This window comes from Gemella haemolysans, from assembly GCF_901873445.1.
Lineage (GTDB): Bacteria > Bacillota > Bacilli > Staphylococcales > Gemellaceae > Gemella > Gemella haemolysans_C.
The window spans coordinates 1-52142 of the sequence record NZ_CABFLN010000007.1 but is presented as its reverse complement, the minus strand read 5'-3'; the positions used below and the strand labels follow the sequence as shown (position 1 = coordinate 52142).

The window sequence follows — 52142 nt, the reverse complement described above, 5'->3', positions numbered from 1 at the left end:
TTAAGAGATTTGCTATAATTACACATATGAATGTAAATTTCCTTTCTTGATTTTTTGCTCATACTTAAATTATAAAGAAATTTTACATTCTTTTCCATTTTTTTATAAATTTAAATACGGCTGATATTTATTATCAACCGTATTTATTATAGACTCATACAAAAAAAGAAACTGACTTTTACGTCAATTTCTTTTTTCTGTCATAATAGGCTTATTTGTGTAATTCTTTTTCGAAAGCTTCTCTAACTTGTCCTACAGAGAATCCGATGATTACTTGAATAGCTTTACCATTACGAGCAACTCCAAGAGCTCCAGAACGTTTTAAGAATTCATCATCTTTAACTAGGCTTTCGTCTTTAACATTAACACGTAGTCTTGTTACACAGTTAGTAACGTCTACGATGTTGTCTTTACCACCTAAACCTTCAAGAATGATAAGAGCTTGGTCATCATGAGTAGCTGCATCATCTTTAACTTCTGGTTTAGCTGCTTCTTTACCTTTTTCACGGTACTCTTGTTTAGAGTAAAGTTTAGTTTCAGCATCTTCAGCTTCACGTCCAGGTGTACTTAATTGGAATTTAAGGATTAAGAATCTAAATACGAAGAAGTAGATTACAGAGAATACTAATCCAATTCCGATTTGAACGAACATTTGTGAAGAGTGGTGTTTGAACATTGGTAACCAGTTAAGAGCTAAGAAGTCAATTAATCCACTTCCGAAGTTACCTACAACTCCAAATTGGTACATAGTTGCTGACATTAATGCACCTAATACTGCGTGAGTAGCGAATAACATTGGTGCTGCGAATAAGAATGTGAACTCGATTGGTTCAGTGATTCCTGTTAAGAAACCAGTAAGTGCTGCTGGGATTAATAACCCTGCTACAACTTTTTTCTTGCTGTCTTTAGCTGTTACATACATAGCTAAAGCTGCTGCTGGTAATCCAAATACTTTTGAGTTACCGTGTAATGAGAATCCACCTTGAGGGAATAACTCTTTTAATGGAGTTGAGCTTTGAGAGAACTCTTGAATGTGTTGTACCCAGTAAGCTGTGATTCCATTTTCTACTACTGCTGGTCCAAACATGAATGGTCCATAGATGAAGTGGTGTAATCCTGTTGGGATTAAAATTCTTTCTAGGAATGTGTAAGTGAATACTCCCGCAACTCCTGATACTTTTAAGAATCCTTGTAAAGCAGCAATTCCTAATTGAACTTTTGGCCATAATAGAGCTGTTAAGAAAGCAGCTGGAATCATGATAAGGAATCCTACTAAGATTACGAATGTTGATCCTTGGAAAATTCCTAATAATTCAGGAAGTTTTTTGTCGAAGTATTTGTTGTGAATCCATACTGAGATAGATGCAATAACGATAGAACCAATGATTGAAGTATCTAAAGTAATTGCTCCAGCGATTCTTGTAATACCTGTAGGTAATTTAAGAGCAGGCGTTACATCTACACCAAAGAATTTGAATTGAGTTAAGAATCCGTTGATGAAGTAGTTATAAACCATGTAGATTAAGAACGCTTCTAATGCTGCACGACCATTTGCTTTTTTAGCAAGACCGATTGGAATACCAAGTGCGAATACTACTGGCATTTGATTAAAGATAGTCCATCCTCCTTGCTCTACTACGAACCAGAAGTTATACCAAAGAGTACCCTCTGTCGCGATGCTCCCTACTAAGTTAGGGTTTTTTAAAATTGAAGTTAATCCAACTACTAATCCGAAGAATGCGAATAAAATAGATGGCATTAACATCGCGCCTCCAAAGCGCTGAATTTTTTGTAACATAACATTTTTCCTCCTTTTTTTATTTTTCTGCTAATGTTACTTCTAAGCCATTATGATCAGAAATAATTGGATAATTTTCATCATTAAATATAACAAAACTTTCTTTTACATCTAATTTTCTATTAATAAATACATAATCCAATTTTTTCTGACACATAGAATCTTCCCAACCACTTATATTTTTATATACGGTAACTCCCCCGTCTTTTTTCTCGGCTAATTCATAAGTATCATATAACCCTTTATCAAGTATTCTTTTATAATCGTCTACTTGATGGAAATAATCTGTATTGAAATCTCCCATGAAAACTTTAAGATTTTTGTTATCTGTATAATTAATTAGGTTGCTAAGATTTTGATCTATGTCTTCCCCTTTACAAGTTGGCAAATTCATATGACAACTGTAAAATTCTACGATCTCATCATTTATTTTAAGATCGACTTTTAAAATTTTTCTTGATTCGATAGAAGTTACGGTTTGTTGTGCCGTACAGTAAAAATCCTCTACGGCAACAACTTCACCTTTAGCAAGTATTGCTAAACCTTCTTCGAATTTATCAAATCCTATGTGAGAATAAGTCCAATAATAACTGTATCCTTCTTCTCCATATTCATTAATTTTATCTAACAATAATTTCCCAAAATTATCTTCTTTTATACCATCATGAACATCTGCACTATTAATCAACTGATTTACTTCTTGCATCGCTACTACATCGTATTTTTTTTCTACGATGGTTTTCGCTAAAATATTCAGTTTTTCAAGTTGGTTTTCTTCTAACCAACTGTGAACATTAATTGTTAATAGTTTCATGCTATGTTCTCCACTTCTTTATTTATTATTTTTTGTTCCAAATATCTTCATTGTATTGAGCAATTGTACGGTCTGATGAGAAGAATCCTGCTTTCGCGATGTTCGCAATAACTTTCTTCATCCATAATTCACGGTTTTCGTAGTCTGCTAACATTTCTTCTTTCTTAGCATAATATTCCTCAAAGTCAATAAGTGTCATAAACCAGTCTTTGTTAAGTAGTTCGTTGTATAGTCTTTCTAATCTTTCTTTATTTCCTAGTTTAACTAAGTCTTTAGAAACGATGAAGTCAACAACTTCTTTAACACCGTCTTTTTCATAGTATTCTTTAGAAACATATCCAGCAGTTTCATAAAGTTTAATGATTTCATCACTTTCTTTACCGAAGATGTAGATATTTTCACGTCCAACTAGTTCATCAATTTCCACGTTAGCTCCATCTAGAGTTCCTAGAGTTAAAGCTCCGTTTAACATGAATTTCATGTTACCTGTTCCACTTGCTTCTTTAGAAGCTAATGAAATTTGTTCAGAAATATCAGTTGCTGGAATTAGTTTTTCTGCAACACTTACATTATAGTTTTCAACTAGGAATACATTTAAGTATTTGTTTACTTCTGGATCATTATTAATTAATTCTGATAAACATAGAATTAAGTGAATAATATCTTGAGCTATAATATAAGCTGGTGCAGCTTTACCACCGAAGAATACTGTGATTTTTCTTTCTGGTAATTTTCCATTTTTAATGTCTAAGTATTTTTTGATTACATATAAAGCGTTCATTTGTTGACGTTTATATTCGTGGAATCTCTTGATTTGAGTATCGATAATACTATTTTCATCAAGTTCAATTCCTTGAGTTTCTTTTAGGTACTCTTTAAGAACAACTTTGTTCTCGTGTTTGATTTCTTCTAATTTAGCAGCTACTTCTTTGCTATCAACAAATGCTAGTAATTTTTCTAATTTAGTTGCATCAGTTAAGTACTCATCACCAATTAGTTCTTTTAAGTAAGCTGCTAATGGTCTGTTAGAAAATTCTAACCAACGTCTGAATGTAATACCATTTGTTTTGTTATTAAATTTCTCTGGGTATAATTCATAGAAGTGTTTTAACTCAGAGTTTTTAAGGATTTCTGTGTGTAAATAAGCAACCCCGTTTACACTGTTAGAGAAGTGAATATCCATGTTTGCCATGTGTACTCTGTCATCTTTATCGATGATTTGAATATCTTCACCTTCATATTTTTCTCTAATAACAGCATCTAGTTTTTTAATGATTTTCACTAAGTGCGGTACTACTTCTTCTAAATATGCTAATGGCCATTTTTCTAGTGCTTCAGCTAAGATAGTGTGGTTTGTGTAACCAGTCATTTTTTGAACGATTGTGTATGCTTCTTCAAATTTAATTCCATGTTTTTCAGTTAACAAACGTACTAATTCAGGAATTACCATACTTGGGTGAGTATCATTAATTTGAACATATGCATATTCGTATAAATCGTGAACATTACTTCCTTTAGCGATAGCTTCATCTAAGATTAATTGAGCTGCGTTTGATACCATGAAGTATTGTTGATAAATACGTAATAATTCACCATTTTTATCACTATCATCTGGATATAAGAATAATGTTAAGTTTTTCTTAATTTCAGTTTTATCGAAAGAAATTCCTTTTTCAATAATGCTACTGTCAATTGAATCAATATCAAATAGATTTAGATAGTTTTTAGTATCTTTCTTATATCCTAATACGTCAATTCTTTTTAGTGTTGATGTTAAGCTAAAGTTTTTAAAAGGCACTGTATATTTAACATCAGTATCTCTTAACCATGAAGAATCTTCAATCCAGAAGTTTGGCTCTGCATGTTGTTCATTTTTAACAAATACTTGTCTGAATAAACCACAGTGGTAGTTTAATCCAACTCCATCACCATTGATTCCTAATGATGAAATTGAGTCAATAAAGCATGATGCTAAACGTCCAAGACCACCGTTACCTAATGAAGGTTCTAATTCAGCTTCCTCTACATCACTAAGACGTTTGTTAGCTGCTTTTAATTCTTTTTCGATTTCTTCATAAATACCTAAGTTGATTAAGTTGTTTGATAATAGTTTACCGATTAAAAATTCTGCTGAAATGTAGTAAACTTTTTTCTTATCATCATTTTGAGCTTTTTTATCAGCTTCTTCTTTAACATAGTTTAATAGTTGTTTATAAATTTCTTTGTTATCTAAATTTCTTAGTTCTTGATTAGTATTATCTAATACATATTTACTAAATGACATTTTATACCCTCTCTCTTGAATATCTTACTGTAATTTTTTCTAAAAATTCTTTTCTTTCTTCTGTTAGATCTTCTGCAAGCATTCTCCATTCCCAGTTTCCTCCAACTGTTGATGGAACGTTCATTCTGCTCGTTGCATCTTTATCTAATAAGTCTTGCATTGTTACGATTGCATAATCACTTACTGAAGAGTAGATACCTCTAATCATTGCTTCAGTAATTGTTTCTTCATTACGACGATTTAAGTATTCTGAAACTAGTTCTTTTTCTGATTCACTTAGTTTTTCATACCATCCATTAACTACATCATTATCGTGTGTTCCAGTGTATGCTACACTATTTTGTGTGTAATGATGTGGACGATCTAAATTATCTTCTCCTGGGAAAGCAAATTGAAGAATCTTCATACCTGGATACCCAGAATCATCTAATAATTTTTCTGCTTTTTCATCAATAAATCCAAGATTTTCTGCGATAATTGGTAAATCACCTAATTGTTCTTTAATTTTTTGGAACAATTCAATTCCAGGACCAGCTTCCCAAGTACCGTTAACCGCATTTTCAGCATCTCTATCGATTTGCCAGAAATCAGAGAAACCTTTGAAATGGTCTATACGAAGTACATCATAGATTTTAAAACTTTCTTGTACACGATAAATCCACCATGAGAATCCTTGTTCTTTGTGTTTTGCCCAATCGTAGATTGGATTACCCCAAAGTTGTCCAGTAGGACTGAAGTCATCTGCAGGACACCCAGCTACATAAAGTGGTTCATTATTTTCATCAACTTTAAATAATTCTGGCATAGTCCACATTTCAACACTATCAGCACTTACATAAATTGGCATATCTCCAATGATTTTAATTCCCTTTTCATTAGCATATTCTTTTAATGCTAACCATTGTTTAAAGAAGAAATATTGTGTTACTGTATAGTATCTAATACTATCTTGAAGTTCTGTACGATATTTTTGACGCGCAGCTTCTTCACCATTTTTAATATCTTCATCCCAATGAATGAAACTTTGATATCCGAAGCTTTCTTTGATAGCCATATATTCAGCATAATCAGCTAACCAGCTAGAGTTCTCAGCTTCAAATTTTTCAATTTTTGCTAATACTTCACTATTTTTTGTTGTGTTAGCAACAGCCTTTTCTAAAATTGCTCTTCTTGCCTCAAATAATAATGCATAATCAACTTTTTCAGGATTGTCACCGAAGTTAACATTTGAATAATCACTTTCTTCAAGTAATCCTTCTTCTTTTAATAAAGAAAAATCGATTAGGTTTAAATTCCCTGCTACAGCTGAGAAACTTTGATAAGGTGAATCTCCATAACTTGTAGTTGTTAATGGTAAAATTTGCCAATATGTTTGCTTTGTTTCTTCTAAAAAATCAACGAAATCATATGCGCTTTTGCCAAAAGTCCCAATACCAAATTCTCCTGGTAATGATGTAATATGCATCAAAACACCACTTGAACGTTTTGTCATTCTTTTTTCCTCCGTTATATTTATAACTTGTATTTACAAAATAAGTTTTTATAACTTAACAATTATTATTATAATAAAACACTTTCATTTTGTCAATAACATTTATGTAATTCTTTTATTTTTTTTCGTCAACATATACGTAAATGTTGCACGAATGATGTAACATGTCCTTAACTCTTGCTTTTTTAGGTGACTCCATTTATAATTAAGTAGATAAATTTTGCGAGGAAAACAATATATGAGTAAATATAAACAAGTCTATAATGACTTAAAAGAAAAAATAGATACTCGTTTTTATAAGCGTAATACCGAATTACCAAGTGAAAATGAGCTAGCAAAAGAGTACGGATACTCTAAGGATACAATCAGAAAAGCACTGTCTTTATTAGAAATTAATGGCTATATTCAAAAAATAAAAGGAAAAAACTCTTTAATTCTAGGGCACGGTAGAATAAAAAATAACTACTTAGGAAATATTAAAACATCTTCTGAGTTAAATATCGATGGAAAATACGAAATAAAAACTACACTTGAATCTTTATATATTATTCAAGGCGACAAGAAAATAATGAATATTTTTGGAGCTGATGAAAATAATGATTTTTATAGAGTTAGTCGTAGCAGAATGATAAATGGTGAGCGACTTGAATACGAGGTATCATATTTTGATCGTAACCTTGTTCCTTTTATTAATAAAGAAATTGCAGAGTCTTCTATTTATAAGTATTTAGAAAAAGAATTAGGGCTAAAGATTACACACTCTCGCCGTCAAATATCATTTAGATATGCTACGGAGGAAGAAAAACAACATATGGATTTAGGTGAATATAGTATGGTCGCGGTTGTTGAAAGTATTACATATTTATCGAACGGAAACATTCTTCAATACGGAATACTTACTTACAGACCTGATAAATTCACATTTGTGACAATGGCAAAAAGATAAACATGACTCATAAATTACGATTTTATAATAATCGAATTTATAGAGTCGTTTTCTTTTTATCTTTCAATTTATAAATTTTCTATTCAAATATTTTACGTATGGTGGCGGACGATTTCATCTAACTTTAATTGTCATTTAGACAATTAAAGTGGATATTACACCTTGAAATTAGGCCTGTAGTCCTAATTTCACCGATGGAACTTTACTAAGTTCCATTTTCACCATTACAAAATATTTGAGTAAAATAAATAATAATTAAAAATTAGACATTATATTTATTAATAACATTTTATATTTTTCTTACTGTTTTGTAGTAGCTAAAGTAAAACACAATAGTGTTTTACAGCGAGAAAATAAGACTACAGGCTTATTTTCTAACCGGAATATCCTTTTGAGAAAACAAAAGATATGGAGGTGTCGCAAGCTACACTTAAAACAGGAAAAAGAAAAATATAACAATTTATAAATATAGATTATTTATACACATACTAAAAAAACTGATAAAGGAAAATTATTCCTCTATCAGTTTTTAATTTATTCAAGATTATTTTAATCTTTCTTCTAATTCTGCTTTTAAGTCTTCGAATCCAGGTTTTCCAAGAAGTGCGAACATGTTTTTCTTATACGCTTCTACTCCTGGTTGGTCAAATGGATTTAATCCTTGCATGTATCCAGAAATACCTACAGCTTTTTCAAAGAAGTATACTAAGTATCCGAATGTGAACTCACTCATATCAGGAAGTTCTACTACAAAGTTAGGTACTCCACCATCTGTGTGTGCAAGAAGAGTTCCTTCAAATGCTTTAGTATTTACAAAATCCATAGTTTTTCCAGCTAAGTAGTTTAATCCATCAAGATTGTTATCAGCTTCTTTAAGCTCGATATCTTTGTTTGGTGATTTAACTTTTAAAATAGTTTCTAATAGAACACGACGTCCTTCTTGAACATATTGCCCCATAGAGTGTAAATCAGTTGAGAAACAAACACTTGATGGGTATAGAGCTTTTCCATCTTTACCTTCAGACTCACCGTAAAGTTGTTTCCACCATTCATTGAAGTAAACCATTGATGGTTCATAAGAAACAAGAATTTCAATTAATTTACCTTTTTGTTGTAAGATGTTACGCATTACAGCATATTGGTAAGCAATATTTTTGCTTAAATCTGGTGTTGAAAGTTCATCTTGAGCTAATTTAGCTCCAGCCATCATTTTATCAATATCTACTCCACTTACAGCAATTGGAAGTAATCCTACTGCAGTTAGAACTGTGAAACGTCCACCTACATCATCAGGTACTACAAATGTTTCATATCCTTCATCATCAGCTAATGATTTTAATGCTCCACGAGCTCTGTCAGTTGTAGCGAAGATTCTTTCTTTAGCTCCTTCTTTTCCATATTTTTCTTCAAGTAATTCTTTGAAAATACGGAATGCAATAGCAGGCTCTGTAGTTGTTCCTGATTTAGAGATTACATTTACAGAGAAATCTTTTCCTGTAGTTTTTAAGTAATTAACTAATTCTTGAGTATAAGTTGATGAAATTGTGTGACCTACGAAGAAGATTTTTGGAGTTTTTCTTCCTTCTTCATAGAAGTTATAGAAACTATCATTTAGCATTTCAATCGCCGCACGAGCTCCAAGGTATGAACCTCCAATACCGATAACAACTAGTACATCTGAATTACTTTGAATTTTTTTACTAGCTTCTTTAATTCTAGCAAACTCTTCTTTATCGTAGTTAGTTGGTAATTCTAACCATCCTAGGAAATCATTTCCTATTCCAGTTTTATTGTGTAATTGATCATGTGCAACTTTCACATAACCTTCCATATTTTTCACTTCTTGTTCGTTAAAGAAGTTTAGTGCTTTCGAATAATCAAAATTTAAGTGCATTTTTGTTCTCCTTTTTTTATTTTCATCTTTTATTATAAATCATTGTTGGCTTGTCGTCTATAATATAATCGTAAATTAATTCAGAAACTTTTTCTGCATTATGCCTAATCGTATTATTATCAACGATTCCGACATCATTATTTTTTATCAATTTTATTCCAAGTTTTTCTATTTTGTCTTGATCGATTTTGACCGGTTCTTGTTTTTCTTTGTGATATTTCGATAAAATACTATCATCAAATTCACGAGAATTTGCAATTACTAAATCAAAAATGTTTTCTTCAACATGTTTATTTATCGCAATAATATGATCAGATACAGTATAATTATCAGTTTCACCATGTTGGGTCATAACATTACATACATATATTTTTTTAGCTTTACTTTCTCTAATTTTCTCTGAAACTTGAGAAATCACTAAATTTGGAATAATTGAAGTATATAAACTACCTGGTCCCATTATTATATAATCTGCCTGTTCAATCGCTCTTAACACATCTTCATTAGGTTTTACCCTAGAAGGTGTAATATAAACATGATCTATTTCTCCTCCAGCATCTGTTATCGAAGATTCTCCTCTTATTATTTCACCTGTAGAAAGAACAGCATTTAACGTTGCTATATCATTAGTTGTAGGTAATACTGTTCCACGTACATTTAGGATTCTACTCATAACCTTAACCGCAGTAGAAAAATCACCATGAATATCTGTCATAGCAGCTATCATTAAATTACCTACTGGGTGACCTTTTATTTCTCCACTATCGAAACGATACTGAAACATCTTTTCTAAGTATGGTTCTACATCCGACAAGGCTGCAATAACATTTCTAATATCCCCTGGTGAAGGAATATTCATATCACTACGTATTTTCCCAGAACTTCCACCATCATCTGCTACTGTTACTACGGCAGTTATGTCAAGTGGATATTTTTTTAAACCTCTTAAAAGAACAGATAAACCTGTTCCTCCACCAATAGTAACTACTTTTACTTTAGTTCTCATTTTACTACCTACCCTTATTAATATCGCGATGTTCTAAATGTACTCTGTAACCTAACTTTGATATATCCTCACGTAACCTTCTTGCTACACTAACAGATCTATGTTTTCCTCCAGTACATCCTACAGCTATTGCGACTTTATCTCTTCCTTCATATTGATACTTATCAATCATATAAGTCATTAATTCTAGATATCTATCATAAAATTCTTTAGTCACTTCATCTTCAAAAACATATTCATAGACTTCTTTATCTTGACCCGTTTTTTCTCGTAGTTCATTTATATAAAATGGATTTCGTAAAAAACGAACATCTACTATGTTATCAGCATCGATTGGTACACCATATTTATATCCAAAACTAGAAATAGTAATATGATAACTATCTTTCTTTTCTATTCCAAAATCCTCTAATATTTTTTTCTTAAGATCTTTAACTGTTGTATTGGTTGTGTCATAAATATAATTCGCTATACCTTTAATAGCATCCATATCTTTTCTTTCTTGAGCAATCCCCTCAAGTAAACTGAATTCGCTTGATAATGGATGATTTTTTCTAGTCTCTTTATATCTATTTACCAATACTTGGTCTTCACTATCTAAAAATATTATACGAACATCAAAATATTCATTTTGTTGTATTTTTTTTAATACCTCTTTTAAATCAACAAATAAGACTTTACTTCTTATATCAATACTTATAGCTGTCTTATCGATATCTTTTTCTTCAATTATTCTCAAGAAATCCTCTACAACCAATCCAGGTAAATTATCTGTACAAAAATACCCTTGATTTTCAAAGACTTCTAATGCTGTATTTTTCCCTGCTCCACTTATTCCTGTTATAATAACTAATTTTTTCTTCATAGCTTCACATCCATCTTTATAATATTATATAAGTTTTATCGAATGATAAATTCAGTTTAACAAAGAAATAAACTGCTCCATTCCTATATTGTACACCATTTCTATTTATTTGTGTAGTATTTTAAAATTATAAAAAAATAAACCTACTGTTCAGATTTCTCTTACAGTAGGTTTATCACTAATTATCCATTTCCTCTAGTAGTATTATTATTTCCAGTATTTCTTCCACTAGGTTGAGCTACATTAGAATTCCCACCTCGTGATTGGGTATTATTGTTATTACCGTTCTGTTGGCCATTTTGATTTGATGTATTACCATTATTATCTTCAGAATTATTTCCGCTACGGTTATTATTGTCATTACTGTTATTATCGTTATTATTGTTATTTCTATCTTTCTCTTTTTCTTGATTACGTCTATTTTGTTCTTCAATTTCTCGACGTTCACTATCAGAAATAACTTTAACTCCACCGTTTATAGACCCAACGTTCTCTGGGACTTTAAATCCTTTAGGTGGATGGATACGTACTATATTTTGCATATTAATTCTATACAATGCTTGTGTTTTTTGTGTATCTTCTTGAGTCATATACTTCGTTGGACCATCTATTGCATCAAATCCCTGCCATACAGCCATCGTATAATTACTAGTATATCCAATTGTCCAAGAATCTTTAGAATAATTATCTATATCAAAATTATACTTTTGAGCTTCTCCTTCACCGAATGTAGTTGTTCCTGTCTTAACAGCCATATCAGCTCCACTGATACGAGCAAACGAAGCCGTACCGTTTACTACATTTCTTAACATTGATGTCATAATATATGCTGTAGATTCTTTAATAACACGTTTTCTATCATCTTTGCTAAAGCTCTTCACTTCAGAACCTTCACTATCGTAGACCTTTTTAATAGCTTTCGGCGTTGCATAATATCCTCCATTACTAAATGGAACATATGCTCCTGCCATTTGTAATGGCGAAAATCCATCTCCACTTCCTCCTATTGGAGTAGTAATAGAATCATCTGTGATTTCCATACCTACATTAGCTGCATATTGTTTTACTCTATTAAACCCAACCTCTTGGTATGTTTTAATCGCTGGAATATTGGATGACCATACTAATGCATTATTTATAGTAATATTACCACGAAATCTTCTATCCCAGTTTTGAATTTGTGAACCTTGAAGTTTAGAGTCATTAACTATATGATCAGAACCCCAATTTAAATACTCAATCGCTGGTCCGTAAGCTAGTATTGGTTTAATCGATGAACCAGGTTGTAATTTAGCTTGTGTTGCAATATTAAACCCATGGAATGTTTGTTTTTTACCTCCATAAAGAGCGGCTATACCACTATTTTCGTTATTCAGTACAACCATAGCCACATTACTTGCTTGTTTTATTCCTGCATAGTTAGCATTTACACTTTCTGTTAAAGTATCTTGAATTTTTGAATCAAAGTTAGTATAAATTTTAAGACCTAAGTTTAATACGTCACCTTCATAATCTTTAAATTCTTTACTATTTTTTAATTCATTTACAATTTGATTCATATATGAAGTATATTTTGAATCAAATTCACTTGATAATAATACACGTTCACTTTCGTCACGTTCTATTAATCCATCTAATACATTAGTTTTTTGAGCTGCTGTTGATTCTGCTTCTGAGATTTTCCCATGGTACTGCATTAAATACAATACAGTGTCACGACGAGCTTTAGCCGCTTCAGGATTATCATATGGATTATATGTATTAGGATGTTGAGGTAACCCTGCTAAAAGCGCCATCTGCGGAAGTGTTAATTGATTTAACTCTTTTCCAAAATAGTACTTAGACGCTGTTTTTAATCCATATACTCCATCTGAATAATAGATTCTATTCACATACATAGTAAATATAGATTCTTTATCGTAGTTTTGTTCAAGTTTATATGCAAGATATGCTTCTTGAACTTTACGCTTCATACTCTTATTATCGTCTAAGAATGTTCTCTTAATTAACTGTTGAGAAATTGTTGACGCACCTTGAGATCCAAACCCACTTGTAAGGTTTGAAAATACCGCTCCTACTAAACGTCTAAAATCGACTGCTCCATGTTCGAAGAATCTATTATCCTCTGTCGCTAAGATTGCATCTTGCATTTTTGTCGGGATGTCTGATGTATTTAAATTTTCACCAATTTGGTTCCCTAATTTTGCCACCTCATTATTATTAACATCATAAACGACTGTTCTTGAGTTATTATCTAGTATCTTAGAGTCAAATGCAGGTGCTTGATAAATCCAGAATACACATAATAAGAATAGTGATATAATAGCAACACTTGCTGCATATAACCCATACCTCAATATTTTCATCCATAAAGTTTTATTAGATTTTTTAGAATTTGGATTACTAATTCTATTTGGACCTAATGGACGTCTAGGCCCTCCTGGTCTACCAGTTCTTGCTGATTGTTGAGCATTTCTCGGTCTAACAGGTGGTACTCCTTGTCCTTGATTAGCATTACCTGCTCTTTGTTGTTGATTGGAAGATCCTGCGTTCTGTGCATTTCTTCTCATTATTTCTTCATTTGTTAATGGTCTTCTTTGTTGCCCATTATTTGTTGGATTATTATTTCCTCTAGATATATATCCACCTGGCATAACACTCTTTCTTTCCTGAGAGTGTCTATCTCTTCTCGATAGCCGACTATTATTATTTTCTGCCATAGTATATCCTCTCTTTTTCAATATTTAAACTTTCATTTAACTTTCATTTTGATTTGAACCCTTTTTTCGATATAAAATGGTACAATATACTACATTAATTTTAATGTATAATGAAAAAAAAATCAATTTACTTTGTATAATATTAACTATTATTTAATAATTTTGTAATATTTACAAAGATTTTATAATTATAGTTCAGTTAATTAATACTTAATTTAAATTTTTTACCCACATATTTTCTTATACTAAAAAATAAAGGGTAATTCATTACGAATCACCCTTATATTCTGCTAGTATAATCATTAATTATTATAGCAAAGTCTTAGTAGATAAATTACTAAAAACCTCTATTTCTTTTTTAACATTTTACTTAGTTAACGCTACTTCTATATTACTAATAGCTGCTTTAGCTGCTGCAATTCTCGCGATAATAACACGATATGGTGAGCAAGAAACATAACCTAAACCAATATTCGAACAAAGTAGAATTGATTTTTCATCTCCCCCATGTTCACCACAAATTCCTAGTTTAATATTAGGTTTTACAGCTTTTGCTTTATTAACAGCAATCTTCATTAACTCTAGTACTCCACTCTCATCTAAATGAACAAATGGATCTGACTCTAAGATATTTTTTTTCTTATAGATATCGATAAATTTCTCAGCATCATCTCTTGAATAACCAAATGTTAATTGTGTTAAGTCATTTGTTCCGAAACTGAAGAAATCTGCATGTTCAGCAATCTTATCAGCTACTACACAAGCTCGTGGTATTTCAATCATAGTTCCTACTTTATAATTAAAGTCCGCATTGTATAACTGTATTTCTTTTTCAACTAATTCAACTATTTGCTCACGTAGAACTGCAAGTTCTTTTTCTAAACCTACTAACGGAATCATAATTTCTACATTAACTTCAATTCCTTCTTTACGTGCTCGAATCGCTGCTGAACTGATCGCTTTTGCTTGCATTAAATAAATTTCTGGATAAGTTATTCCTAGACGGCAACCACGGTGTCCCATCATAGGGTTGAACTCGGCAATACTAGCAATTTTAGCTTCTAATTGACTAACACTTACACCTATTTCCTCGGCAATAACTTTTACAGTTTTTTCATCTTTCGGTAAGAATTCGTGAAGTGGTGGATCTAATAATCTTATGTTAACAGATTTACCTTTCGCTTCTTTAAAAATTTTATAGAAATCATCACTTTGAATTGGTTGTAATCTATCTAAGAATCTAATTCTTTCATTTGTATCTGAAGCTAGTATCATTTTTCTAACTAAGCTAATTCTATCTTCTTCAAAGAACATATGTTCTGTTCTACATAATCCAATTCCTTCAGCTCCAAACTCGAAAGCAACTTTTGCATCGACTTCATTATCAGCATTTGCTAATACTTTTAGACTTCTAATTTCATCTGCCCATCCTAAAAGTTTATTGAATCTATCGCTGAATCTAGCATCTATTTTATCAACTTCTCCTAGATAAACCTTACCACTACTTCCATCAACAGAGATTACATCTCCTTCTTTTAGTGTAATACCAGCAATTTTTAATGTTTTTTCATCATAATTAATAATCATGTTTTGGCAACCACACACACAGCATTTACCCATTCCACGTGCAACTACCGCAGCATGTGATGTCATTCCTCCGCGTAGAGTTACAATGGCTTCTGAACTAACCATACCTTCAATATCTTCAGGTGATGTTTCTTCTCTTACTAATACAACAGGTTTTGTTTTCGCCGCTTCAACCGCTTCATGAGCAGTAAAATAAATTGCTCCCACTGCCGCTCCTGGTGAAGCCGCTAATCCTTGAGTTAATTGTTGCGCTTGTTTCAATGATTTATCTTCAAATGTAGAGTGAAGAAGTTTGTTAATTTCTTCTGTACCTACTCTTAAAATAGCTTCTTCCTTGCTGATAACACCTTCTTCTACTAACGAAACTGCAACTTCAACAACAGCATTTGGTGTTCTCTTAGCATTTCTTGTTTGAAGAATATATAGTTTACCATCTTCAATAGTAAACTCAATATCTTGCATATCTTTGTAGTGTCCTTCTAATTTTTTAGAAAGCTCCACAAATTCTTTATATAAATGTGGCATATCTTCAGCAAGCACACTAATGTTTTTCGGTGTTCTAATTCCTGCAACTACATCTTCTCCTTGTGCATTAATTAGATACTCACCGAATAATTCATCTTCACCAGTTACAGGATTTCTACTGAACGATACTCCAGTACCGCAATTATCTCCCATATTCCCAAAGACCATGGCTTGGATATTTACAGCAGTCCCTAGTTTATCACTAATATTATGAAGCCTTCTATATACTTTAGCTCGATTATTATTCCAAGATTTAAATACCGCTTCAATAGCTAGCATAAGTTGTTCCTTCACACTCATCGGGAATTCACGACCTACTTCTTTTTTGTAGATCTCTTTGAACTCCTCAACAACTTTAAATAAATCTTTTTCATTCATATCGCTATCTTGTTCATAGCCATTTTCATTTTTCACTCGTGTTAAAACTTCTTCAAATTTATATTTCTCTACATCCATTACTACATCAGAGAACATTTGAATAAATCTTCTATAACTATCATAAGCAAAACGATAATTATTATTTTTCTTAGCTAAGGCAATAGTTGTTTCATCATTCAATCCTAGATTTAAAATTGTATCCATCATACCAGGCATTGAAAATACAGCACCACTTCGTACAGATACTAATAACGGATTTTCTATACTTCCTAACTCTTTACCAATAGTCTTTTCTAATGTTTCTAATTGTTCATTAATTTGTTTTAAAATCTCAGGTTTAATTCGTTCCCCATTTTCATAATAACTATTACAGCTTTCTGTAGTAATAGTAAAACCAGGTGGTACATTAATCCCTAATCCCTTCATTTCTGCAAGATTCGCACCTTTACCCCCAAGTAAAGATCGCATATCTTTATTCCCTTCACTGAAATTATAAACATATTTTTTTGTCATTTTAAAATTCCCCCATCACATTTTTGTTACAGTATATAATTATTTTTTAAATGTTAAACTTCTAAGCCGCGTTCTCTCATTATCCCAATTATTAATTCTGCGGTTTCTTCAATAGCTTTATTTTGAACATCTATTATCGGACAACCAATTTTCCCCATAATTTCTAACGCGTACTCTAATTCTTCAAATATTTGGATTTCATCTGTATAATCAGTATTTCCATCCACTCCTAAAGTTTTTAGTCTTTCTTCCCTCAACTTATTAAGTTGTTCTACTGAATTTGTTAAACCAATAATTTTTCTTTTTACTTCATATAGTTGCTCTGGTAGTATTAAATCTTGAACAATAGGAACATTCATAACTTTAATATTTCTATTTGCCAGATATAAGCTTAACGGTGTTTTAGACGTTCTTGATACCCCCAAAATAACAATATCTGCCTCTTTAAGACCATTAATATCCTTTCCATCATCATACTTCACAGCAAATTCCAATGCATCAACCCTTTTGAAGTACTCAGTTCCCATTTTTCTGTTTAAACCTGGATTCCCTTCAGATTTTATTCCAAGTTTATCTTCAAAAGTGTTTAGCATTTCACTTAGCAAATCTATAACTTTTATATTTTTTTCTAACCCTTTTTTCTTTACGTATTCGGCTAAGGTACTATCTACCAATGTTTGGACTATTACATCCCCATCATTCACATTCGATATAATACAATCTATTTTTTCTATCGTACAAACATTGGAATTCTTCAATACCTTATAATCAGCTTTTCCATAAGAAAACTGCACTAACGCTGCATCTACAACATCTTTTGCAGTATTCCCTATCGAATCTGAAATTATATGTACAGTTAACATATTATCCCTCCAGTATTTCCAATAATAATTTAATTAATGTAGTTTTTGAAATTTTTCCGACGATCACCTTGCCGCCATCCTCATCTCTTACAACAGGTAAGCAGTCAATTTCATGTAAAATTAACTTCCTTAAGGCATCACTAACTAATTCATCTTCATATATGTATATTACATTCGGTACACGTGTCATCGCTAGTACAATTGGAAGATTTTGACCGTCAGCATTTCTTGATAATTTCAACATATCTTTTCTAGATGTTACACCTGCGAGGTGATTATTCTCATCAACAATAAAGATTGTTCCTACATCATATATAAATAATTTAGATAATACATCTGAGAAATTCGCTGTACTTTTAGCCGTTATTGCTATCCCCATAACATCTTTAACTAATTTATTTTTTATTTCTTCACGTTGTTCTCCTGGTGAAAAGTTATAATTGTAATAGTAACCTACATTAGGTTTCGCTTCTAAAATTTCTAACATTCCTAACACTGCCAAATCGTTTCTTAAAGTAGATTTCCCCAAAGATAACTTCTCAGCTATCTCATCACTTGTAATCGGCTCATAATTTTTTACTATCTCAATTATAGCTTTATGTCTCTCAGTAAGTTTCATTGTTCCTCCTTCTTGTATTATATTTTTAATTATACAATATATTACACACTAATTCAATAGTTATTACAAATTAATGTGTAATAATAATTTCGTAGTATATGATTATTTCGTTTTAAATGATGTTTATTCTACATTTTTATCCTACTTTATTACTAATATATTAAAATAAAGTTTCTCAATATCTATTTTATTTAAATTTAAATCTTTATATGTTATAATTAATCTAATAATATATCGAGGTGAAAATTGTATGTCAAAATTATCAAAATTATTTGCAATCGGTACAGGTATAGCCGTTGCTAACTATTACTCAAAAAATCCAAACAAAGTTGAAGAACACACTGAATACGTTAAGAAAAAATCTAAAGACTACTACGGTTACACACGTTGTATGATTCGCTACACTAAGAAAAATGGTGTTGAAGAAGCGGCAATCTACCTATACAACGACCTAGTAAAAAATCTTAAAAAAGCTAAAAATGCTTTAGAGAATAAATACAACGATGCTGTTGATTACGGAAAGGAATTATCTAGTAATATAACAGACATTAAAGAACACGTATCTAGCGTAAAAGAATACACTTCAGAAGTTAAAGAAAACTTAGGAGATGCAAAAAAAATCGTTGAAGAATTCAAACCTTCAGTAGAAGCTTACAAAGAAAAAGCACTTTCTTCTTTTGAAAAAATCAAAGATCAAGTTTCTAATATTAAAAAAGACGTAAATGAAGCAAATGTTCAAGAAAAAGTTGAAGATTTCACTAACAAATCAACTGAAACACTAGATTCAGTTAAAGAACGCGTTGAAACTGAAGTTCTAAAAAATACTCCTGAACAAAAAGAAGAAAAATAATAACGAGGATTTAAAATGAATCTACTATCACTAAATACTCTTCCTAATACAGGGGAAGCAGTTAAAAATTATGGTGCATACATTGGTATAATCATAATAATCGCGATAATTTTCTTTCTAATTTGGAGAAAAAAGAATAATAAAGATGATTAATAAACTCTAAGCTAGGTAAAACTAGCTAGAGTTTTTTTATTATAATTAATCTACATCTATTTACTACATAATGAATAAGAGAGTGACTCGATAAAATCTATACGATTTTCGAATCACTCTCTATTTTATGCTATTTTAAATTATCTAATGCAGCTATTCTTTCTTTGACACTATCATATTGTTCTTGATATGTTGCTTGTTTTTCCTTTTCTTTAACTACAACCGCTTCTGGAGCAGAACCAACAAATTTTTCATTAGAAAGTTTTTTGTTTACTCGATCTAATTCTTGTTGTAATTTTTCTAATTCTTTTCCTAGACGTTCTTTTTCTTTGTCTACATCGATTAAATCACTTAATGAAACATAGATTTCAGCACCTGGTAAGATACGACTGATGTCAGTTTCGCTTGCTTCTACTTCGCGTTCGATAATAAGTTCGCTAGGACGAGCAAATTTTTCTAAGTACGCACTACCGCTTAATAGTACTTCTTTTACACTATCTTGTGAGTATTTAATTTTAATAGGAATCTCACGAGACATTGGCGCATTCACTTCACTACGGATATTACGAACTGCAGTAATTACATCTTGGATGAATTGCATATCTTCAGTTTCTTTTTCGAATACTAGACTTGCATCAACTTTAGCAAATTCACTAGTTACAATACTATCTCCTGTGTGAGGAATGTGTTGCCAAATTTCTTCAGTTACGAACGGCATAAATGGATGTAACATTTTTAGAGAAGCATCAAGTACATATACTAAAATAGATTTAGTTGTTTTCTTCGCAGCTTCATCTTCACCATTTAATGAAATTTTAGCAATTTCAATATACCATGAACAGAATTCTTCCCATACAAAGTTGTATAAAATACGGCTTGCTTCACCAAACTCATATTTTTCGAATAATCTTTCGAAATCTTCAATAGTTTTAGCAAGTTTTGTTAAGATATATTTATCAGCTAATGTTTTTTCTCCAGTTAAATCAATATCACTGTATTCGAAACCTTCAAGGTTCATAATTACGAAACGAGAAGCGTTCCAAATTTTATTGATATAGTTCCAACTTGCTTCGATTTTCTCAGTTGAATAACGTAAGTCTTGTCCTGGTGTTGAGTTAGTAGCTAAGAAGTAACGTAAGCTATCAGCTCCGTATTGTTCGATTACTTCCATTGGATCTACACCATTACCAAGTGATTTACTCATCTTGCGACCTTGTTCATCACGTACTAAACCGTGGATTAAACAATCTTCAAATGGACGAGTACCTGTAAATTCTAATCCTTGGAATACCATACGAGCAACCCAGAAGAAGATGATGTCATATCCAGTTACTAGACAGCTATTTGGATAGTAACGTTTGAAATCTTCACTTTCTAAGTCTGGCCATCCTAATGTTGAGAATGGGAATAGTGCTGAAGAGTACCAAGTATCAAGAACGTCTTCATCTTGAACATAGTTTTCAATATCTTTTGGTGGGTTTACATCAACATAAACTTCACCTGTTTCTTTGTGATACCATGCAGGAATACGGTGTCCCCACCATAATTGACGAGAAATACACCAGTCTTGGATATTTTCCATCCAAGTATTTAACGTATTTTCAAAACGAGGTGGATAGAAGTTAACTTTTCTATCTTCATCTTTTTGATTTTCTAAAACTTTATCAGCAAGAGGTTTCATATCAACGAACCATTGTTTAGAAAGGTATGGTTCAACAACAGCACCACTACGCTCAGAGTGCCCTACTGAGTGAAGGTGTTTTTCAATCTTGAAGCATACTCCACTTTCTTGTAAATCAGCGATAAGAGCTTTACGACATTCGAAACGATCCATACCGTTATACTTATCAGCGTGTTCATTCATAACAGCACCTTCATCCATAACGATGATGCGTTCTAAGTTATGACGTTCACCTACTTCAAAGTCATTTGGATCGTGTGCAGGAGTTATTTTAACTACTCCACTTCCGAAATCTTTTTCTACATATTCATCTGCAATAACAGGAATTTCTTTGTTTGTTACTGGTAAAAGAACTGTTTTACCAATATATTTTTGATATCTTTCATCTTCAGGGTGAACAGCAACCGCAGTATCACCGAATAAAGTTTCAGGACGAGTAGTTGCTACTTCTAGATAATCCCCACTTCCATCAGCTAAGAAATATTTAAGGTGATAGAATGCACCTTCTACGTCTTTGTGAATTACTTCGATGTTAGATAATGCAGTTCTTTGAACTGGGTCCCAGTTAATAATTTTCTCACCACGGTAAATTGTACCATTGTTGTAGTGATCTACGAAAATTTTTGTAACTGCTTTATTTAATCCTTCATCTAATGTAAATCTTTCTCTTGAATAATCTAAACCTAATCCAAGTTTAGCCCATTGTGCGCGAATATATCCAGCATATTCTTCTTTCCATTCCCATGCACGCTCTAAGAATTTTTCACGACCTAAATCATAACGACTTAATCCTTCTTCGCGCATTTTAGCTTCTACTTTTGCTTGTGTAGAAATACCAGCGTGGTCCATTCCTGGAAGATAAAGTACATCAAATCCTTTAAGACGTTTATAACGTGTTAACATATCTTGTAGAGTTGTATCCCAAGCATGCCCAATGTGTAATTTACCAGTTACGTTTGGTGGTGGAATTACGATTGTATATGGATTCTTTTTACTTTTATTATCAGCTTTAAAAACTTCTTTTTCCAACCACCAGTTGTAGCGATTATTTTCTACTTCGGTCGGATTATATTTTGTAGACATTTCAGTCATGATTGTTCCTCCTAAATTTTTATTTTATTATTAATTATTTTAAATTTCATAGTTATGTTTGTGGTATTTTTCTAGATAAAAAAAAATAACCTCCATCCTTACATAAGGACGAAAGTTTCCGTGGTACCACCTTTATTCTAATTATAACATTAGCACTTAATAAGATTAACGCTCTAACCACGTTTAAAGCTACTTACTTTCACTCTAAATGCTCACCGGCTACTTCAAAGTCCTGCCTAGGAGAAATCTCTCAACCACTGATTTCTTTTCTGTATCCTACGGTACGCAAGAACTTCTACTTATCGGCTCATCGCATATATTTTATAATTAAAATATGTTTAATATAATAACATACTTTTTTTTATAATGCAAGCAAAAGTAAATATTATTTCCTGAACAAACGCAAAAAGTACTTCAACGATTAGAAATCTAATTCCATCATTGAAGTACTTTTTTAAATATTAATCTTCTTTTTTATTTTTCCATGCAGTTGCATTATCTAACTTAATTGGTAAGTTATCTAAATAAAACTCTGGATCTTTTCCTTGTTTATGTTGTTTCACATAGTCTTTTAATACTACATAAACCACACCAGAAAGACCGATAATAGCTATTAAGTTAAGTAAACTCATAATCCCCATTGTTACATCAGCAAGTCCCCAAACTAGGTTTAAGTCCATGACACTTCCTACATATACGAAGATACATACAATAACACGATAAACATTAACAGCCCATTTTTTAGGAAGTAAGTATTGAATGTTTGTTTCTCCGTAGTAGTAGTTCCCAATTACAGAACTATATCCAAATAAGAAAATAGCAACGATTAAGAAAATTGTTCCGATACTTCCCACTTGTGAAGTTAAAGCAGCTTGTGTAAGTTGGATACCTTGTAACTTACCAGCACCATACTCAACACCAGGGTATAGTAAGATTAAGAATGCTGTCGCTGTACATACTAAACACGTGTCGAAGTAAACTCCTAAAGTTTGGATAAATCCTTGTTTAGCTGGGTGGGTACTGTCAGCTGTTGCCGCTGCATTAGGAGTAGACCCTAACCCAGCTTCGTTAGTGAACATACCACGTTTAATTCCTAAAAGAATTGATGTTCCCATACCAATTACTCCACCACCTACTTGTTCAAGACCGAATGCTGATTTCACGATTTGAGCAAGAACACCAGGTAGTTTATCAATGTTAATAACCATAATAACTAATACGATAAATAAGTACGCTACTGCCATTACTGGTACTAACCATTGAGTAATTTTAACAACTTTTGTTACTCCACCAAAAATTACGAAAATAGTAAGAATTAATAAAGCAATACCCGCAATATTTGCATTAATATCATATACTTGTAAAGCTTGAGCAATAGTGTTAGTTTGAACTGAGTTAAATGCTACACCGTAAGTTACTGAAATAACAATCGCAAATAATACTCCCATCCATTTTTGTCCAAGACCTTTTTCCATGTAATAAGCAGGCCCCCCACGATAAACACCTTTTTTATCACGAACTTTATATACTTGAGCTAATGTTGATTCGGCAAATGATGAAGCACCTCCAAAAAGAGCCATTACCCACATCCAAAATACTGAACCAGGTCCTCCCATTGCAATCGCAATAGCAACCCCTGCAATTGTTCCGGTACCTACTCTTGATGCAGCCGAAATTGTAAATGCTTGGAAAGCTGAAACCCCTTTTTGTTCCCCATCCTCACCTATTTTTGGCTTTTCAGTAATAAGTCTAAACATTTCCTTGATATAAGTAAATTGAACAAACTTCGCACTAAATGTAAAATAAATACCCGTAACCATTACTAACCCTATTAGGAAATAAGTCCACATAAAGTCGTTAACGGTAGTTAATAATTCTAAAAATCTATCCATTAAGAGTCAACTCCTCGTTAAATTTATTTTATTACGTTTTCTATTATACTTTAAATGACACTACAGTTGTAAATATACGTTAGAAAATCTAACATAACACCATCTTAAGCTAACTTTACTCCTAATATTTACTAAAAAACTATAGAAAATACTTAAAATCTTATATGAAAAATCCAGGAGTTTTAAACATTACATTTAAATCACCTGGATTTTCACATTAAACATATTCAATTCTATTTACTTCTTCATTGTTGCTCGGTTGATAATCGCTGAAACCACTATTCATGTTGGGAACTACTAATCTTCTATCTCTTGATTTTAATATAGATTTTATTTCATAACTACTTAGCATGTTATAATCTAATTTCTCCTGAAGTACATATTCTCCACTTCTAATTCTAGCTCTAATGTCTGTTGCAGCAACAAAATAAACAACCATAAAGACAATAGAGAATATAAGTTGCACTATTGAAAAAGTACTACTTAATATGCTATTACTAGCTCCTTGAAATATAACTCCACTAAAAAAAGATAAAATTGTCAGTGCTGCTTGAATATACAATACCACTCTTCTACCTTTTGTATCAAAGATTGGTAAGTACATTATAAATAACATAATAAAGTTAAATATATATGCAATTAATCCCGCGACTACTAATAATCCAAGTCCAGTAAATAATATGCCGGCATACTGTTCTGAAAAAACTTCAGTGGTATATCGCAACTCCACTAATACCAACAGTAAAGCTCCTATTACAACTGAAGGAAGTGTGAAAGTTAATAGATAAGCAACTCCCCAATTCCTCTTCCAAACACGCCCTTTATACTCTTTATAAATCCTATAAGTATTATAATATGGTATAAATGCAAGTCCTGACCTAACCCCAAGTATATCAAACATAATTTTTGAAAAAATAGCTGTAATAATATAACCGACAAAAACAAATATGAATAATACTATTCCAACTATAGCCAACACTTGATGTAGCATGTACTCATCAAAATTAAACATAAATAATCCCTCCTTTATTTCTTTCACCTTTATTATACTAAAAATCTTTATAAATTAATAGCAAAAAAAGAATGAAATTGTCTGAAAATACAACCTCATCCTTTACAATTATTTATGATAACTTGCTCCTGTTATTATACGGTAAGCTCTATACACTTGTTCAAGTAAAACAACACGCATCATCTGGTGTGGAAACGTCATTCTACTAAACGATAATGCAAAATCACTACGCTTTTTCACACTATCAGAAAGACCATAGCTTCCACCAATTACCAATGCCACATCACTCTTACCTGTAAGCATTAAATTATCAATTTTTGATGCAAATTCTTCACTTGATAAATTCTTACCTAAAATTTCCAAAGTAATAACATATTGATTATCTTTAATTTTTGAAAGTATGTTATTCCCTTCTTTTTCCATCGCAAGAGCTATTTCTGAATCATTTTCTACCTTTACTTTTTCATCTGAAATTTCTATAGTATTTAACTTAATATATGCTCCAAGACGTTTTTCATATTCTTTTATAGCATCTCTATAAAATTTCTCCTTAACTTTACCTACACAAATCAAAGTTACTTTCATCAGAACCTCTTTCTATCTACACATCTTTGCCAAGAACAAATTTTTCAATAGCATAAGCGAAACCATCTTCATCATTTGACTTAGAAATAAAATTCGCCGCTTCTTTTAAAGTAGGATTAGCATTATCAACCGCAACTCCCATACCAGCGAACTCAATCATACTTAAATCATTAAGCCCATCACCTAATGCCATTACACTCTCATTTGTTAAACCAAGTTTTTTACATAATGAATCTAAAGATACTCCTTTAGAAATACCCTTATCGTTAATTTCGATAAAGAACGGTTTAGACATAGCAACCTCATACTCATCACCTAATTCAAGCGCTAGTTTATCTTTCACTGCAACAGCTTCATCAGGATGTTTAAGAATTATTACCTTAGCCGCACCTTCTTTAATATCATCTTTCATATTTTCACTAATTACTAACTCTGCACTTACTAAACCAGACTCAATTCGTGCATATTCATTATCACGATTCGTAAGAACTTTCCCACCTTGGTAGGTAAGAATATCACAATCATTCTCCAAAGCAACATCTATTAAGAACTTAATTCTCTCCGGAGATAAAAACTTCTCATAGATCACTTCATTCGTTTTAAGATTAGCAATTCTAGCCCCATTAAATGAAAGTAAGTAGTTATCATAACTATCAAGTTGTAAATCTTCTACTATACTCATCATTCCAAAGTCAGGTCTACCCGACGCTAAAATAACCTTAATATCTTGTTTCTTACACTCTTCAATTACTTCTCTATTTTTCTTAGAAATCTCACGATCACTATTTAATAGCGTATCATCAATATCTGTAACAACTAATTTTATCATACAAAAGCTCCTTTTTTTATCACTAGGGGGGTGCAAAACCCTCTTAGGGGGTGCATCATTTAACGATTTGTTCTATCCTTGATTTAATCATATTCTACAAATCTGTTTAACCCTCGTTTACTCAATATATTATATCAGATAACCTTAATCTCTCATAGTGAAAAAGAAAAAAATCATATCAGATTGATATGACTTCTCCATTTTTAAAATAAATTTCTACTCTTTTTTCTATGTGAATTATTATCTTTTCTACCAAATAATTAAACAACTATATTTTCAAACTTTTTATATCAATATTTTATAATTATAATTTACTTTATTCTATCTCTGTATACCCAGTTGAAAATCCACTGCAAATTAATAAATGGCTTATTTTCTTCTGATTCTTTTAATATAGGTTTAAAATCATCATATATTTCTTCTTTTATTTTATTTTCATCTACTGTTGATATATCTTTATAATAACGAACTTCTTTAGAATTATATATACCTTTCAATTTTAAAAAATTATCAAAAGAATAATCTAGTCCATCCTCATGCATATATGCATATTCATAGTTAGCGTCATTTGCACTGTATCCATATGATAGATATACATTTTTTGTAGTATTTTGTATAGTTTTATCTCCGTCAACTTCATAACTAAACCCTTCACGATCAGCACTTGCCTGTATATTTTCTACCAACATCATTATTTCTAAATCCCTAGTATTACTACTTGGTGAATGTTTCGCATAATACACTGAACTACCTTTTAAATTTATATCCCCTATAAACCAAATTGTTGCTAACGCCAATATCACTAGCATAATTTTTTTTATCATTTTGCTCATTTCCTTTCTTAAAACCATTTTTTAAACCAATTTTTAAACCAATTTTTTGCTTTATTATATTTATCTGATATCCAATTACTCGCTGGTTTAATAACTTTGTTATAAATAGGCTCTACAAAAGGTTTTACTACATTATTGTAAATTGGTTTGGTATTATTATAAATAGGCTTTACTACATTATTAAACTTTTTATATCAATATTTTATAGTTATAACTTACTTTATTCTATCTCTGTATACCCAGTTAAAAATCCACTGCAAATTAATAAATGGCTTCCTTTCTTCTAATTCTTTTAATATAGGTTTAAAATTCTCATATATTTCTTCTTTTATTTTATTTTCATCTACTGTTGATATATCTATATGTTTCATTCCATTACCAAAATCTACTATATCATCTAACATAAACAAATCATTAAAATAATAATTTTGTCTTTCATTACTTATATATACATATTCATAGTTAGCGTCATTTACACTGTATCCATATGATAGATATACATTTTTTGTAGTATTTTGTATAGTTTTATCTCCGTCAACTCTATAACTAAACCCTTCACGATTAGCACTTGCCCGTATATTTTCTACCAACATCATTATTTCTAAATCCCTAGTATTACTACTTGATGAATGTTTCGCATAATACACTGACTTACCTTTTAAATTTGTATCCCCTATAAAATAAATTGTCGCTAACGCCAATATCACCATTATAATTTTTTTTATCATTTTTCTTATTTCCTTTCTTAAAACCATTTTTTTAACCAACTTTTCGCTTTATTATATTTACCTGATATCCAATTACTTGCTGGCTTAATAACTTTATTATAAATAGGCTCTACAAAAGGTCTAACTACTTTACGTTGTTATTTCTGTAACAACTAATTTTATCATACAAAAGCTCCTTTAGTAGATTTTAATTAATCTATAATCTTATCAATTTATATATTTCACTTTTATACATTATATCAAATATCACTACTCACTCATAGTGAAAAAAGAGAAATCATATCATACTGGCATATAATATTCATTTAATTGTTATTTAAAATTAAATTTTTAACATTTTATTTTAATGGTATTAAAAGGATTATAACAAGTAAAATTTTACTACCAATCCAAATATATCTCTGTTAAAAAAACATAATCTTTTGGAATTTCATCTGATGTACTTATCTCATCCCCAACCCAGTTTCCTGTATAGCATGACTTCCCGCATCCCAAAAGTATAGGTAACGGATTAGCAAAGTCACATTCAGAACCGTTTAAATATAAAACCTTAGTTATATCTAATGAAAAATACACCTTCTTTGTATGATTAATTGTATATAGGTAATCTCTTCCTTCTCTCGAAAAAAATCCTTTAAATGGATCATCTACTCGGATGCCATACTGTTTTATTAAACTTAGATAATACTCAAGTTCATCTCTAACCTCTTCTTCAGCCTCCTTAAAAGTTCCAGAGATATTTATATACATCTCATCTACTGTGTCCACTGACGAACCAGGATATCCTGATTCCAATGTATGTTGATAAAGTATTTCTAGCGATACATTATCTGGACTTTTAAGTCGAGACAATTCATCACCTAGCCATATTATACGATCTCCTGCCCAATCAGTAGCTAATAATTTATACAACGCACATAAAAAATCATTCCCAACATGAAGTGTTTGCCAACGTTTGCTACCATAACCAAAATCAACAGGAGAAATATACTCCTTTTTATCTACATTAACCCACTGGTAACACTCACCCATATCTCAACCCCATTTCATTAAATTTTCAATATCATATTTATATAAAACTATAATTTAATTTTATATTACAATACAACTTTACACCTTCATTGTAATATGAAAATACAATGTTATCAATACGAAAATCTTAATAATGCATTTCATATAAATACAAATGTACACTTAGTCATCTCTATAACAACTAAGTGTACATTCTTTTATCTCTCATCACCTAATAATTCTGATCTTATTATCACGCTTATCGCTAAAACAAACATTATTAGACTTAAGAATATTGTAACATAAGTATTTATATCAAGTTCCATATCAAAAATCACAGTTCTCATACTCGTTAATTGGTAAGTTAATGGATTAAGTTTTGATATATAGTATAGCACCTTAGAATTGTCTAAACTATAAAAAGTCGGTGCAGCAAAAATTATCGGTAGTAATAGTGTTCCTAAGATAAGGTCTCTAGTTCTATATGATACAGTTCCTAATGAAATAATAACACCAAGAGAAAACCAAAATACTAGGCTAATAATTACAATAATTAATACTTTTAAGAAAGGAACTATCTGTATTTTTATTCCTAAAAAGAACGATAAAAAATAAATTAGTAATACTTGCACTATTGTGATTCCTAATGGAAATACTAATTTCCCTAAAAAATAAGAAATAGCTGATGTTCCTTTTATTCTTTTATACGCCAGAAGTCCCCATTTTTTATCTAAATTCACCCTATAAACAGACTGATTCATCTGAGAATTTAGTATTACTCCAATTATTCCAACGAAAATATATTCAATATAGCTAACATTTTCTCCTTTAAAAGCCAAACTTGAAAAAGAGTTCCCTATCCCAAATCCAAAGAATACAAAATACAAAATTGGAACCATAAGCTGAGTATATATAATCTGCTTATTATTTTCAATCGCCTTATATTCTATATACGATGTTGCCCAAAAATTCCTTATTACATTTTTCATATAATTACTCCTCCAATTCCAATATTCTCTTCAAGGTAATTTCTTCTTTCTGTAGACTTCCTATTGTAATATTTTCTGCCAATAATAATTTTAATACATTCGAAATTTCCTCTTCTTTTTCCAAGAAAATTTTTAAATTTTTATCATCAACGATTGTAATAGTATCTTTATATTTTTCTACTATATCTTTACTTAATTCACCATTGTAAGAAATATTGTATACTATTTCTTTATTATATTCTCTTAAGAATGTGCTCATTTCTCCAAAGTATAAACATTCCCCATCGTTTATATAAATTATCTTATTACAATACTTTTCTATAAGATCTAAATCATGAGAAGATATAAATACAGCATGTTCTTTATTGTTAGTCTTTATATATTCTAATATATTTTTTGATAATACTACATCTAATCCTGTAGTAGGTTCATCTAAAAATAATATTTTTGAATTAGATACTAGACTCCTTGCTATTTGTACTCTCTGCAATTGTCCTCCAGATAATTCTGTTAGGTCAGATTTCTCCTTACCTTTTAAACCTAGAACAGCAATAATATCATCTACACTTTTCTTGCTAATAGTATTTTGAGAATATAATAGCCCCATATAAATATTGTCATATACATTTAAGTACCAATCTACTGATTGATTTTGCATACAGTAGTCCACATCACGAACAGACACTCCTTCACCGAAAGATACCTCACCTTCGATATTAGAAAACAATCCTAATGTAGAATTAATTATCGTAGTTTTCCCTGAACCACTTTTACCTATAAGTGCAATTATATCTCCTTTTTCCGCAGAAAAAGAAATATTTTTAATCGCGTAATCACTAGAATTTTTATATTTATATGATAAATTTTTCACTGTTAATAGATTTACCATCTAACTCCCTCCCTTATAATTTTGTATACTTTTACAGTTTTATTGTAATATAAATATTGTATAAAAGCAATAAAATAAAGAAACGCTTTCTGAAATTATCCCTTGTTTTCATAGTAAATAAAAGTAAAAAATGTACACCTAACTATTTCCAAAATAAACTAAGTGTACATTGTTTTATTAATTTTTCATTTTTTCTAAAAACTTTCCTTTAATCTACTAAAGTGTGCTCTCTATTCTTTAAGTTTACATACAATACATGAATAGCCGAAATTGCATTTATTAACAAAATATAATAAGCAATGTTTTCAACGTATAATCCTACAAAACTTAAAATAATAGTAAATAACGGTGCACTTATTCGAAAAATTTGTACTATACTTTTTCTATAATCTTTATCATTAATTTTTATGAAATTAGTCCTTAATTTTATACTGATTGACACCCCAAGTGCTACTATTAAAGATAATAATATCACTTGCAATGGTAAAAATACCTCACATATAACCAATATAAAGAATACTATATCCAAAATTATGTAAGACATAAGTATTTTATTTAAATTCACTTCATATTTCTTAGTAAGTATTAAAAACAAAACTACTGTTATTCCTGGTATAAAAAATATAATACTAGAATACTGTATTAAATTCCTAGCCGCTAATTGTTTTATAAACAACGGTATAAAAAATACTGCTGTTCCTGACAATAACGCTGTATTGATAATAATATATTTTCTTTTCAATTTATTAAAAACTAATCTCTCAGAATTTTTCTCAGTTTTATTTTTAAAATTATTTATTTTGAAACTTGAAAATAATACAAACATAATTATAAATACTATTAAATATTCATCAATATTCACCTTATAAATATAACTTCCTAAAGAAAAACCAAGTAATTTAGACAAGTTACTATATAAGGATATATCTGTCACTCCAGCTTTGATAGACTTACTTCTCTCTATTACAAATAAATTGTAATTAAGCAGAACTATTGATATTAATAAGTAATAAACAAAATAAAATGTTAAGACATAGTATAAATTTATGTTATTTTTAAGAATAAACACTACCACTGAAAAAACTATTAATATATAATAAAAATACTTTGTTTTTATACTAGTTAAAATCCTGAAATAACTAGTATCTAGAAAAATAAATATTTCTATCAAAGTTGTTATTAACAAAATAAAATATATAGGAAAATTATATACAGATATAAATTTCACCGTTATGTATGAATATAAAACACTCAAAATTAAATTCAAACATAAATATAAACTTCTCGCTAATTTAACATTAAATTCTATAAAAAACACCTCCTATATGATTTACTCTCGCTTTATATTCACTATTCTTCTTGAATCTGTTTTTTTGTTTTTAACTATATTAACGTGTTTTCCTTATAAAGTCAATATTTTCTGAATATTATGTTGATTTTTCTTTTAATTTCTAGTAGGTAGATTATTTTTACTAATAAATTCGGTGAATCTTGAAATAATAAAAAAGAATAATGTACACTCAATTCTTTTAAAAACAACTAAGTGTACATTATTCAGTATTAACTTTATGAATTTATTTCTTCCTTTTTCCTATAGTATTCTTTTGCAAAATCTACGCAACTTTTAAAATCTATACAAAGAACTGATGTTTTCTGAATCTCTTTTATTTGATAACTTTCCTTACAATTCTCCAAGAATTCTTTCTGTACTGTTAAAAAATCATCATATATATCTAGTTCGATATTAGAGAACTCTAGCCACTCTCCATCCACATTAGCACTTTCTTTTATTTTTTTTCTATTTAGTGAATACTCTGCAAGATGCAATGCTGTATTAGATTCAAAATCAGTTCCTAATAACAAAATTTTGGCATTTTTATTATACAATCTCCCTAATGGTGAATTGTATCCTAAGCCATCATCTAATGGATGCTCTTTTATAATTTCCTGTGCTTTTTCTCCTACTGCTGAAAAAGAATATAGTGGATGAGAACTTCTAACAGAATGTTTTAGATTCATAACAAACTCGCTAAATTTTCCCATACCTCGTGTACTAGATAGATCAACATCATAAGATAAACTTTCCTGTTTTATTTTTTCTATCCACTCCTTAGGAACTTTAGGATATTCCCAATACTCTGGAGACATATTCTCCAAAGATTGTGTTGGGACAACGAGCGTTCCACTTTCTCCTAATCTTTCCACAAGTGCTTCATAAATACATCTTGCACCTCCGATTATATAACCGAATTTACTAAGAGAAACATGCGCAATCAGGATATCACCTTCTCCTATTTCTAAATCTTTAAATAAATTTATAAAATCACTTTTACCTATTGGCATTAAATTATTATCTAAAGCATCATTCATAAACTTATAACTCATGCTTGTCCTCCTTATTAAATGGGAGTGCCTCAAAATCTTATTCTCAGAGAAATTGATTTTTTAGCCACTCTCCTATTTTCATTTTTCTATTCAATCTATATCATTTTTTACTAACTTTCACTTATATCACAATTTTATAATATTATCAAATTTTCCTCTTAGTTCATCACTTATATCATGGCTAATCATTATTATAGTTAATTCTTTATTTCCTAACAGCATTTCTACTAAACTTTTCGCTGATTCTTTGTCTAAAGCTGATGTTCCTTCATCAATTAAGAGTATTTTTTTTCCATTAAATAACACTCTAGCTATAGCCAATCTTTGGCGTTGTCCTCCAGAAAGATTCTTTCCATGAACCTCTACTTCTGAATATAAGAAGTCTTTCTGTGTTAAGCCCACTTTTTCTAAATATTTAGCTACTTCACTATCCTCTACTACTTCTCCCATAGTTATATTATCTTTAACAGTACCTAAAAATACAAAATTTTCTTGCTGAATTATAGTCAGTTTTTCTAGTATTTGTTTAGTAGATAATTTCTTCAAATCGATACTACAATACTCTACACTACCTTCATAATTTCTTAATTGTCCTGTAATAATTTTAAATAATGTTGATTTTCCTACTCCACTATCTCCACTTATTAAATATTTATTCCCCTCTTTTATATCAAGATTCACATTATTTAGGATTTCTCTATCACCATAACTGAAATGTAAGTTTTTAATTTTAAATAATGTTTTTCTTAAAGAATATTCAACAGGTGAGTGGGTATCCATATTATTTAACATAAATTCATCATGCTTAGAGAAAATAGGTTTTGTCCCTTTAATAAATGCTATTCTATAACCTACTTGGCTCATACCATCAAATACAAGATTAGCAAACATTCCTACAGCTGCAACTGCACCGATTTCCAAATTATCTTTAACAACTAAATACCCTGTAACAAAAACTAATAACACTTGGAAAAAGACATTTAAGCTAAAGTTAAGCATATAATAATTACTTTCCAATTTACTTTGTTTAACAAATATATTTTTCAAAATTCTACTTATATTAGCTATTCTTTTAGGAATTATTTGTAATTTATTAAGAGAGAAATACGTATCATAGCCTAGAATCGTCTCCTCTAACGAAGCAACATAATTCTCATTTTCTTTAGTAACTTCTGTTCCCATATTATGAAGTTTTTTGTTAAAAACTTTTGGAAGATAAATTAATATTCCTGTTCCTATAATAGTAATTAAAGAAATAATCCAGTGATATTTCAATAGAGCATAAAGAGAAAATACAACACCAGAAAGACTGTATATTATAGCAAATATATTTCTCAAACCTTTTTCTTGAATCATCTGAATATCATTGTTAAACCAAGATTGATAAACACCAGATGAGTTATCTTTATACTTTTCAATATCTAATTCTATAAGGCTAGTAGATAAATTATCTTTTACATCTATTCCAATATCTTGAATAAAAATCTCCTCTCTTACCTTTACCACCCTATCAATTACTATAATAACAAACCACGTAACTGATAAGAATAAGATAATTTTAAAGAAACTATGTAGATTTCTGTTAGTAAGCACAGTTATAGCATCTGCATTTAAAAAGTTACTCTTCATAAGAAATAACTGTCTTAACAATATAAGAAAACAAATTAATAAGAACCTATATTTAAATTTTAAAATATATTTTTTCATAAATACCACCTACTTTTAATTTCACTCAATTTAATAACATGCTATTAAGGGAAATTTTAAGAAATATATAAAACACCAACTTATATTTATACATTTATTATAGTATGAAAAAAAGATGATAACAATATAAACTTATAATTTTCAGAAAACTCACCCTAATTATCTTGACACGGAAAAAAAAGTCAGTATAATTGAGAGTGACTCAAAAATCGTGATTTCATAGAAATCGATTTTGTCGAGTCACCTCCGCACAGTTTATTAGATATCTAAAAAGCTTTTATAAAGCGTATTTAGATATCAATAAACCACTGCGTCTAAGAGTTCTCATGTGAACTTTGTTAAATTTTAGGATTTTTAGGTCAACCCTAATACAAACAACATTTATGTAATCTTTACAAAGGAGAGCAATATGATTAAAAATATTTTAGAAGTTATAACATTGAACAAATTAAAGTTATGCATTATGTTTATTTTGACACTAATAGTATCAATAGGGACTGTTTATGTTGTATACGCTCGTGTTGATATTGTGGATTCTGTAATATACAAAACGGGATCTCTATGGACAAAAGTTGGCGTTATTATTTGTATTTTAATAATAGTAGAATTACTTAGAGCGTGGTTAAAAATTATAATTGCACAATTAGTTAAACAATGGAAAATATATCTAGGTGATAGAATTAGTAAAAATATCGAAACTATGTCTCAATCAGAATTTAATAAGGTTGATTCTGGTGAGCATATGACTAAATACACTTACCAACTTGAATTATTATCTGCGTATTTATTCTCACCATTAACCGGTTTACTTAGTGCTATTGTATTATTTGTCTCATCAGTAGTATTTTTATGGCTTATTAATTGGAAATTTGTTGTATTCGCCCTATTATCATCAGTCGCTATGTTTTTAATAAGCGGTAAGTTCGGTAATAAAATTAGTGTAGGATATACAAATTTATCAATTTTATCAGGGAAATTTTCTGGAGTTTTAAAGGAATATTTAACAGGTTATGAAGATTTGAAAAATATCGGTAAGATAAATTTATTCTCAAAAAATGTTAAGACTAGTCAGATTCAAAAAGAAGATCAACAGTATAGTATTTCTAAATTAATGGCATTTGCTGAGTTAACTTTACAAAGTATCGAGAAGTTACTTGAATTATTAATTTTTATATTTGCGATTTACTTAGTTTTAAAAAATGAATTAACTATCGGAACGATAGCTTCGGTATCTACTATACTAGGCATATACCTTACTTCTATCAATCAATTGGTTGATTTGTATATTAAGGTAATCGGTACAAAAGAAATATTAAATAGCGTTATAACTAAATCAACCGCTAAAGAAACACTTTATCCACGCGTTGAAGAAAATATTGAATTTAAAAACTTTAATTATAGTTTCGGAGATAACCATGTCATTAAAAACTTCAACTTTAATATAAATAAAGGTGGAAAATACGCCGTAATTGGTAAAAGTGGTTCTGGAAAATCTACTATAATCAAGTTGTTATTAGGAAAATTACAATCCAACCAAGATAAAGTTTTAATCGATGGAAATCCTCTTGAAATACAGGATGATATTAACTTCTCCAACGAGATTGGATATGTGAGTCAACAAACATCTATTTTCAGCAGTTCAATTCGATATAACATCACTTTAGATGATAGTTATTCAGATGAAGAAATATGGAGCATATTGGAAAAAGTTTGTTTAGCTGATAGAGTTAAAGCTTTATCTGACGGCTTAGATCACAACCTATCTAATATGGGGGAAATCCTATCAGGAGGAGAAAAACAAAGATTAGTTCTTGCGAGAGTTTTAATTAGAAATTATCCAATTTTAATTCTTGATGAAGCAACCTCAGCATTAGATGAAAAAACAGCCGTACAGATAGAAAATAATATCTTAGCTAACGATAAGTTAACTTTAATAATGATTTCTCACCATATACAAGAAGAAATCAAAAAACAACTAACAGAATGTGTAGAATTAAAAGTACAGTAATGTTACTTTTAATAAGCTTATAATGTAAAAATCGGACATAACATAGTTAATCAGTCCGATTTTTGTTCTCTAGAAATAATTCCTCATTTAACGTTCACATTTGAAATATAGGTAGTGATCACCTTCCTTTATACTACTATATTTCTACTAGAAAATCAATTTTTTATATTTCGTTTTAGACCTTTTACTTCTTTAATACTCCCCTACAACCTTATATTTTCTCAGTATATATTTTAATTGTTCACCTGTAACATCTTCGTATTTATAATCTATATTTTCTACTGCTAGATAGTTCAATACTTTTCTAATACTGACATATCCTTTTTTTGCCACTACGATATGATCTAGCATTTCTATACCAACTATTTCACCAACTTCCATTAAATTTATCGTCGTTTTAATATCTTCTATAGAAGGTGTTGCATCCCCACTTGGGTGATTATGCACACAGACAATGCTTGAAGCACTATTTTTTATCGCTAGTTTAAATACTTCCCTTGGATGCACCACCGACATAGATAAACTACCTTTGAATACTTCTCTTTTTTCAATTATTTTACCTTTCGTATCAATATCTAATACGACGAAGACTTCTTGTGTTAAATTCTCTAAAGATGATTTTAGATAATTGGCTATTGACTGCGGGCTATCACACTTCACATCTAGGACATTCGTCGCATATATTCTTCTTGCAAATTCTATGTTAGCAAGAATATGTATCGCCTTTTCCTGACCTATCCCCTTATGTTTCATAAGTTCTGTTAAAGTTGTATCTCTTAACTTTGTAATGCCACCCATATCTTTTAGAATCATGTCGGAAAGCTCAATTACATTTTGATTTTTTGTCCCTGTTCTTAATAATATTGCTAGAATCTCTTTATCACTGAGAGCTAAAGCCCCTAGTTTTTTGAATTTCTCCCTCGGACGATCTTCCTCATTAAACTCTTTAATAGTATATGCTACCATAATAATCCCTCCCTTATTAATATGATTGTTAAATAACTAAGCGCTATAAATGGTACTAGTGGTAGTTTCGTTTTTCTTTTAACTTTTTTCAAAATAATTAACCAAATGGCGAAGAATCCTGCATATAAAAATGTGAAAATTAACAAATACACTCCTTCAAATAAGTTTAAATTTAAAGCTAATACACAAAAAACTTTTATATCGCCATAACCTAAACCACCTCTTGTGAAAATATATAATATATGAAAAATAATAATAAGATAAATAAAATCTAAAAAATTGAATAAATAATAGTGTATATATATAGAAGAAAAATTTAATATAATTAGAAAATAGAACAACTCATCATTAACTTCAAATGAGTTTATATCTTCTATTCCTAAAAAAATGAGAATAATAAATATACTAACTTCAAGATAACTAATAAAAACAAAATGATTTTGTAAAATAATAAATAATACTATAGTAATAAAAGTAAAAATTTCGTATAAAAATACATCTAATGGAATTTTTTGATTACAGTAACTACATCGTCCTTTTTTATATAAATAGCTAAAGATTGGAATTAAGTCGCCCCCCCTTAATTCTTTCTGACAACTAGAACAACGACTTCGTCTAAATAGGAACTCTTTTTTATACTCACTATCTACTAAACATTTTATTGCACTAGCAAAAATTAGACTTAAGATAATAATAAAAATATAACTTTCCATAAGTATCTCCCCCTATTTTCTTACTCCTCAATTATATTTTAGCACAAATAAATTTATTGAACCAATGAAACTCCAACCTGATTATAACTGGCTCAAGAATATTTTTTTATTTTTAAACGCCTTACAATTATAAATTTAGTATACCTCAAGAGTTTATATTTTCCCATACACTAGTCCATGTGTTATTATTTCCACACAAAAAAGACAGCTCTTACGAACTGCCTTTTATATTATTTAATAAAATTATTTAACAGGTAATACTGCTCCGTTCCATTTTTCTTTAATGAATTTTTGAGTATCTTCAGATTTTAAAGCTGCAACAAGTTTTTTAACAACAAGTTTGTCTTTGTCACCTTCACGAACAACGATGATGTTAGCGTATGGGTTGTCATCTGTAGCTTTTTCTACTAAAACTGGTTCAGTTGCTGCATTTAATCCTGCGTCAACAGCGAAGTTAGCATTGATTGAAACTAGATCACCTTCACCATTTTGGTAGAATTTAACCATTAAAGCTGGATCATTTTCGTAACTGAATTGTAATTTTTTAGGGTTTTCAGCAATATCATCAAAAGTAGCTGTTACTGGATCTACACCATCTTTAACTTTTACTAATCCTTCAGAAGCTAATAATTTAATTACACGTCCCCATTCAGATTTGTTGTTACTTACTAATACTTTAGCACCTTCTTTAAGGTCTTTAACATTTTTAACTTTTTTAGAGTATAATCCGATTGGCTCTAAGTGAATTGCACCAGCATCTTCAATTTTGTATCCATTTTCTTTAATAGCATTTTTTAAGAATGGTACATGTTGGAAGTAGTTAATGTCGATTTCTTTATCGTTTAACGTTTTGTTTGGTACATAATAGTCTTGGTATGTAATGATGTCTAATTTGATTCCTTCTTTTTCAAGTTGTGGAGCAACGTGTTCTAATAATACTGCGTGCGGTACGTTAGTAGCTCCAACTTTTACTGTTACAGGCTTACTAGGGTCTAGTTTATCAACATCGATTCCTTTTTTCTCAGTTTTTGATGCGCTTGAGCATCCAATTAATACGAATCCAAGTATGAAACTTGTTACTAATAATAATAGTTTTTTCATTTATAATTTTCTCCTTTTGTTTTATATTTAATGATATTGGGTTTTTAATGAGTTTTATGTAAAAAAAACACCCTTACTCTCCTAAGAGAATAAGGGCGAAACTAATTTCACGGTACCACCTTACTTTTTCGTAAACTACGAACTTTACCACTGCATCGTCTATGTATCTAGAATATATCCGATAAAGTGTGCGTTTGTAACGTAACGCCTACGAAAAAAGCTTGTGTTTAAAACTCACTTTTTTTACCATTCAAACCATTTTCCTTTATCATCTGCATTGTGTGCTTTCACCTACTCACACTCTCTGTAAAAGTTCCTATAAAGTACTTATTTGAATATCGGTAATTTTGAACTTAACTCTATATTATCATCAGTAAATAAAAATGTCAATACTTTTTTTGAAAATTTTTAAAAAGTTTTTTGAAAATTCACGAATATTTACTTTTTCATTTCTATAAATGACTATTTCTTCTCAAAATTTTTAATTTAGTTTATTACTTATTAACCATTTATCTATTGCTTCTACCGTCTTACTTCGGTATTTAGGAGCTTCATACATATGATCTGAACCTTCTATAACATTTAGAGTTGCATGTTTATATCTTTTTGCTGTTGCTATTGCTATATTTGGATTCACCATTTTATCTTCACTGCCTGTTATTACTAAGACTGGTTCATTTACTTTTTCAAAATCAATATATGCACCTTTTTGCTTATCTAAAAAAGGTAATGCCATTTGGAAGTATGTAAATCCAGATTCTGGAACTAATTTAGAAAATTCTCTTTCCTTATCCGCTTCATCTTGATTATTCATACAATAATCATAGAAGGCATGTTTATAAGGTGGCATAGATTTTTTCCAGAACCCCCAACGTAGAAAATGTTTATAGAAACAAATTACCATACTTGGGTAAAAAGCGAAAATTCCTGCCGCAGGTGCAGTCCCCATTAAAATAATCCCCTTAGTCTTTGTCTTCATAGCAACTTTCTGTGCAAGAAGCCCTCCTAACGAATGCCCCAATACAATCGGAGCTTCATCTAGCGTTTCTATTAGATCTACAATATCATCAGCAAATTCATCTAAACTAACCTTTGCTACTTTTTCTTCTACTTCTTTATACGATAAATCATGATATCTTAGAGTTGGAGTATATACATTTAAACCTAATTTTTGCAGATCATCTGCGAATTCTCCCCACACAGTTCCATCACACCATGTACCATGTATCAATACTATATTCGTCATAAAAATTCCTCCTATCAATATTTTAGTATTCTTTTTTTCACACTAATTATATAACTTATTATTTTATTTATCAATTGATAATGTAAAAAGAGTAGAATAAAAAACCGGTAAAAATTTTCCATTCTACTCTTTGATTCATCACTTGAAAAATATCAAGGGATGATTTTCCTTTGGAGGCTAATTATTAAATTGTTCGTTCATTTCACGAACTGTTTTTTCAATATTATCTGAATATGAAATTGCTGAAATAATAGACACACCATCGACATTTGTTTTCATAACATCTTTAATGTGTTGTGTCTGAATACCACCGATTGCCACTAATGGCATCTGAGGTAATAATTTTCTCATTAATTCTAGTCCTTCATATCCTATTGCACCACCTGCATCATCTTTTGATTGTGTGACATATACAGGTCCTACACCAACATAATCTACATATTCAACTTTTGATTGTTTTAATTCTTCTTCATTTCCTATAGAAAGACCGATTATTTTATTTGGCATCAGTTTTCTAATCTCATCAACACCAAAGTCATCTTGTCCTACATGAACCCCATCAGCATCAATTTCTAATGCCAACTCTATATCATCATTTACGATAAACGGTACATTGTATTTTTTACATAAATCCTGAATTTTTACTGCTAGTTCTAGTTTTTCTTTACCTTCTAAAGCACCTTTACCTTTTTCTCGAAATTGAAATAAAGTTATACCACCTTTTAAAGCATCTTCAACAACTGTATATAAATCCTTACCTAAGCAAGTAGTCGTTCCACAAATAAAATATAATTTTAATAGTTCTTTATTAAACATCTTATTTCACCTTTTTAAATGTTTCTATATCTTTATCAGTAACTTCATATAACGCATTAATAAATTCAACTTTAAAGGTTCCTGGTAGATGTCCATTAGGACGTTTTTCAGCCATTTCCCCGGCAATATTATATGCTAGCATTGCTGTCTCTAAAGATTTCAATTCTTGACCTTTTTCTAAACCTATAAAACTCGCCACTACTGCTCCTAACAAGCATCCTGTTCCAATAACTTTAGGCATCATTGCACTTCCGTTGTGAATAGCTATTACTTCACCATTTACAGCAATAGCATCTACTTCACCTGTTACTATTACCGGTATATTAAACTTAGAGTTCGCTGCTAAGGCAATTTCATCAATATTATCTACCCCTGCACTGTCTACTCCCTTAGAAGCTACATTTATTCCGACTAAAGATGCAATTTCTCCAGCATTTCCTCTTATAGCTGCTAGTTTGTAATTGTTTATTAAATCATCTGATACTTTTTTTCTATATGCTCCGGCTCCACATGCTACCGGATCTAATACCGCTGGTACATTATATTTTTCTGCAATTTTCAGTGCATCTTGATACAACTTCCATGTTTCATCAGTTAAAGTACCAATATTAATTAATAATCCTCCAGCATATTTTAGTAAATCCTCCAAGTCTTCTGGATACTCACTCATTGCTGGTGATGCTCCCAATGCTACTAAACCATTTGCTGTAAAGTTTTTTACCACATCATTAGTTATGCATATTACCAATGGCGCTTTTTCTTTTAATAATTTTAAACTTGTCATATTTATAAATCTCCTTTAAACGCAACATGATTGACTGGCCCATTTCCATGACCTAACTCTGGTGTATGTTTTATCGCAGCAGTTATGAATTTTTTTCCAATATCTACTGCTTCTATAATACTTTTTCCTTTTGCTAATTCAGCTGTAATAACTGCTGAAAATGTACAACCTGTTCCGTGTGTATGGTTAGTCTTAAATCTTTCACTAGTCCATACTTTTTTGGTACCGTCATTTAAGAATAAATAATCCTTTGCTTCACCTGTTAGATGTCCACCTTTTATAACTACAGACTTACATCCAACTTCATTAATAATAAATTTACCTGCACGATTTACATCATCTTCAGTTACTATTTTAAAATCAACTATTTCTTCTGCTTCTGGGACATTTGGAGTAATAATAGTAGCAAGTGGTAATATTTCTTCTTTTAGATGTTTTCTAGCAACATCATCAATTAATTTATCCCCACTCGTCGCAACCATGACTGGATCTACCACGTAAGGAACATCTTTAGGTAGATACTTCTTAATCAGCTTCATCATGTCAGCATTTGCTATCATTCCAGTTTTTATACTATCCGATGTTATATCATCAAATACACTTTTTAATTGTGCTTCTAATATATCTAAATCTAAATTTCTTATCATTTGAACACCTAAAGTGTTTTGAGCAACTACACTAGTAACTACAGCCATACCGTAAACTTCACGAGCTTGAAAACTTTTTAAATCAGCCATAATACCAGCTCCACCCGTTGGATCAGTCCCAGCGATAGTTAAAGCAATATTTAGTTTTGTCATAATCTACACCTCTAAATCCCAACGCTCTTGTGTATAAGCCATATTAAAGAAGCGTCGTTCATGTTCACAACTTTCTAAAAAGTTTTTAATTAATCGTTGTTTCCCTTCCTCACTCATAAATTCTGCTTCACGATTAATTATTTTATGATACTCAGAAAGTACTTCATCAACTAAACCATCAGCATAAAACTCTACCCAGAATTTTAATGGGTGATCTTCAGCTAAATTATGATTAGCTAAAATTTTTCTCGCAACCATTTGATAAATCCATGGACATGGTGCCATAGCACTTAACGCTTCTGCCATACCAAAAGCAAATACATTATAATACATATGTTTTATATAATGATCTGCAGATGGATACCACTCTCCACCTTTTATTATTTCTTGATAGTCTCTCCCTACATAATCTGCTAAATTTTTATGTGCAGCAATTTCTTCATTCAATACAAAATTAATTTGATTTAAGAAAAAGTTTTTCTCAACTTTATCATTACTTTTCGCTAAAAGCATTGCATAGATGTCGCTGAAATTTTCTAAGTATAAAGCATCAGCTTTTAAATAGTGTTCCACAGCTTCCTTAGATAAATCAGCACGAATCAAACCTTGAATAAAACCATCATTATATATCTTGTCAACAATCGGCAATGCCTTCTCTTCCATAATTTCAGTAATAAGTTTCATAGGTATATCCCCCTAGTATTATATATATTTAGTATAAAATATCACCACTTTAGGAAAAGAAAAAATCCCCTACTAACGCAGGAGATTTATGTAAATTTATGTACTTATAGTATATTTTACTCTTTTAAAAAATAAACCTATTTCATATCATTTCACATTTCCTCCGCTAGTATTATCTAGATCAGGTCAAAGGGTCTAACTATGTTATCTCAGCCAAAAGGCTCCCCCAGTGATTATATTTCATTAACTTTTTAAATCGTAACACATAAAATTACAAATGTCAATAAATTGGTTTAAGGGCTTACAATTTTTTTAAAAAATTATATTGTATTAAAATAAAAAACTTTTAATAATAATATTTTTATATTTTATAAAATCGATAAATATATAAATTATATCAAAGTTATGAACTAAATTTATAATTTTATGGTAATTTTTATTTATTTTTGAGTTTAAATAAAACTGATTACCACTTTTATCTTTATTGATTCAATCTTTTATGTTATAATAATGAAGTACAGATTAAATGTTGAAGTTTTTTTAAAAAAATCAATCTTAATAGAATTTCAATAGATTAATAACATTAACTACCTTATTTTTATCTCATAAAAATACTAATGAATAATGCTATATACCATGTTAATCTTGTTAATTAAATACACAATTTATGCTATTTTCATTAACAAATAAACATCATTTTGGGAATAATTCAGCGTTACTTACTAAAATAAAGTAACGCTATGGATTTTTCCCAATCTTATAAAACTAATTGTGTCTAAATTGTGAATAAAGTTTGTATATTTTTAGACAAAAAAGAAGGAGAAATAGAAAATGAAAAACAATACATTATTAAAAGTGCTATCCATGACAGCTATATTCTCAGCAATTGCGGCAATCGAAGCATATGATCAAGATAACTTTGCTTTTGCAGCAGAAACACCTGTTGTTGCAAGCAAATCGGCAACAGCAACTACTCCAACAGCAGTTACTCCAACTACGCCACCGACAGCAACTACTCCTGTAGCAGCTGCTCCAACAGCTACAACGCCGGCAACAACTACGCCTAAAGCTGATGAACCAGCTACTGTACCACAAGACGTTAAAGCATTAAAAGATGGAGAATATAAAATTACTGCTGAAGCTATTAACTTCGGTAACGGGAAAAAGCCTTCTATGGCTGCCGCTGGATTAGATAACGAAAAAACAAAATTAATAGTAAAAAATGGACAATACTCTGTAAGTGTTACATTTAAACCAATTGCATTTGCTGGACAATTTGGTTATTTAGGTGATTTGAAATACTATGATGGTGATAAAACTCATAAAAATCGTTTCGAGATCAATGACAGTGAATTTAAAGATACTACTATAGTTGAAAATTATGGCACTAATGAAACTGATGCATTTGTAGAAAAATATAAAGAGAAATTCCCTAACCGTACAGTTTATCCAAAAACATTTATTTATTCTGTAGATAAAAATAAAATTGATGATAATAATAAACTAGAGACATTTACACAAGTTTTCGTTCCTGTTATGGAGTCAATGACTGCTGGTTCTGGAACACAAAATATGATTTTAAAATTCGATTTTAGTACTCTAACTGCTAAAAATTCAAAACAAGAAGAATTAACAAATCCTACTTATGTAAAACTCCATATAAAAGATGACACTATAACTACACCTAAAGTTAGAAAAAATGTCGATACTATAGGAAAAATCATAAGAGAAAACAATGAAGAATATTTAGTTTTTAACTATTACAGCAAAGTTGGAGAAGGAAAGAACAATGACGGTATTCAAAATATAAAATATAGTGATAAAGAAATTCAAAATGCTAAAGACTCCAACTTACTATCACCTGTCTCTAATAAAATAATAGAAACAATAACTACTTCTGACTCAATATACGAAATATCAGAAGTTAAAATACCAGTAACTGGAAAAAAAGAAGTTATAGTATATGGTGATTTTCAATATCCTGCAAGAATAATGAAACAATATGGTACCATTACTTGGAATGATGCTAACGTAGTAGTAAATAATAATGCACAAGTTGATGAACCGAAATTATTTTCTATTAAAGCTACCTTAGGTGGTACAAGAATCAAGAAAGCAAACGAACCTAGTAAAGAATACGATTTTACAAAAGATGGCATCACTTATACTCCTTATAATGGTCTAAGTGGAAACAAATTTAAATTAGCAAGGCACTACCACCACACACTAGAAATGTCATTTGAAAGAAACAATTTAATTAACACAAAAACAAGACATATTAAATATACTATCGATGGAAGTGAGCCTACATTTAACTCTCAAGATGCAACTATTAAATTTGCTAATGCCAATCCTCACAAACCGGAGTTTTCATATAGTATAAATATAGATCCATTTGCCAAAGGAACAAATATTACTTCTGACGGAGGAAATATTATCGTTAAAGTTAAATCTTTTAATATTGACGGTACAGAAAGCAGTGCAACAAAAACATACATTTTACCATTCGAAAAAGAAACTCTTGACAAAGCAGAAACAACATTAAACATAAATAATAAAGAATATACTGCAACTCTTTCTTCAAAAAACAAATTCTTATTAGATGAAGATGTAGCTATTAAAACTACTCCTGTTTCCGAAAGAATCATGAACTATAATCTTGATAGCAAAGTTCAAGAACTAGGACTAACAAAAGTTAATTCTTTTAAATTTGATTTAACGAAAAAAGATGGTTCTAAATTCACTCCTCTTGACAAAGATGGTTGGAACATTAATGAAAATCCAATATTTACACTTAATATAGCTGGATATGAAGCTACCGCAAATACACAAGTATACATCTACGAAAATGGAATTCTTCGTCTAATTCCTTCTACACCTTCTAAAAAAGGAGTAGAATTTAATGTAAATAGCGATGAAGCTTATTTTGTTATTGCTGAAAAAGACTCTCAAATATTGAAAAAAGAAAAAACTATAGAGTTAAATAATAAAGTACGTGAAACAGAAAAAATACTCTCAGATACAAGTACAATTTCAACTGCAAAAGCAAATCTTGAAGCTGAACTTGAAAAAATCAAAAAAACTCTAGCTAGACCAAAAGCAAGTTTATCAAACATTGTATTACATTTAGAAAACCTTGATATTAATCTTAAAAAATTAAAATCAGAAAAAAACACAGATCTTAAATACTTACAGAATAATTTCGAAAACTTAACAAATATAGTAAACTCTGATATATTGTCTCAATTGTTAACTAAAGAAAAATTAGATGAGTTAAAAGCGTTAGTTTCAAAAACAAATAACTCCCTAAATGATGCTTTATCACTTCAAAATAATATAAAAGAACTGTATGAATCTTTAAACAATTTATCATATAAATATCCAACTCAAGATATAGACTACTCTATTAAAAAATTCTACAGACCTAATGAGACATCAATGGCTAATCAGGTATTTACAAACAAAGGTAAATTAATTTTTACTCCCGATAAAACATATTTAGATTTAGATTTAAAAACGATGCTATTCGGTTCAATGCACTCTCACCTATTAGAAATAGATGTATTCAAAGATAAAATAGATGGTGAAAAAGTTAAATGCTTCGTAGTTAATAAATATGATGATTTAAATTCTTTAACAGGAGAAATCGGAAATTTCGATAAGAAATTAATAGTAGAACTAGAAAAAGAAGTAAAAAATAGTTATGACATTAGAGTCCCAAACGATGGAATGGGTAATTCTAGACCTGAAGCTAAATTAGTAATAACTACTAATATTAATAGACCTGAAGTGCTATCAGACGCGGAAAAACTTGCTAAAGAAAAAGAAGAAGCCGCTCGTCTTGAAAAAGAAAGACTAGAAAAAGAAGCTATTGCCAAAGCTCAGGCGGAAAAAGAAAAACTTGCTAAAGAAAAAGAGGAAGCTGCTCGTCTTGAAAAAGAAAGATTAGAAAAAGAAGCTGCCGCTAAAGCTCAGGCGGAAAAAGAAAAACTTGCTAAAGAAAAAGAGGAAGCCGCTCGTCTTGAAAAAGAAAGACTTGAAAGAGAAAAAGCTGAAGCCGCTCGTCTTGAAAAAGAAAGACTTGAAAAAGAAGTTATTGCCAAAGCTCAGGCGGAAAAAGAAAAACTTGCTAAAGAAAAAGCTGAAGCTGCTCGTCTTGAAAAAGAAAGATTAGAAAAAGAAGCTACCGCTAAAGCTCAGGCGGAAAAAGAAAAACTTACCAAAGAAAATGAGGAAGCTGCTCGTCTTGAAAAAGAAAGATTAGAAAAAGAAGCTATTGCCAAAGCTCAGGCGGAAAAAGAAAAACTTGCTAAAGAAAAAGAGAAAATTGAAAAACTAGAAAAACTAAAATCTGAAACAGTCGATGAGATTATGAAAGATAGCAGTATTTCAGAAAGTGAAAAAGAAAAACTTAAAGCAATTATAAAAACTGCTACTCTTAAAGATACTTTGATAGCTACTGTGAAAAACATGGGTCAAATTAGTAACATTAGTGTTTCATTTAACAACTCTAATATTAAAGCAACTCAATTTGTAGTCGTAGAAGCTGACGAAAATAATGCAACTAAAGTAGAATCTTTAGTTAAAAATACTGATGAAAACATGCAGGTAATAAAAACGATTGATCTTTATTTTAAAGATGAAAAAGGAAATATAATCGATAAAAAAGGTGAAACTCGCACCGTTACCGTAGCACTATTAGCTAATGAAAATGAAAAATTAGAGGTATATTATGTAAATGATAATAACCTTGAAAAAATTCCAAGTATCTATAAAAATGGAAAATTAACATTCTTTACAAATCATTTCAGCTTATATACTATCATTAAAAAAGAAACAACAAACCAAACTAATTCGAATATTAATATAAATTCATTAAATAACAATACAGATTTCAATACAAAAACAAATGCTCAAGAGATAAAACAAGTAGCTAAAAACACTAAAACATTAGCAAAAACAGGTGTAACTAATAAAGCCACATTTGTTTATGGTTTACTAATATTACTTGCTTCATTTGCTTTGCATAGAAGAATTCGCAAATAATACTCAATTTAAGAGGCGCTAACCAAAAAAATCTTAAATTTTTTAAAAGAGTTTATATGAAAACTAATAGACGTAGTAGTTTATTGATATCTAAATTCACTTTATAAAAGCTTTTTAGATGTCTTATAAACTTTGCGAAGTGACTCGATAAAATCTATTCTTTCAAAATCGATTTTCGAGTCACTTCCACTATATAAAATGTGGATAAGTTGTGTCTTATTTTTGAAACTTTAAAGGAAAAAACTAAGGTTTTACTTTGTACATGAGACTAATTATCATTTTTACCTTTATTTTTTTAATCTTTTATAATATAATAATGTTAAGGATTAAAAAAATAATCAACAAATAATTAACCTATTTATAATAAAGGAGAAATATATCTATATGAAAAATACAACATTATTAAAAGTTTTGTCTGCGACTGCAATATTCTCAGCAATTGCGGCAATCGAAGCATATGATCAAGATAACTTTGCTTTTGCAGCAGAAACACCTGTTGTTGCAAGCAATTCGGCAACAGCAACTACTCCAACAGCAGTCGCTCCAACTACGCCACCGACAGCAACTACGCCAACAGCAGTTGCTCCAACTACGCCACCGACAGCAACTACTCCTGCAGCTGCTGCTCCAACAGCTACAACGCCGACAACAACTACGCCTAAGGCTGATGAACCAGCTACTGTACCACAAGACGTTAAAGCATTAAAAGATGGAGAATATAAAATTACTGCTGAAGCTTTAAAATTCTATGAAGAAGGTCAACCTTCTATGGCTGCAGCTGCAATCGACAATGATAAAACAAAATTAATTGTAAAAAATGGTCAATACTCTGTAAGTGTTACATTTAAACCTGTTACATTTGGTGGACTTACAGGTTACTTAGGAGACTTAAAATACTATGATGGTGATAAAACTCATGAAAATCGTAAAGATATTCAAAAAAATGAGTTTAAAGACTCAACTATAGTTGAGAATTATAGTGCCAGTGAAACTGACAACTTTGTAGATGCATACAAAAAACAATTCCCAAATCGTACTGTTTATCCAAAAACTGTTGCCTACAATGTAGATAAAAATAAAATTGATGATAATAATAAACTAGAAACATATACTGAAGTGTTTGTTCCTGTTATGGCTTCAATTAACGAAACTCTTGGAACTCAAAAAATGATTTTAAAATTCGACTTAACTTCACTTTCTAGAAAAAAAGTAACTGCAGATAACTATGAAGCTGCTACATACAAAAATCCTAATAAAGATGTAGAATATAAAGGGACTATAAAAACACATATTAATGGGGAGGTAAAAATAGGTTTCCCAACTGATGGAATTCACGTTCAAGGACACTTTAGAAATGCTAACAACAACGATGAAGAATCACTATATGGTTCTGCATTAGATAGCTACGTTAGAGTTGAAAAAATTGGAGAAAAATATAAATATACATTAAGATTCAAAAAAGGTCTTGCTAATGTAGGTGGAGAATTCTATCCATTTGAATTGAAAAAATTAGCGTACGAAGGTAAAGACGTACCTTTTACTACACTAGCTAAAAATGCTGATTCATCTATTAACGAGGCTTCTATCACAACTGATAAACTTTTAGAAAAAATTCAGTTAGATGGAACTGCTCCTTACCCTAATGGAGCATTAATGTCTCACTTTGTTACATTGCAACTATACTATGATACTGCAACTGCTTATAAAGAAAGACCAGCTAAAATCGAAGAAGTAGTGGTGCCTGCTAAACCAAAACCAGTCACTCCTACACCTGCACCGGTGAAACCTAAAGAAGAGCCTAAACCTGCTGCACCTACAGTTGCTGATCATGCAGTAACTGCTGATAAAGTACCTGCTACTTTCCCTACTACTGTAAAAGGGGAATTATATGGTAGAACAACAGGTAAAGCTTCAATCTATGAAAAAGCATTCGTTAAAGATGTTAAAGTAGAAAAAGTTGGTGATAAATATCAATACACTATTCAAGTTAAAGAAGGACAAGATAATTCTAACTTCTTAATGCGCAACAAACCATTCACAGTTTCTAAACTTACATACAAAGGAACTGAAGTTAGCTTTACTGAAGTTGATGCAGCTACTAAACTAAAAGAAGGTAAAATCTTAACTGATTCTTTACTAGATAAAATTCAAGTAGATGCTGTTATGAGCGTGCGAACAAAAGGCGGGGCTAAACCAAGATATGAAGAAAGAAACGCCGACAGTACTATCACTTTAGACTTCCCTACTGTAGAAGCTACTAAAGAAGAAGCCGCTAATAATTCAGTACCGGCTAAAATTTATGATGCTAGTGTTGCTGATAAACTATCAATGTCAGATGGTGCCCTGGTTCACGAAAAAACTCGTGTAGAAAAAGTTAACGACACTTACCACTACTACTTAACATTTAAAAACTTACAATTTGGACCTCTTGTAGGAACTGTTGATTCATTAAGTGTTGATGGTAAAGCTGCTGAACGAACAGATCTTGGTGGTGAAGGTAATGAAAAACTATTCCACTTTACAAGTGCTGAAAAATTAACAGAAAAAACTGTTAATTTCTCTGTATACGCTAATGGAGAACCACTAAAAGGACATTCAAATACTCCAGCATTAGTAAAATTTGATTGGAATACTGTAACTCCATTAACAGCAGAACAAGTTACTGCTTTACACCAAGAAGAAGCTGCAAAAGCTCAGGCTGAAGCTGCCCGTCTTGAAAAAGAAAAAGCTGATGAAGCTGCTCGTCTTGAAAAAGAAAAAGCTGATGAAGCTGCTCGTCTTGAAAAAGAAAAAGCTGAAAGAGAAAAAGCCGAAGCCGACAGACTAGCTAAAGAAAAAGCTGAAAAAGAAAAAGCCGAAGCTGACAAACTTGCTAAAGAAAAAGCTGAAAAAGAAAAAGCCGAAGCCGATAGACTTGCTAAAGAAAAAGCTGAAAAAGAAAAAGCTGAAGCTGACAAACTTGCTAAAGAAAAAGCTGAAAAAGAAAAAGCCGAAGCTGACAAACTTGCTAAAGAAAAAGCTGAAAAAGAAAAAGCCGA

Annotated in this window: 38 protein-coding genes, 1 riboswitch and 1 other annotated feature; of the genes, 6 read left to right on the top strand and 32 right to left on the bottom strand. The window is 30.4% G+C overall.

Going from position 1 to position 52142, the window contains the following annotated elements:
- Positions 1–211 precede the first annotated feature (211 nt).
- From JX287_RS01215 to malQ, 4 genes are read right to left on the bottom strand one after another with little or no spacing between them, the layout of a single operon-like run.
- Positions 212–1798 (bottom strand): alpha-glucoside-specific PTS transporter subunit IIBC, encoded by a 1587-nt coding sequence (locus JX287_RS01215; RefSeq protein WP_204641415.1) that lies wholly within the window; start codon positions 1796–1798, stop codon positions 212–214.
- A gap of 19 nt (positions 1799–1817) precedes the next feature.
- Complete coding sequence (locus JX287_RS01210) at positions 1818–2612, bottom strand: endonuclease/exonuclease/phosphatase family protein (protein ID WP_204641414.1); 795 nt, start codon at positions 2610–2612, stop codon at positions 1818–1820.
- 25 nt (positions 2613–2637) lie between these two features.
- Entirely contained in the window at positions 2638–4896 is a 2259-nt protein-coding gene (glgP, locus tag JX287_RS01205) for a glycogen/starch/alpha-glucan family phosphorylase (protein WP_204641413.1), read from the bottom strand.
- Position 4897: 1 nt separating this feature from the next.
- Positions 4898–6388: a 4-alpha-glucanotransferase gene (gene malQ / locus JX287_RS01200; RefSeq protein ID WP_204641412.1), complete on the bottom strand. Its 1491-nt coding sequence runs from the start codon at positions 6386–6388 to the stop codon at positions 4898–4900.
- A gap of 238 nt (positions 6389–6626) precedes the next feature.
- Here malQ and JX287_RS01195 point away from each other — a divergent pair, with 238 nt between their 5' ends.
- The gene (locus tag JX287_RS01195; protein WP_204641411.1) at positions 6627–7334 is read left to right on the top strand and encodes a UTRA domain-containing protein; all 708 of its coding nucleotides are present in this window, start codon (positions 6627–6629) and stop codon (positions 7332–7334) included.
- A gap of 544 nt (positions 7335–7878) precedes the next feature.
- Here the strand turns inward: JX287_RS01195 and JX287_RS01190 are convergent.
- From JX287_RS01190 to JX287_RS01160, 7 genes are all read right to left on the bottom strand, one after another.
- Positions 7879–9228 carry a glucose-6-phosphate isomerase gene (locus JX287_RS01190; protein ID WP_204641410.1) on the bottom strand — a complete coding sequence of 450 codons (1350 nt, stop codon included), beginning with the start codon at positions 9226–9228 and terminating at the stop codon, positions 7879–7881.
- A 22-nt stretch (positions 9229–9250) separates the two neighbouring features.
- Complete coding sequence (locus JX287_RS01185) at positions 9251–10234, bottom strand: gluconeogenesis factor YvcK family protein (RefSeq protein WP_204641409.1); 984 nt, start codon at positions 10232–10234, stop codon at positions 9251–9253.
- 4 nt (positions 10235–10238) lie between these two features.
- Positions 10239–11099, bottom strand: coding sequence for an RNase adapter RapZ (rapZ, locus tag JX287_RS01180; protein ID WP_204641408.1), 861 nt, complete (start codon positions 11097–11099; stop codon positions 10239–10241).
- Positions 11100–11281: 182 nt separating this feature from the next.
- On the bottom strand, positions 11282–13819 hold the full coding sequence (locus tag JX287_RS01175; protein WP_204641407.1) for a transglycosylase domain-containing protein: 2538 nt from the start codon (positions 13817–13819) through the stop codon (positions 11282–11284).
- Between the two features lie 366 nt (positions 13820–14185).
- Complete coding sequence (gene ppdK / locus JX287_RS01170) at positions 14186–16822, bottom strand: pyruvate, phosphate dikinase (protein ID WP_204641406.1); 2637 nt, start codon at positions 16820–16822, stop codon at positions 14186–14188.
- Between the two features lie 53 nt (positions 16823–16875).
- A complete protein-coding gene (locus JX287_RS01165) occupies positions 16876–17685 on the bottom strand; it encodes a pyruvate, water dikinase regulatory protein (RefSeq protein WP_204641405.1) in 810 nt (269 codons plus the stop codon).
- Between the two features lies 1 nt (position 17686).
- Positions 17687–18304 (bottom strand): CBS domain-containing protein, encoded by a 618-nt coding sequence (locus tag JX287_RS01160; protein WP_003146683.1) that lies wholly within the window; start codon positions 18302–18304, stop codon positions 17687–17689.
- A 250-nt stretch (positions 18305–18554) separates the two neighbouring features.
- Between JX287_RS01160 and JX287_RS01155 the strand changes: the two genes are divergently transcribed.
- The gene (locus JX287_RS01155) at positions 18555–19154 is read left to right on the top strand and encodes a hypothetical protein (RefSeq protein WP_204641404.1); all 600 of its coding nucleotides are present in this window, start codon (positions 18555–18557) and stop codon (positions 19152–19154) included.
- A gap of 15 nt (positions 19155–19169) precedes the next feature.
- A complete protein-coding gene (locus JX287_RS01150) occupies positions 19170–19307 on the top strand; it encodes an LPXTG cell wall anchor domain-containing protein (protein ID WP_048803180.1) in 138 nt (45 codons plus the stop codon).
- 130 nt (positions 19308–19437) lie between these two features.
- Here JX287_RS01150 and JX287_RS01145 read toward each other — a convergent pair whose 3' ends face one another.
- The 13 genes from JX287_RS01145 to JX287_RS01085 form a co-directional block, all read right to left on the bottom strand.
- Positions 19438–22080, bottom strand: a complete 2643-nt coding sequence (locus JX287_RS01145; RefSeq protein WP_204641403.1) for a valine--tRNA ligase — start codon at positions 22078–22080, stop codon at positions 19438–19440.
- Positions 22081–22181: 101 nt separating this feature from the next.
- Positions 22182–22400: a binding site (T-box leader), on the bottom strand.
- A gap of 141 nt (positions 22401–22541) precedes the next feature.
- Positions 22542–23972, bottom strand: a complete 1431-nt coding sequence (locus JX287_RS01140) for an alanine/glycine:cation symporter family protein (protein ID WP_204641402.1) — start codon at positions 23970–23972, stop codon at positions 22542–22544.
- A 217-nt stretch (positions 23973–24189) separates the two neighbouring features.
- Complete coding sequence (locus tag JX287_RS01135) at positions 24190–24984, bottom strand: hypothetical protein (RefSeq protein ID WP_204641401.1); 795 nt, start codon at positions 24982–24984, stop codon at positions 24190–24192.
- 108 nt (positions 24985–25092) lie between these two features.
- On the bottom strand, positions 25093–25569 hold the full coding sequence (rlmH, locus tag JX287_RS01130; RefSeq protein WP_048803186.1) for a 23S rRNA (pseudouridine(1915)-N(3))-methyltransferase RlmH: 477 nt from the start codon (positions 25567–25569) through the stop codon (positions 25093–25095).
- Positions 25570–25585: 16 nt separating this feature from the next.
- Complete coding sequence (locus tag JX287_RS01125) at positions 25586–26398, bottom strand: Cof-type HAD-IIB family hydrolase (RefSeq protein ID WP_204641400.1); 813 nt, start codon at positions 26396–26398, stop codon at positions 25586–25588.
- Between the two features lie 311 nt (positions 26399–26709).
- On the bottom strand, positions 26710–27222 hold the full coding sequence (locus JX287_RS01120; protein ID WP_204641399.1) for a hypothetical protein: 513 nt from the start codon (positions 27220–27222) through the stop codon (positions 26710–26712).
- A gap of 224 nt (positions 27223–27446) precedes the next feature.
- Complete coding sequence (locus JX287_RS01115; protein ID WP_204641398.1) at positions 27447–27959, bottom strand: hypothetical protein; 513 nt, start codon at positions 27957–27959, stop codon at positions 27447–27449.
- A 381-nt stretch (positions 27960–28340) separates the two neighbouring features.
- The gene (locus tag JX287_RS01110; protein ID WP_204641397.1) at positions 28341–28991 is read right to left on the bottom strand and encodes a hypothetical protein; all 651 of its coding nucleotides are present in this window, start codon (positions 28989–28991) and stop codon (positions 28341–28343) included.
- Positions 28992–29188: 197 nt separating this feature from the next.
- The gene (locus JX287_RS01105) at positions 29189–29959 is read right to left on the bottom strand and encodes an ABC transporter permease (RefSeq protein WP_204641396.1); all 771 of its coding nucleotides are present in this window, start codon (positions 29957–29959) and stop codon (positions 29189–29191) included.
- A gap of 4 nt (positions 29960–29963) precedes the next feature.
- Positions 29964–30848, bottom strand: coding sequence for an ATP-binding cassette domain-containing protein (locus JX287_RS01100; RefSeq protein WP_204641395.1), 885 nt, complete (start codon positions 30846–30848; stop codon positions 29964–29966).
- A gap of 208 nt (positions 30849–31056) precedes the next feature.
- Complete coding sequence (locus JX287_RS01095; protein ID WP_204641394.1) at positions 31057–31755, bottom strand: hypothetical protein; 699 nt, start codon at positions 31753–31755, stop codon at positions 31057–31059.
- A gap of 659 nt (positions 31756–32414) precedes the next feature.
- Positions 32415–33233 (bottom strand): aminoglycoside N(3)-acetyltransferase, encoded by an 819-nt coding sequence (locus JX287_RS01090; protein ID WP_204641393.1) that lies wholly within the window; start codon positions 33231–33233, stop codon positions 32415–32417.
- A 126-nt stretch (positions 33234–33359) separates the two neighbouring features.
- On the bottom strand, positions 33360–34940 hold the full coding sequence (locus tag JX287_RS01085; protein ID WP_204641392.1) for an ATP-binding cassette domain-containing protein: 1581 nt from the start codon (positions 34938–34940) through the stop codon (positions 33360–33362).
- A gap of 409 nt (positions 34941–35349) precedes the next feature.
- On the opposite strand from JX287_RS01085, the gene JX287_RS01080 reads away from it, so the two are divergent.
- Positions 35350–36948, top strand: a complete 1599-nt coding sequence (locus JX287_RS01080) for an ABC transporter ATP-binding protein (protein WP_204641391.1) — start codon at positions 35350–35352, stop codon at positions 36946–36948.
- Positions 36949–37140: 192 nt separating this feature from the next.
- On the opposite strand, the gene radC is transcribed toward JX287_RS01080, so the two are convergent.
- The 8 genes from radC to tenA form a co-directional block, all read right to left on the bottom strand.
- Positions 37141–37914, bottom strand: a complete 774-nt coding sequence (gene radC / locus JX287_RS01075) for a RadC family protein (RefSeq protein WP_204641390.1) — start codon at positions 37912–37914, stop codon at positions 37141–37143.
- Positions 37908–38627: a prepilin peptidase gene (locus tag JX287_RS01070; protein WP_204641389.1), complete on the bottom strand. Its 720-nt coding sequence runs from the start codon at positions 38625–38627 to the stop codon at positions 37908–37910. The genes radC and JX287_RS01070 overlap by 7 nt, the downstream gene beginning before the upstream one ends.
- A gap of 243 nt (positions 38628–38870) precedes the next feature.
- Complete coding sequence (locus tag JX287_RS01065; protein ID WP_204641388.1) at positions 38871–39728, bottom strand: MetQ/NlpA family ABC transporter substrate-binding protein; 858 nt, start codon at positions 39726–39728, stop codon at positions 38871–38873.
- Positions 39729–40209: 481 nt separating this feature from the next.
- On the bottom strand, positions 40210–40974 hold the full coding sequence (locus tag JX287_RS01060) for an alpha/beta fold hydrolase (RefSeq protein WP_204641387.1): 765 nt from the start codon (positions 40972–40974) through the stop codon (positions 40210–40212).
- A gap of 177 nt (positions 40975–41151) precedes the next feature.
- Entirely contained in the window at positions 41152–41790 is a 639-nt protein-coding gene (thiE, locus tag JX287_RS01055) for a thiamine phosphate synthase (protein WP_204641386.1), read from the bottom strand.
- 1 nt (position 41791) lies between these two features.
- Positions 41792–42574 carry a hydroxyethylthiazole kinase gene (gene thiM / locus JX287_RS01050; protein WP_204641385.1) on the bottom strand — a complete coding sequence of 261 codons (783 nt, stop codon included), beginning with the start codon at positions 42572–42574 and terminating at the stop codon, positions 41792–41794.
- Between the two features lie 2 nt (positions 42575–42576).
- On the bottom strand, positions 42577–43374 hold the full coding sequence (gene thiD, locus JX287_RS01045; protein ID WP_204641384.1) for a bifunctional hydroxymethylpyrimidine kinase/phosphomethylpyrimidine kinase: 798 nt from the start codon (positions 43372–43374) through the stop codon (positions 42577–42579).
- 3 nt (positions 43375–43377) lie between these two features.
- A complete protein-coding gene (gene tenA / locus JX287_RS01040) occupies positions 43378–44058 on the bottom strand; it encodes a thiaminase II (protein ID WP_204641383.1) in 681 nt (226 codons plus the stop codon).
- A 140-nt stretch (positions 44059–44198) separates the two neighbouring features.
- A riboswitch (TPP riboswitch) is annotated at positions 44199–44296 on the bottom strand.
- 593 nt (positions 44297–44889) lie between these two features.
- Between tenA and JX287_RS08875 the strand changes: the two genes are divergently transcribed.
- On the top strand, positions 44890–49104 hold the full coding sequence (locus JX287_RS08875) for an NEAT domain-containing protein (RefSeq protein ID WP_239650297.1): 4215 nt from the start codon (positions 44890–44892) through the stop codon (positions 49102–49104).
- 384 nt (positions 49105–49488) lie between these two features.
- Positions 49489–52142, top strand: a 2654-nt coding sequence (locus JX287_RS01025) for an NEAT domain-containing protein (RefSeq protein WP_204641382.1), incomplete at its 3' end; no start/stop codon positions are given.

Excerpts from the sequence above, each read along its gene's own strand:
- tenA (WP_204641383.1), bottom strand. The coding sequence starts at position 44,058 with ATGAAACTTATTACTGAAATTATGGAAGAGAAGGCATTGCCGATTGTT.
- glgP (WP_204641413.1), bottom strand. The coding sequence starts at position 4,896 with ATGTCATTTAGTAAATATGTATTAGATAATACTAATCAAGAACTAAGA.
- thiM (WP_204641385.1), bottom strand. The coding sequence starts at position 42,574 with ATGACAAGTTTAAAATTATTAAAAGAAAAAGCGCCATTGGTAATATGC.
- radC (WP_204641390.1), bottom strand. The coding sequence starts at position 37,914 with ATGGTAGCATATACTATTAAAGAGTTTAATGAGGAAGATCGTCCGAGG.
- JX287_RS01125 (WP_204641400.1), bottom strand. The coding sequence starts at position 26,398 with ATGATAAAATTAGTTGTTACAGATATTGATGATACGCTATTAAATAGT.
- JX287_RS01135 (WP_204641401.1), bottom strand. The coding sequence starts at position 24,984 with ATGTTTAATTTTGATGAGTACATGCTACATCAAGTGTTGGCTATAGTT.
- JX287_RS01090 (WP_204641393.1), bottom strand. The coding sequence starts at position 33,233 with ATGAGTTATAAGTTTATGAATGATGCTTTAGATAATAATTTAATGCCA.
- ppdK (WP_204641406.1), bottom strand. The coding sequence starts at position 16,822 with ATGACAAAAAAATATGTTTATAATTTCAGTGAAGGGAATAAAGATATG.
- thiD (WP_204641384.1), bottom strand. The coding sequence starts at position 43,374 with ATGACAAAACTAAATATTGCTTTAACTATCGCTGGGACTGATCCAACG.
- JX287_RS01140 (WP_204641402.1), bottom strand. The coding sequence starts at position 23,972 with ATGGATAGATTTTTAGAATTATTAACTACCGTTAACGACTTTATGTGG.
- JX287_RS01100 (WP_204641395.1), bottom strand. The coding sequence starts at position 30,848 with ATGGTAAATCTATTAACAGTGAAAAATTTATCATATAAATATAAAAAT.
- rlmH (WP_048803186.1), bottom strand. The coding sequence starts at position 25,569 with ATGAAAGTAACTTTGATTTGTGTAGGTAAAGTTAAGGAGAAATTTTAT.
- JX287_RS01145 (WP_204641403.1), bottom strand. The coding sequence starts at position 22,080 with ATGACTGAAATGTCTACAAAATATAATCCGACCGAAGTAGAAAATAAT.
- JX287_RS01175 (WP_204641407.1), bottom strand. The coding sequence starts at position 13,819 with ATGGCAGAAAATAATAATAGTCGGCTATCGAGAAGAGATAGACACTCT.
- JX287_RS01160 (WP_003146683.1), bottom strand. The coding sequence starts at position 18,304 with ATGAAACTTACTGAGAGACATAAAGCTATAATTGAGATAGTAAAAAAT.
- thiE (WP_204641386.1), bottom strand. The coding sequence starts at position 41,790 with ATGTTTAATAAAGAACTATTAAAATTATATTTTATTTGTGGAACGACT.
- JX287_RS01165 (WP_204641405.1), bottom strand. The coding sequence starts at position 17,685 with ATGTTAACTGTACATATAATTTCAGATTCGATAGGGAATACTGCAAAA.
- rapZ (WP_204641408.1), bottom strand. The coding sequence starts at position 11,099 with ATGAAGAAAAAATTAGTTATTATAACAGGAATAAGTGGAGCAGGGAAA.
- JX287_RS01155 (WP_204641404.1), top strand. The coding sequence starts at position 18,555 with ATGTCAAAATTATCAAAATTATTTGCAATCGGTACAGGTATAGCCGTT.
- JX287_RS01110 (WP_204641397.1), bottom strand. The coding sequence starts at position 28,991 with ATGGGTGAGTGTTACCAGTGGGTTAATGTAGATAAAAAGGAGTATATT.
- JX287_RS01080 (WP_204641391.1), top strand. The coding sequence starts at position 35,350 with ATGATTAAAAATATTTTAGAAGTTATAACATTGAACAAATTAAAGTTA.
- JX287_RS01190 (WP_204641410.1), bottom strand. The coding sequence starts at position 9,228 with ATGCACTTAAATTTTGATTATTCGAAAGCACTAAACTTCTTTAACGAA.
- malQ (WP_204641412.1), bottom strand. The coding sequence starts at position 6,388 with ATGACAAAACGTTCAAGTGGTGTTTTGATGCATATTACATCATTACCA.
- JX287_RS01215 (WP_204641415.1), bottom strand. The coding sequence starts at position 1,798 with ATGTTACAAAAAATTCAGCGCTTTGGAGGCGCGATGTTAATGCCATCT.
- JX287_RS01115 (WP_204641398.1), bottom strand. The coding sequence starts at position 27,959 with ATGATAAAAAAAATTATAATGGTGATATTGGCGTTAGCGACAATTTAT.
- JX287_RS01150 (WP_048803180.1), top strand. The coding sequence starts at position 19,170 with ATGAATCTACTATCACTAAATACTCTTCCTAATACAGGGGAAGCAGTT.
- JX287_RS01070 (WP_204641389.1), bottom strand. The coding sequence starts at position 38,627 with ATGGAAAGTTATATTTTTATTATTATCTTAAGTCTAATTTTTGCTAGT.
- JX287_RS01210 (WP_204641414.1), bottom strand. The coding sequence starts at position 2,612 with ATGAAACTATTAACAATTAATGTTCACAGTTGGTTAGAAGAAAACCAA.
- JX287_RS01065 (WP_204641388.1), bottom strand. The coding sequence starts at position 39,728 with ATGAAAAAACTATTATTATTAGTAACAAGTTTCATACTTGGATTCGTA.
- JX287_RS01185 (WP_204641409.1), bottom strand. The coding sequence starts at position 10,234 with ATGAGAACTAAAGTAAAAGTAGTTACTATTGGTGGAGGAACAGGTTTA.
- JX287_RS01120 (WP_204641399.1), bottom strand. The coding sequence starts at position 27,222 with ATGATAAAAAAAATTATGCTAGTGATATTGGCGTTAGCAACAATTTGG.
- JX287_RS01195 (WP_204641411.1), top strand. The coding sequence starts at position 6,627 with ATGAGTAAATATAAACAAGTCTATAATGACTTAAAAGAAAAAATAGAT.
- JX287_RS01105 (WP_204641396.1), bottom strand. The coding sequence starts at position 29,959 with ATGAAAAATGTAATAAGGAATTTTTGGGCAACATCGTATATAGAATAT.
- JX287_RS01085 (WP_204641392.1), bottom strand. The coding sequence starts at position 34,940 with ATGAAAAAATATATTTTAAAATTTAAATATAGGTTCTTATTAATTTGT.
- JX287_RS08875 (WP_239650297.1), top strand. The coding sequence starts at position 44,890 with ATGAAAAACAATACATTATTAAAAGTGCTATCCATGACAGCTATATTC.
- JX287_RS01060 (WP_204641387.1), bottom strand. The coding sequence starts at position 40,974 with ATGACGAATATAGTATTGATACATGGTACATGGTGTGATGGAACTGTG.